The organism is Formosa sp. L2A11, assembly GCF_009796865.1.
In the GTDB taxonomy this organism is placed as follows: domain Bacteria; phylum Bacteroidota; class Bacteroidia; order Flavobacteriales; family Flavobacteriaceae; genus Formosa.
On sequence record NZ_CP047028.1, the window covers coordinates 2,941,246 to 2,998,916 of the forward strand.

Sequence of the window (57,671 nt, forward strand, 5' to 3'; positions counted from 1 at the left end):
GCTGTCTTTTAGTAAAACGTATAAACCACTAAGTATACACTTAGAAATACGGATTTAAAACAAATAGTAGAATATAAATCCGCCAGAGACAGCTATTGCCATTATGGAGCCTACAAAAGCAACAACAGCCTTAGGTTTTAACATAGAAGACACAATTGCAATTTCAGGTAAGCTTGCTCCTGTACCTCCAATGAGCAAAGCCATAGCTGCGCCCATACTCATCCCCTTACCTATTAACACACTTAATAACGGAATAGCCATTTCTATTCTAAGGTACAAAGGCACACCTATAGCTGCAGCAAGAAATATGGCCAAAGGATTATCGTTTCCTAAATATTTTTCTACAAAAGCATCTGGTACAAATACCACCGATATAGCACTTATAACAGCACCAATAAGAACATAAGGCATAATACGTTTAAAAAGCGACCAAGCAAATTCTAGTGCTTCTCTAACTTTATCATGCTTAATATTTAAAAATTTACGATCTGTAGTTGAACCACAAGTTGAAACTTGAGGATTTGAAGTACATACCGAAGCAGTTATTGTTTGTTCTACCTGAACTGATTCCGAACAACTAGTATTTTTTGGTTCTGTATTACTGCATGAAGTTGCTTTAGGTGTAACAACCATAATTTTCACATGATTTACCAGGGATGTATTACCTACAATAGTCCCAAAAACTACGGCGCCAATAAATACAATTAGAAAATACACTGCAGCAACCTTAAACCCAAATACAGCAAAAACAAAGGCAACAACAACAAAATTTGCTAAAGGTGCTGATAATAAAAATGAAAATACCATTGCTAAAGGCGCTCCCATTTCTAGCATTCCCATTGAAACCGGTACCATAGATGCACTACAAAATGGTGTTGGAATACCAAGAACTGCTCCCATTACACCACTAAACTTTCCTGTTTTACTTAGCCGTTTCTGTAATTTCTCTTGCGGAATATATGCACGTATAAACCCGGTAAGTACAGATACAAATGCAATAATAAAGAATAAGGCTACACTTACATGGATAAACTCGTCTAGTGCAATTTTTAAATTTTCTGTCATTTTAAATAGATGTTATAATTATTAATTTCAAATATTAACATATGCATAATTACACATATGTTAGAGCGTAAAAAAAACCAATACAAACAAATCGTGAAATTGGTTTTATTAGTTTTTAACGAGCTATAAGTCTTTGTTTACAACGTTGAATTTCAATTGTCATGTCTTTATCGGAAATGGTTCCCACTGCATTTTTTATATGTTGAAAAAATGCGCTATCGTTAGATTTAATAAAATAATAGACCCATTTTCCCTCTTTAACTTCGTCTAAAATTCCTGCTTTACTAAGAATTCTTAAATGACGAGACACATTATATTGTGGTTCATTTAAGACTTCAATAATTTCGGTCACACAAATTTTAGAATCCATATTAATTAATAACCAAATAATCTTAAGGCGTGTAATTTCAGACAACGCTTTAAATATGATAATACTATGTTGTAAATCGGGTTTCATTAGTATAATAAATATTAAGTGATTTAAAATTAAATCATATGCATTATAACGCATACGTAATGCAAAAGTAAATCTTTCAATTAAATATGCAAGTTTTTTTATAAAATAAAAACATAGTAAATTTTTATAATGGAAACAATTAAATGTTGTTGAAATACAATAATTAAAAACTAAGATACAACGGTTTTAATTATATTAATAGATGTAAACAGGTCTCATGTACAAAAATTTTATACATTTATATGTATTAAAGTGAAGTATACTGTGGGCTAAGCTTAAAAAAAACATGAGTAAAAACATACGTATAAAACTCATATTCATATATATATACCACTCGGCAAAACTAAATTTAAACAATGACAAAGCATGTATTAACGCTACTAATAGTAGTATGTACCTTACAAAGCACTATAGCACAAACCAATAACTTAGAGTGGTTAGACCTAGAATTGTCTAATTACCAATATCCATATCCAGTGTCGACTTTAGAATTAAAAATTCAAGAGCAAGATTTAAAAATGGCTTATATGGATGTTAAGCCGGATAACTACAACGGAAAAAACATTGTGCTTTTTCACGGAAAGAATTTTAATGGCGCCTATTGGAAAACAACTATTGAAGCCTTAACCAAGGAAGGATTTCGTGTTATAGTTCCGGATCAAATCGGTTTTGGTAAATCTTCAAAACCAGAACATTTTCAGTACACGTTTCAGCAACTTGCTAAAAACACAAAAATACTTCTAGATACCTTAAAGGTTACAAAAACGGCCATTTTAGGCCATTCTATGGGTGGTATGATTGCAACGCGTTTTGCGCTAATGTATCCTGAAACTACAGAAAAATTAATTTTAGAAAATCCGATTGGATTAGAAGATTGGAAACTAAAAGTGCCTTATAAATCTGTAGAATGGTGGTATGAAAATGCACTTAAAAGTAATTATGAAAGCATAAGAAAATACCAATTAGTAAGCTATTACGATAACAATTGGAAACCAGAATACGACCAATGGGTAAATTTATTAGCCGGTTGGACATTAAATTCTGATTATAAAAGAATTGCATGGAATTCTGCACTAACTTCTGATATGATTTTTACACAACCCGTTGTTTACGAGTTTAAAAACATTACCGCTCCTACCCTTTTAATTATTGGAACACGAGACAGAACTGCACTAGGAAAGCCGTTAGTAACTGATGCCGTTAGAGAAACAATGGGATTATATAACGAGTTGGGAAAAAAAACACAGAAAACAATTCCGAATGCCAAACTAGTAGAAATTAAAAATGTTGGACATTTACCTCATATTGAAAAATTTAAAAGTTTTATAAAGCCTTTAATTAAATTTATGAAGGATTAAAGTTTATAAACTGAATTAAAGCCATATAATTATTAATCTTAATTATATGGCTTTTTTTATAAATTATAAATACGTATAATTATACAACAACAAAATATATATAATAATTATTTTATATATTTATTGACGTTATAAAAAATTAATCCAGCGAAGCAGCTATAATATATGAAACAATACATGCTAACCTTAGTACTAAGTTGTATTAGTTTTTATACCTTAAATGCTCAATTCTCAGAACACCATGCTATTTATTTTTCAGGTGAAATCAATCTAGGAAATTATGTAGGCATAGATTATAATTTAAATTACGTTTACAAAGAAACCTATGCTTTTAAATTAGGGTATACAGGAAATATTAGAACACCTAAATCGCAACCAAAAGATTATGGTTCTGGATTACAAGGTTTATTTTCGTTTGGGTTTGAAAATCCATACGATCAAATTGAAAATATTCAAATCGGGGTTGGTAAAATTTACAAACTAAATACTAACGGAACAATACGACTAAATTTATCTGCAGGATTAGGATATACAATAATTAGGGAACCAGAAAATTGGCAACGTATTAATGATGCTTACCTATCTGAGAATTACACTTGGAATTATAGAAAACACAATACAGTAAGCCTCGTTATAAACCCAAAAATAGAATTTCCCGTATCGCGATTCTACGGATTAACTGTTTCTCCCATGTTATTAATTAATAAAGACAGCACCTATTTTGGTATTGGATTAGGACAAATGCTAGGTCTCTTAAGACCTAAAAGACAACGCTAAATAAGATAACTTTTTCTTATAACTATTATTAAATACAATCTATAACTATGCCTATATATCTATTTAATTATATTTACTAAATTAAATTCGTAAACACACTACAAAACTTATAAAGACTCATGAAATACGCATTATCATTCATCTTAATCCTGCTTGTTAATTTATCATCATTTGCAACCGACACAAAAATTATAGTACGCGCTAAAGCTAAAGATGCTAAATTTATAGGTTCTTCTTTAGGTGGTGCAGAAGTTATTATTAGAGATAAAATGACTAACGCCATTTTAGCACAAGGAAAAACCGAAGGTTCTACAGGAGATACCAGTCTAATTATGAAAACACCTTTAGAGCGTGGTCTTAGTATTACAGACGATAAAACGGCTAAATTTATGGCTAATATAAATATAGACGAACCTACTTTTATTACCATAGAAGTGTATTCTACAATAAAAAACGAGAAAGCTAGGGTGAGTGCTAGTACAGATATGTGGCTAATTCCGGGTAAAGATATTCTTGGAGAAGGCGTTATTCTAGAAATTCCGGGCTTTCTTATAAACATAGAAACACCAAACACAAATCAGGATTTGTCTTTAGCTGCTATTAAAAAAGAACCTCTTAAGCTTAAAGCAAAAGTGGTTATGATGTGTGGTTGCCCAATTAACAAAAACGGACTTTGGGATTCTGAACACATTGAAGTAAAAGCTATAGTAAAATTGAATAATACGGTATTAAAAGAAGTCCCTCTTACTTTTGTAACTACAAATATGTTTGAAGGAGATTTAACTCTAGAAAAAGCAGGAACTTACCAAGTAATACTATATGCATACGACAATACAACAGGAAATACAGGAGTAGATAAGGCAACTTATGTAGTTACTAAATAAGATTATTGCAATTACTGAAGTTATGAAGAAATTACTAAAGATTTTAGGGGTTGCTATACTAATTTCATTTTTTGGTTGTGAAAACTATGAACAAGATTCAATGAGTCTTGGACAAGTGAAAATGGAAGATGCTAAACAACAAATTCCAGAACCAGAAAATGATATTCAAAGAAAACTGATTAAAAACGGTGAAATTGAATTTGAATCTGATAATTTAAAAGACACTCGGAAACATATTTTTAAAGCCATAGAGAAATTCAATGGCTATACGTCTTCAGATAATGAGTATAACAACTCCAACAAAATTAGTAACACACTAATTATAAGAGTGCCTTCTGCAAATTTCGATAATTTATTAGATGAAATTTCAATTGGGGTTACTACATTTAACAGAAAAGAAATTTCAATTAAAGATGTTACTGCAGAATTTCTAGATATTAAAGCGCGTTTAAAAACCAAAAAAGAACTTGAAAACAGATATTTAGAAATATTAAAAAAAGCTAATACTGTAACCGAAATTCTAGAAGTAGAAAAACAAATTGGAGCGTTACGTTCCGAAATTGAATCTATTGAGGGAAGATTAAAATTTCTTAATAATCAAGTGTCTTTTTCAACTTTAGATGTTAGAATCTATGAAACGATATCTAAACAAACAAAATTTGGTGAAAAATTTAAAAACGGATTTAAAAATGGTTGGGAAAACCTGATTTTATTTTTTGTGTTTTTAGTAAATGTCTGGCCTTTTGTTTTAATAATTATCGGAATTATCTTTTTAATTCAAATTTGGAGAAGAAGGAAAACAAAATAATAAGTATTAATACCATCTATAATTAATGGAATAAAAATGTCTGTATCTTTATAGAATACATAGACTTATATTTATCCGTTAAGAAATTTTTAGAACTTATATTAATAGTAAAAGAGTTTCATTATTTTATAAAAAAATCTTATTTTTACATACTTACGGTATCTTTTATTCCCCCTATAATCGATTGCTTAACCTATATAAGATGATAAATAAACATGCATTAATAATATGCATTGGTCTATTTTTTTTAAATGTTACCGAAAAAAAAACGACTACAAAAAACATTTATAAGACTACATTTTCACTCGGAGTTTTACAAAATTTCCGTGTAAAAACTTCCTGCTGTTCAAAAGCAAATACTACTCTATTTAGCTTCTATTCTAACCAAAATAACAGCGCTGTTTATCTATTATCTAAAAATCACTCAAATTATTTAGTTTTCCCACTAAACACAAAAAAGAAGCTTTTAAAGGGCTTTCAAGTATAAAATATAGACAAAAACGACATAAAATCATTATAATTGATCTTGTTTAACTAAGCAGAGATACATGCTAAAAAGTAGTGATTTAAAAAAATATAAAAATGAAAAAATATTACTCCATCTTTTGCTTATTACTTATTTTTTCGTGTTCAGGGAAAAAGTCATCAGATAAAGAACAGAAAACGGACACATACATAAATAGTACATCTATAGTTATTTTAGGAACAGTACAAGATGCCGGATCTCCACAATTAGCTTGCACTAAAGCATGTTGCGAAGGGCTTTTTGAAAATCCAGATATAAGCAGAAAAGTATCGTCTTTAGGATTAATTGATTCTCAGAACGATAAAACCTATTTATTTGATGCTACTCCAGATATGGTTTCACAAATGAAATGGCTTACAAAGTCTGAACCTAACAGTAAAAAGGAGCTTGCAGATGGTATCTTTTTAACACATGCACATATTGGGCATTATACCGGATTAATATACTTAGGTAAAGAAGCTTTAGACGCTAAACATACCCCAGTTTATGCATTACCTAGAATGAATAATTTCCTTTCCAACAACGGTCCATGGGATCAATTAGTGAAAAGAGAAAATATTACGTTAAATGAAATGACAGCAGAAGTTCCTGTTAAATTATCAGATTCTATAGAAGTTACCCCTTTCTTAGTTCCGCACAGAGATGAGTATTCTGAAACCGTAGGTTACAAAATAAAAGGGCCAAATAAAACAGCTTTATTTATTCCAGATATTGATAAATGGAGAAAATGGGATAAAGATATTATTGAAGAAATAAAAAACGTAGATTATGCCTTTGTAGATGCTACATTTTATAGTGGTATGGAAATGAATAATAGAGACATCTCTCAAATTCCGCATCCATTTATTATTGAGTATTGAACGTTTTAAAGATTTAGATGAGGAAGAAAAAAATAAAAATAATTTTTATTCATTTAAATCATACAAACCCTGTTTTAAACCCAGAAAGTATTGCTACTAAAACCGTAATATCTAAAGGATTTAAAATAGCAAGAATGCATGATATTTATAAATTATAAAATACAAACGCTCTATTCTACTCTGTTTCAGACTATATAAACAATCTGATTTAAAACATATTGTATCCTTTAAATAGTATTTAAAAATAGATACTCTTAAAATAAAATTAGCCTTGTGTTAATTCAATCTGTTAATGTATTTTTACACGCAAATTAATAATATCAACTCCCTAATTTGCATGATTAAAACAAACAATTCCGATAAAATATCTCATATCGAGAATGAAATTTCTGACTTAAGAAATCAATTAAAAAACCACAAGCTTTATACGTGTTTAAAAACAATAGACGACATTAAAATTTTCATGGAAAACCATGTGTTTGCTGTTTGGGATTTTATGTCACTTTTAAAGCATTTACAAATACAACTTACAACAATTACAACACCTTGGGTTCCTTCAAAAAACGCGTCTTTATCTAGATTTATAAATGAAATTGTTCTTGGAGAAGAAAGTGATATTAATGAATTAGGAGAACCAAAAAGTCATTTCGAAATGTATCTAGAAGCCATGCTTCAAACACAAGCAAATACAACCGAAATACTTCGTTTTATAAAGCATATTGAATTAGGTAATTCCGTTAATGCAGCTCTAAATCAAATACAAATTGATAAAAGAGTAGCAGACTTCGTTACATTTTCATTTTCTGTAATTGCAACCAATAAACCACATCTAGTAGCTTCAGCATTTACATTTGGTCGCGAAGATGTTATTCCTGATATGTTTATTGAAATTCTGAAACAATCAGATTCAGAAAACAAATCGTATAATAAATTAACCTACTATTTGCAACGCCACATAGAATTAGATGGCGATGAACATGGACCACTATCTTTAAAAATGGTTTCAGAGCTTTGTGAAAATGATGACCAAAAATGGAACGAAGCACTAACAATTGCTAAACATGCCTTAGAAAAAAGAATTGCGCTTTGGGATGCCATTTCAGACATAATTCTGAAAAAACATTTTTAGCATATTATAAGCTAGTACTGTAACATAAGTTACCAAAATTGTGCACTAATGATTGTATATTCATCTAAATTTATTTTTAGATGAAAAACAGTCTAGTATTACTTGTATTAACTACGTTTTTAGTGAGTTGCAACTTATCTAATAAGAAAAACACTACAGACTTAGTGAGCCAAAACATTGAAGAAACAGACCATCCTGGTAAAAAATTAATGGAAACGAATTGTTACATCTGCCATAGTCCAACTGCAGATGAAAATAATAGAAACGCACCTCCAATGATTGCAATTAAAAAGCGTTACTTAATGAATAATTCTACTAAAGAAGCATTTAAAGCCGCAATGTTAAATTGGATAAAAAATCCGAATCAAGATAATGCTATAATGTATGGGGCTGTACAACGTTACGGTATAATGCCTGGTTTAGCATATCCAGATGAAACCATAACTCAAATTGCAGACTATATATATGATTTTGAAATAGACCAACCCGAATGGTTTGAAAGTCATTATAAACAAAACGGTCAGAACAGAGGAAAAGGATATGGTATGAACATGCAACAAAAACAAAGTCAGACAACCGTACCTTATGGAGAACGTGGTTTAAAATATGCATTATCTACACAAGCTGTTTTAGGCAAAAATTTAACAGAAAGTATTCAGAAAGATGGCGTTTTAGAAGCTTTAGCATTCTGTAATGAACAAGCTTACCGATTAACAGATAGTATGTCTGTAACCCATGATGCCATAATAAAACGCGTGTCTGATAAGCCAAGAAATCAAAATAATAAAGCCAATACTGAAGAACTTGAATATATAAAAACATATAAATCGGTTGTAAAAAATAATGAGCAACCTAAACCCATTGTTAAAAACATCGATAATAAAATTCATGTTTACTATCCCATAACAACTAACGCTATGTGTTTACAATGTCACGGTATACCAAATGAAACTATGGATGCAAAAACGTTAAACAAGGTATTACGTTTGTATCCGAAAGATAAAGCTATAGGTTATACTAATAATGAAGTTAGAGGTATTTGGAGTATTACTTTCGATAAATAAAACAGATTAAGAATTAATAGAAGTGCTTTAAAGGCTATAATACGTTCTGTAATTTATTGATTAGATTTCAGATATCCTGCTACTTTTTTTAGGTGATATTGTCCATTACAATGCAATTCAGGCGTATCTGTATTAGTACAAAAAGTATTAAAAATCTTATCTATATAAACGCAATTTTAGTGCTATTATATAATTTTAAAACAGACATATAAGTATTGTGTTTACAACAAAACGCAATACTTATTTTTAGATATAAAATTAATACTAAAATAAAATCCGAATAGTAAAATTTATTACATAGTAAAATCTATAATTAGATACATTTTCAATAAAAACCATTATTTAAACATATTGAAAACAGGACATCCTTCAAAAAAAGATTATGTATTTGTTAGCATTCAGCTGCTGCTGTTTGCGGCTTATATTGTTCCTTTTAAAATAATACACTTAAACATTAACACTTGGTTAAAACATTCAGGATTAGCCTTAATGGTTTTGGGTTTAATTTTAGGTGTTATAGCTTTATTGCAAATAAATACGAAAATATCTCCGTTTCCAACACCAACATTACAAAGCACATTATTAACTACAGGTGCATTTAATATTGGCAGACATCCTATTTATACAGGTATTTTAGCCATAACTTTAGGATATGCCGTTTATAATGCATCTCTATTTAAATTTATAATATTCGTATTATTACTCATTCTCTTCTATTTTAAATCTAATTACGAAGAGCAACTTTTATTAGAAAAATTCCCAGAATATGCTACCTATAAAATAAAAACCCGCCGGTTTATATAATACACTATGAAAAACACACCATTGCACTTTTGGAACGAACGCTATAGCCAAAAAGAATTTATATATGGTACAAAACCTAATACTTTTTTTAAATCAGAATTAGATAAGCTAAAACCAGGGAGTATACTTTTACCTGCCGAGGGTGAAGGTCGTAATGCTGTTTATGCCGCTAAAAAAAATTGGTCTGTTACTGCTTTTGATATGAGTAAAAGCGGAAAAGAAAAGGCTATGCTCCTATCTAAACAAAACAAAGTTTCTATAGATTATAAAGTTACAGGTGCACTAGAATACACAAATAACAAACAATTTGATGCTATTGGTATGTGTTACTCGCATTTTCCTGCTAATATTCGTAAAAAAGCCAACCAGCATATACTCCGGTTTTTAAAACAAGGAGGAACACTTATTTTTGAAAGCTTCGCTAAAGGGCAATTAAAAAACACATCTGGCGGACCAAAAAATGAAGCCATGCTTTTTTCTATAGAAGAAATTAAAGCGGAATTTCCGGGTTTAGAGTTTTCAATTTTAGAAGAAAAAACAATAGCACTTTCCGAAGGCACGCTACATATAGGAGAAGCTCAAGTTATTCGGTTTGTGGGGGTAAAAATTTAAATTCAAAAGCGTTTAATACGGCGCAATAAAACACCATAACATACTGTGATTTGTTAGGTTCCATATCCGTTTTTATGTTAAAAAGAAATCAATTTATTTTGTTCTATTTTTCTAGTAATCAATAGTGTAGAAAAAGACTTTATATTATGTAATAAAAGTTACTCTATAATTGCTCGTTGCTTTGTATTTTTATAGCCTAAAACACAGAATATGGAAGACATGCTCTTTTATGATAGAATGCAATTCGCATTTACTATCACATTTCACTACCTATTTCCGCAACTTACCATGGGATTATCTTTATTGATAGTCTATTTTAAATGGAAATTTTTAAGAACAAAAGTTGATAAATACAACGATGCTGCAAAGTTCTGGATGAAGATTTTTGCACTTAATTTTGCAATGGGAGTTGTAACAGGTATTCCAATGGAATTTCAATTTGGTACCAATTGGGCTAAATTTTCAGAACTTACTGGAGGTATAATTGGTCAGACTTTAGCCATGGAAGGCATGTTCTCTTTCTTTTTAGAATCGTCCTTTTTAGGGCTCTTTTTATTTGGTGAGAAAATTTTAGGTCATAAACTGCATTTTGTTACAGGATTTCTGGTCTTTTTAGGCTCCTGGGCGAGCGGATATCTTATTATAGCCACACATTCATGGATGCAATATCCTGTAGGTTACGAAGTCTTAGAAAACGGGAAATTCATTTTAAATAATTTTGGAGCACTCTTTTCTAATCCATGGTTAATACCTTCTTATTTACATAACCAAGCTGCATCTATGGTAACATCTTCTTTTGTTGTTGCTGCAATTGGAGCGTTTTATTTACTAAATGATAAGCATCACGAATTCGGAAAACTGTTTGTAAAAACAGGTGTAATTTTCGGATTAATATCAAGCCTTTTAGTAGCATTTCCAACAGGAGATTTAGCTGCTAAAAACGTAGTTAAACACCAACCTGTAACCTTTGCGGCTATGGAAGGTATTTTTGAAACAGAACAAGGCGGATCTGAAATTGTACTTATTGGACAGCCCAATATGCGTGAAAAAAAATTAGATAATAAAATTGCTGTTCCTAACATTTTAAGCTTTTTAACCTATCAAGATTGGAATGCAGAAATTAAAGGTTTAGACCAATTCGATCCTTCTGTTTATCCAACCAATATTCCTGGTTTATATTATGCTTATCATATTATGGTTGGTTTAGGAACCATTTTTATTGGGTTAATGCTTTTAGCTGCGATTCAACTATTCAGAAAAAAATTATATACCACAAAATGGATTTTATGGGCCCTTTTATTTCTATTGCCTTTTCCATATATCGCTAATACCACAGGTTGGTACACAGCAGAACTTGGTAGACAACCTTGGTTAGTATATAACTTATTACGAACTTCTGCGGGAGCGTCTCCAACAGTTTCTTCGGGTAACACCTTATTTACTTTACTTGGTTTTATAGGCTTGTACTTACTACTCGGGTTACTGTTTTTAATGTTAGCAGGAAAAATTATTAATAAAGGACCAAAACTAGAAAAACACTAATAAATTATGGAATTATTTTGGTATATCGTTTTAATGACAATGTTAGCCGTTTATGTAATTTTAGATGGTTACGATTTTGGGTCTGGTATTATTCATTTATTTTTTGCTAAAACAGAAAAAGACAAAAAAGCAATAACAAGTGCTATTGGTCCTTTTTGGGATGCCAACGAAGTTTGGTTAATTGCAGCTGGTGGTGTTTTATTTTTTGGCTTCCCTACCCTTTACGCCTCATCGTTTAGTGGTTTTTATTTACCATTAATCATGATTTTATGGTTACTTATTTTTAGAGCCATCGGGTTAGAATTAAGAGGCCAAGTACACAATCACATGTGGGAAGCCATTTGGGATAAAGCCTTTGGAATTTCTAGTTTATTATTGGCACTCTTTTTTGGGGTTGCTTTAGGTAACGTTGTACGTGGTGTAAATTTAGGAAATGTAGTAGAAGGTGTTTCAACACACGAAGCGCATTATTTCTTCTTACCGCTATGGAATCCGACCTTTAGCCCTCAGGCAGAAGAACTCGGAATTATAGATTGGTTTACATTATTACTAGGAATTATTAGCGTTGTGGCTTTAACTATTCATGGTGCCAATTGGATTATCTTTAAAACCAATTCAGATTTAAATGAAAAGTTAAAGAAAGTTGTTTTTAATATGAATATTGTGCTTGTTGCTCTAGTTGCAATTTCACTATTAGTTTGGCATATAATAGAACCTAATCCGTTTCATAATTTTATAGCTAAACCTTGGTTATTAATATTTCCGCTAATAACCTTTACCGGATTATTCGGATTATTTAAAGTGAAAACATTTAAAAAACACGGTTTAGGATTTTTATTTTCATCCTTATTTCTATTAGGCGGATTAACATCTACTGTAGCTTCAATATTTCCAAAAGTATTGCCTTCTACAAACAGTATAAATCCAGACTTAACCTTATATAATGTAGCTGCTCACGAATATGGTTTAACTGTAGGCTTATATTGGTTTCCTATTGCTGTTGTTTTAGTTGCTGTATATATGTTTATTCAATACAAAGTCTTTAACGGTAAAATGGACGCCATAGGTTATGGTGAACATTAATTATAAATCATAATAATATGACAGGTACTTTAATTTCATTAATTAGTATTTTCATAGGAATTATTGCTGCAAATCTAATGGGATATTTTAAACATAAATATTCCTTTGGATTTACAGGAAATACCTTAGTAGGTGTTTTTGGAAGTATCTTTCTAGTAAAAGGTTTCGGACGCTTAGGATTTGATCCTTGGTCCATTATGGATAGTGGCTATTTTCACAGTTCTCTTTTTATTATAAACTGTATAGTGTCTGCTTTAGGAGGTGCTTTAGGTCTAATTGTTATAAAAATAATTTATAATAAGATGAATAAATAATACACCAATAAAGATTATTTGATAACTTTTTAAATTTAGAACACATCTCGTTATTGTTTTACAAATTATAAAAACATAATGCTGTAAATGAAGAGTAAATCACTCTTCTTTTTTCTTACTTAATTTTAAAATTAACCAAATAAAGCCAACAACAAAATGAAGTATAACAACGCCAGCTATAATATAAATCATGGTATTAGAATCTCCTCTCATTTTAAATTTACTTTAAATTATTAAATGTAAAAATAATCAAACATACATGTGTTTGATTATTTTTTGTAAATTTGTTAACCAAATGGTTAAACCGAATAGTTGAAATGAAAAAATCTAAAGATGAAAACACTGAAGAGCATATATTAGAAGCCGCAAAACTTGTATTTCAGTCTAAAGGAATGGATGGAGCGCGTATGCAAGAAATTGCAGATCAAGCAGGCATAAACAAAGCCATGTTACACTACTATTACAGAAGTAAACAACTGCTATTCGAAGCTGTATTTCATAATGCTTTTATGTTATTAGCTCCACAATTAAAAACGGTATTAAATGATGATTCCTCTATCGAAGAAAAAATAAAAAACTTCACTTCTAACTATATTTCATTTATTGTAAAGCATCCTTATATACCAAATTTCATTATTCAAGAATTAAATAGGAATCCTGATTTTTTAATAAAAATGAAAGAAAATCCGAACTTTCCTAATCTTAAAAAATTCAGAAATCAATTAAATCAAGAAATAGAATCTGGGATTATAATACCAATAAGTGCTGAACAGTTATTTATAAATATTATGGCACTAAATGTATTTCCTTTTGTTGCACAGCCATTACTTAAAGCATTCACAAATACAGACAATAACACATACAAACAACTCATGAAAGATCGTAAAACCGAAGCAGCGAACTTCATTATTAATGCCATAAAGCTCAATTAAAATGAAAAAAATTACACTCATTTTTATCATCTTAATAACAGTACAAAGTTATGCACAACAAAGTATTACGTTAGAAGACTGTTACCAACTCGTTAATACAAATTATCCATTAGCAAAGCAATCAAAATTATTAGATAATCAAAATAAACTAGACACAGAAGTTATTTCTTCTGCAAACTTACCACAAGTTAGTTTAAGTGCCTATGCAACCTATCAGTCAGATGTTTTAGAGTTTCCTATTGCCATGTCTGGAGTAGATCCTATAAATAAGGATCAATATCGGGCAACGGTTTCTGTAAATCAATTAATCTATAATGGTGGCGCTACAGATTCTGCTTTAAATCTAAAATCTACTCAACTAAAAGCAAAAAAAAAGCAAGTTGAAGTCAGTTTATATCAATTAAAACAAGAAATCAATCAGCTATATTTTTCCATATTATTATTACAAGAATCAAAATTATTATTAGAAGCCAAGCAAAAGCAATTAAATACAAAACTTAAAGAAGTAGAATCAGGCATTAGAAATGGTGTGCTTCTCCCCGCTTCAGATAGTGTTTTAGAAGCAGAATTATTAAAAATAAGTCAGAATTTTAAAGAAGTAGAAAGTAATAAAGCTACACTTATAGAAACATTGTCTCGTTTAATAACTCTGCCATTAACGTTAGATACACAATTTAAAAATCCACTTGTAGAAACACAATTACAAGCAAATTTAAACAGACCCGAGTTAGAATTATTTCAACTTAAAAAAGAAGAAATTGAAGACTCAGAAAATTTATTATCAAAACATAATACTCCCAAATTACTTGGTTTTGCAACTGGAGGTTACGGTAGTCCAGGGTTGAATATGTTAGACAATTCCTTCCAAACATTTTACACCATTGGAGTGAAATTAAATTGGAATGTTTTTGATTGGAATGCAAATAAAAAACAAAGAGAATCTTTAGCCATTAATAAAGATATAGTAGATAATGAGTCTGAAATTTTTAAATTAAATACCAACATAGAATTAAACAAACAACAACAAGAAATAAATAAAATTGAAGATTTTATTACTTCAGACGCAAAGATTGTAACCCTAAGACAAACTGTTCTTAAAGCAGCAGATTCACAACTCAAAAATGGAGTAATTACTTCCTCTGCATACATTACAGAACTGACTAACTTATACGAAGATGAAAATACATTGGTTAAACATAAAATTCAGTTAGAACTAGCAAAAGCAAATTATAACGTCACTAAAGGACAATAATATTTTAAATAATAATAACTGTAAAAAAATCAGCGATAATCAGTAAAATCTGCGGGAAATAAAACAAGATTATAACGTTATTAAAAATTAATAAAAATGTAATTACATATTGTTAATCTTAATTACTAGAATAATAAAATATTCTACATTAATGAATAAAAATCAGCAACAATCTGTGAAATCTGCGGGAAATAAAACAAGATTATAACGTCATTAAAAATTAATAAAAATGTAATTACATATTGTTAATCTCAATTACTAGAATAATAAAATATTCTACATTAATGAATAAAAATCAGCGACAATCTGTGAAATCTGCGGGAAATAAAACAAGATTATAACGTCATTAAAAACCTGAGAAATCAGCAGAAATTAAATATTATTAAAATGAAAAAAAACACATACATATTAGCATTAATCATTATCACATCAAGCTTATTTTCTTGTGGAAACGACAATGAAAAAGCAGATGGTTACGGAAATTTCGAAGCGACAGAAATCACTATTTCAGCAGAAAACAATGGAAAACTATTACAATTCAATGTTGATGAAGGAGACATTCTAAAAACAAATCAATTTATAGGTTATATAGATACCATTCCATTAGCCTTAAAACGTGAACAATTAGAGGTTTCAAAAGCAGTAATCAGTTCTAAATCTAAGGGTGTATTATCTCAAATAGCCATTTTAAAGTCTAAATTAAAAACAGCAAATACCAATAAAACACGTACAGAAAATCTAATTAAAGATAATGCAGGAACGCAAAAACAATTAGACGATGTTACGGGAGAAATAGATGTAATTAACAATCAGATTAGAAGTGTAGAAATCCAGAATGCGCCTGTAGTTAACGAACTTAAATCGATAGATGTACAAATTAAGCAACTTGATGATCAAATTAAAAAAAGTAAAATTATAAATCCGATTAACGGAACAGTATTAACCAAATATGCCGAGCCAAATGAAATTACAACTTTTGGAAAACCACTCTATAAAATAGCAAATTTAAATACTATGGAGTTACGTGTTTACATTAGCGAAACCCAATTACCAAACATTAAAATAGGACAAAATGTGACTGTAAAAATTGACGACGCAGATACTATGAAATACTATAAAGGATTGATAACTTGGATTGCCTCGGAAGCAGAATTTACACCTAAAATAATTCAGACAAAAGAAGAACGTGTGGCTTTAGTATATGCCGTAAAAATAGATGTTATTAATGATGGAAGCCTAAAAATAGGTATGCCTGCAGAACTTTGGTTAAACCAAGACTAATGGGTATTACAGTTTCTAACATATCAAAATCTTACAAGAACGTAAAGGCTTTAAAAAACATTACTTTCAATGTTAAATCTGGTGAATTATTTGGACTTATCGGTCCTGATGGTGCAGGAAAAACAACTTTGTTTAGAATTCTAACTACACTATTAATTGCCAATGAAGGTACTGCAACTATTGCTGGTTTTAATGTGGTTTCAGATTATAAAAAAATTAGAAATAGTGTGAGTTATATGCCTGGAAAATTCTCTCTCTACCAGGATCTAACCATAGAAGAAAACTTAACATTTTTTGCCACAATTTTCGGAACAACCATAAAAGAAAACTACGAGTTAATTAAAGATATTTATGTGCAAATCGAACCTTTTAAAGACCGTAGAGCTGGACAATTATCTGGAGGAATGAAACAGAAATTGTCATTATGTTGTGCATTAATTCATAAACCAAAAGTTTTATTTTTAGACGAACCCACTACAGGAGTAGATCCGGTTTCTCGTAAAGAGTTTTGGGACATGTTAAAACGCTTACAACAAAAAGACATCACCATTTTAGTATCTACTCCATATATGGACGAAGCCGCATTGTGTGACCGTATTGCACTTATTCAAGATGGAAAAATACTGCAAATAGATACACCAAAAGCGATTGTTAAACATTATCCAAATCAGATTTATAATGTTAGAGCAAATAATATGTATCAGCTTATAAATGTCTTAAAAGCGTATAAATTTAACCATAGCGTGTATCCCTTTGGAGAGTTTGTGCATTACACAGATAGTAGAACCGATTTTAATATAGAGGATTTAAAACAGTATTTATTGTCTAAAAATCTATCTCAAATAACAATTAAAAAAACAGAACCCACCATAGAAGATACCTTCATGGAATTAGCAAAATAATGAATACAGATAAAGTTATACACGTAAACCAATTAACGAAAATGTTTGGAGACTTTGCGGCTGTAAATGGCATTTCATTTGAAGTTTACAAAGGTGAAATATTCGGTTTTTTAGGTGCAAATGGTGCTGGAAAAACCACAGCCATGAAAATGTTAATCGGAATTTCTAATCCAACATCAGGACAAGCAAATGTAGCAGGATTTGATGTATTTACTCATGCCGAAGATATCAAGAAAAACATTGGTTATATGAGCCAAAAATTTGCATTGTATGATGATTTAACTGTAATGGAAAATATTACTTTTTTTGGAGGTATTTATGGACTAGGCAGAACTAAAATTAAAGAAAAAGCAGCGCTCTTAATTGAAGAATTAGGTTTGGAAGATGTTGCAAGCAAATTGGTTGGAGCATTACCTTTAGGTTGGAAACAAAAATTATCTTTTTCGGTGGCCTTACTTCACGATCCTAAGATTGTGTTCTTAGATGAACCCACAGGAGGTGTCGATCCTATTACGAGACGTCAGTTTTGGGAAATGATTTACAAAGCAGCCAATCATGGCACAACCGTTTTTGTAACCACACATTATATGGATGAGGCCGAATATTGTGATCGCGTATCCATCATGGTAAACGGAAAAATAGAAGCATTAGATACTCCTAAAAAATTAAAAGAACAATTTAAAGTAGATAATATGAATGATGTGTTTTTAAAGTTAGCAAGAGATTAAAAGGGTTTCTCTGACAGATTTAATTGAATAATTATTTTGTAAAATTTTATTATGAATCAGAGAAGGATTAATCTGCGAAAATCTGCGTTATCAGCGGGAATAGTACTATTAGAATATCTCACACAGATTTAATAGATAAACGCAGAGATTTAATTCATCTAAATTTAATAGAGAATGATACACTTGAAAATACTTAATATAAAAATGCTATCTGCGAAAATCTGCGTTATCAGCGGGAATAGTACTATTAAAATCTCTTCACAGATTTAATAGATAAAAACAGAGATTTAATTCATGTAAAATTAAATACCGAATAATAGTGTGTAATAAATCATCAAATTTAAAGAAAAACAATACTCTCAGATATACTGAATAAAAAATATTATCTGCGAGAATCTACGTAATCAGCGGTAACATTTAAATAAAATATTTCTCCCGTAGATTTATGCTAATACACGCAGATGTTTTTGTTCTCAGATAATCGATGTAAATTAAGGTACTACTTAAAACCAAATATATTATGATAGAAAAAACAGAAAATGAGATTTCATACATAATCAGAGGTGCCATTTTTAAAATCTATAATGAGTTAGGTCCAGGTTTACTAGAATCTGTATATGAATCTATATTACTATACGAATTAGAAAAGCAAGGGCTATCCGTAAAAAGACAAGTTGCATTACCTGTATTTTATGATAATTTAGAATTAGAAATCGGATTTCGGTTAGATTTATTAATAAATAATAAAGTGATAATTGAAATCAAATCTGTAGAAACATTAGCTAAAGTACACCATAAGCAAGTATTGACATATTTAAAAATTTCAGAATTAAAATTAGGCATTTTAGTGAATTTTAATGTAGAAGATATTACAAAAGGTATTTTTAGAAAAGTAAATAGATTATAAAATATTTAGCAGTTTTAAATCTACGAGATAAAAGAACAACAAATTAAAAAAATTCCTGATTGCTTAGGAATAGATTATGAAAAGATTTAAAGGTTTTATTAAAAAAGAATTCTATCATATTTTTAGAGATAAACGCTCGTTATTTATACTCTTCGGGATGCCTATAGCACAAATTATGCTTTTTGGTTTCGCCATAACAAACGAAATAAATAATGTAGATATTGCCATTTTAGACCACTCTAAAGATGCTACTACCGAAGAAATTATCACTAAAATATCTGCGTCAAAATACTTTAGTGTCAATCAATTTATTGAAAAAGAATCTGATATTGAAGCTGTTTTCAAGAAAGGAAAAGTAAAAGCAGTTTTAAATTTTGAAAAAGATTTCAGTAAAAACCTAATCAAAGATCATAACGCTACTATACAAATTGTTACAGATGCGACAGATCCAAATACAGCAAATACAATAAGTAATTATGTTAATGCCATACTTATTCAGTATCAAAATGGATTAAACAAGAATATCAATATTGCATATCAAGTCGTTCCAGAAACTCGTATGGTGTACAACCCCGAATTAAAAAGTGTGTACATGTTTGTACCTGGAGTAATGACTATTATTCTCATGTTAGTCTCTGCTATGATGACGTCTATTTCTATTACCAGAGAAAAAGAGTTAGGAACTATGGAAATCCTTTTGGTTTCTCCTATAAAACCCATTCAGGTTATTGTTGGAAAAGTATTTCCTTATATTTTTCTTTCCATAATCAATGCTATAGTGATTGTAATGCTTAGTATTTTCATATTTAAAATGCCTATTCAGGGAAGCTTAATCTTACTAGGATTAGAAAGTGTTTTATTCATTATTACTGCATTAGCTTTAGGAATTTTAATTTCAACTATTTCTGAAACCCAACAAACAGCCATGATGATTTCCTTAATGGGACTCATGTTACCCGTAATATTATTATCTGGATTTATTTTCCCGATTTCTAGTATGCCATTGCCTTTACAATTAATCAGTAATATTATACCAGCAAAATGGTTTAACATCATCATTAAAGCAATCATGTTAAAAGGTGTAGGTATTCAATTTATATGGAAAGAAACTCTTATTTTAATTGGTATGTCCGTCTTTTTTATTGCCTTGAGCGTTAAAAAATATAAAATTAGATTGGAGTAGAGAAAGAAATCAATCGCAGTAAATAGTTTCGGAATTCAGTGAAAAGAAAAAATATTAATTTAAAAGAGATTCCTGCTTTTGCAGGAAGTAACATGAAAACAATTCTATACATTATACAAAAAGAATTTAAGCAAATCTTTAGAAATAAAGGCATGCTTCCTATTATTTTTGTTATGCCCATTTTACAGCTCGTTATTTTATCTAACGCCGCTACTTTTGAAGTTAAAAATATTAAATTTGGGTATGTAGATCACGACCGAACATCTACATCTAGAGCATTAGTAGAAAAATTTAATGCCTCTACTTATTTTAATGTCCTCACAGATTATCCGTTAGAATCTATAGCAAGTGCAGACATGCTAAAAGGTAAGGTAGATGTTATTCTACAAATTCCTCAACATTTTGAACGCGACTTACAAAAGGAACAATCAAACACTTTAGGAATTACAATAAATGCCATTGATGGTGCCGCAGCAGGTGTTGAGAATGTTTACGTATCACAAATTATAAAAAGCTTTAATAAAAATATAAAAGTAGATTTATTACAAGTTTCAGACACAAAAGTTCAGCCCATTTCTATAGAAACCATTCCCCTATTTTGGTATAACGAAACCTTAAATTATAAAACATATATGGTTCCTGGTATTTTAGTTTTACTGGTTACCATGATAACCTTATTTCTATCTGGAATGAATATTGTTCGCGAAAAAGAAATTGGCACATTAGAGCAAATTAATGTAACACCCATTAAAAAAAGTCAGTTTATAATAGGCAAACTCTTTCCGTTTTGGGTAATTGGTATGGGACTATTAACTGTGGGATTAATTTTAGCACGAGTTATTTTTAATATTCCAATAGTAGGTAGTTTACCACTTATATATTTATACACATCTGTTTACCTTTTGGTTATTTTAGGGATCGGATTATTCATTTCAAATTTCACAGATACCCAACAACAAGCCATGTTTATTTCTTGGTTTTTTGTAGTCATCTTTATTCTAATGAGTGGCTTATTCACCCCTATAGAAAGTATGCCAAAGTGGGCACAAACAGTAACAGAATTTAATCCTGTAAAATACTTTGTAGAAGTTATGCGTATGGTAATGCTTAAAGGTTCTGGTTTTTCAGACATTCTTCCTAGATTATTAAAAACGGCACTTTACGCATTAATAATGAACAGTTTAGCAGTATGGAGTTATAAAAAGACAAATTAATCTGATTATGTAACCAGAGTTACTGTACAGGTCTTTTAAAAAGATAACCTTTACATAAAATCAAGACAACCTATCTATCACGTTATCAAATGGCAAATAGTATTTTAACTCTTGGTTTACAACCTATAATTTATCTTATAAAACTCCAAAATAATGTCTAAAATTGTAATTTTAGGTGCAGGTATTGCTGGTCATGTTGCAGCGACACATTTGCGCAGAAAACTATCTAAAACACACGACGTCGTGGTTGTGTCTCCAAACAGTAATTACCAATGGGTTCCTTCTAATATTTGGGTAGGAATTGGAAGAATGAAATCTGAAAAAATATTATTTCCATTAGCGCCATTATATAAAAAGAAAGGTATAGAATTTAAGCAAGCTAAAGTCGTTTCCTTTTATCCTGAAGGCGATAAAACAGAAGCTAAACCTTATGTTTTATCAGAATATGTTAATGGAGACAAAGAAGGTCAACAAGAAAAAGTAACTTACGATTATTTGATTAATGCTACCGGACCAAAATTAAATTTTGAAGCTACTGAAGGTTTAATTCCTGGAAAAAACAAAACGTATTCTGTTTGTACTTACACACATGCCGATCATGCATGGAAAGGTCTAAATGAAGCCATACAACAAATGAAAGCAGGTAAAAAAGCCAAAATATTAATTGGTACTGGTCACGGAAGATCTACGTGTCAGGGTGCTGCTTTCGAGTATATCTTAAATGTAGAAAAAGAATTACAGAAACACAATGTTAGAGATATGGCCGAAGTAACCTGGATTTCTAACGAATATGAATTAGGTGATTTCGGAATGGATGGTGTCTTGATGAGTTACGGAGACATGATTATGAAATCTAGTGAATTAGTTGAAATGATTTTTGAAGACCGAGGCATTAAATGGATTTTAGGTGCTGGAGTAAATAAAATTGAAGAGGGCATTGCACATTACGAAAATTTAGATGGCGAACTAAAAGTTGAAACTTTCGATTTTGCCATGTTAATTCCCTCATTTTCTGGTCATGGTTTTAAAGCCTATGATAAATCTGAAAATGATATTACAGAAAAACTTTTTAAAGGCTTTATGATTGTAGATGCAGACTACACACCAAAACCTTACGAAGAATGGACGGTACAGGATTGGCCAGAAACCTACCAAAACCCCAGCTATAAAAACATTTTTGCACCCGGAATTGCGTTTGCACCACCGCATGCCATTTCTAAACCTAGAACAAGTAAAAACGGAACGGTAATTTCTCCTGCACCACCACGTACAGGAATGCCTTCTGGAATTACAGCCAAATTAGTTGCCGAAAACATTATAGAAAGCATTAAAACGGGTAAAGAATCATTAAATAGTAAAGGTTCTATGGGAAATATGGGAGCCGCTTGTATTGCTTCTGCAGGATTTGGATTCTGGAATGGAAGTGGTGTAAGTATAACTACTTATCCCATTGTACCAGATTTTGTAAAATATCCAGATTCTCATGGAAGACACTTAGGAAAAACATTTGGAGCAATAGGACTTGCAGGACATTGGCTAAAACTCATGTTACATTACGCCTTCCTATACAAAGCAAAAATGAAACCACTTTGGTGGTTGATTCCTGAATAGGAATCAAACATAAAAAAAAGTAATTCCTGAATAGGAATCAAACTTCGAAGAAAGTGATTCCGAAATAGGAATCAAACTTTGACAAAAGATATTCCTGAATAGGAATCAAACTTAGAAAAAAGATATTCCTGAATAGATATTAAAACAAATCAATTTCAGAATTAGAATTCTAATAATTTACAACGCTTTTAAAAAACAAAATCATGCAAAGAATATCTCCAAGAATGCGATTTAGAATGATGAATCCAATCCTTCAATTTTTCAAATTCATCATTTTAAGCATCAAAATAATGGTTATAGTCGCCGGCGGACATGGCGGAACAAAAATTACAGCTAAAAAATAAGCTAGTCTTTATTTGTTTATATATTTTTTAATAAAACTTTAAGTACTTAAAAAATCAGGATATAAAATTATGTGTAAATTTGTTTTGCATTCGTTATCACTAATTTTAATGAATGCAAAACAACACATATAGTATATCCCTTATAAACACATAATGAAAAAAAAAGTTACTTATCTCCTACTTTTAATTCTACTTCCTTTCATCTTTAATTCATGTAAATCAAGTAAAAATTTAGAAGACACAGCTACTCCTAGTCTTAAAACAAACTCAAAAGCATCTCAAAAAAAACCTTACGTTATTCTAGTATCACTAGATGGTTTTCGTTGGGATTATGTAGATAAATATAAACCACCACATCTTACAAAATTTATAGAAAGTGGTGTAAAAGCAGAATCGCTTATACCTGCTTTCCCTTCTAAAACATTCCCAAATCATTACACTATTGCCACAGGAATGTATCCCGATCATCATGGTTTAATTGGAAACTCTTTTTATAGTTATAAAAAAGGAACGACTTATAGTATTAAAAATAGAGAACAAGTTGAAGATGGCGAATTTTACGGAGGCACACCAATTTGGGTGCAAGCAGATAAAGAAGGTATGGTTTCTGCAAGTTACTTTTTTGTAGGGTCTGAAGCGAATATTCAAGGCATTCACCCAACCTATTACCATACTTACGATGGAAAAGTTAAAAATGAAACTCGTGTTTCCGAGTCTTTAAAATGGTTAACCTTACCCGAAAAAGAAAGACCTCACATGATTACCATGTATTTCTCTGATTTAGATGATGTCGGACACCGTTACGGACCAAATAATGAAGAAAAAATCAAGAGTGCTGTTTTAAATTTAGATAAAAATTTAGGCGATTTATTTGATGGTGCAGCTGCTACAGGTTTAGACATTAACATTATTGTAGTATCTGATCACGGAATGACAACCGTAGTCCCATCACACTTTTTAGCTGTAGAGAATGTTACTAATACCAACTTATATACATTAATAGATAATGGAGCTATGCTAGATATTCATCCCAAAAAAGGTGTATCTGTAGATTCTATTATAAGTTATTTAAAACCTAAAGAAAATCATTTTAAAGTCTATAAAACGAAAGATACACCTGGTTTTGAATATACACCACAAGATAAAGACTGGGGAAGTGTACAAATTATACCTGATTTTGGTTATTATTTTGGAAAAACACAACGTATAGAAGATATGAAAAAAGGCGGAATAACAGCTGTTGGAGTGCATGGATACGATCCTAAAAATAAAGATATGCAAGGTATTTTTTATGCAAAAGGCCCTGCATTTAAATCTGGTTATGTTATGCCTTCAACACGAAATATTAATATTTACCCATTAATGTGTAAAATATTAGATCTTAGTGTCCCTAGTAGTGTAGATGGAAATTTAAACGATATAAAATCTGTTTTAAAATCTGAAAAATAAACAGACATTAACTAAATATCAATAATTAAAAATATGTAAATTATATCTGTTGTTACACCTGTAATGATTAACTTTATATTACAAGATTTAACTTGATATTTATCAGTACTAAATATTTAGACAAACTCATACCAAAAATTCAGAAAACAGTAACTAACTAGAATGTATAACACGTTTAAACATTAACTAACCTTGAATTTTTTTAAAAACATATTTAAGCCCGAAAAAGAAGAGTCGTCTTTGCTAGACAATTTTTATAATACAAAATATAACGACGTTAAAACCTTACTCTGTGGTGTGGGGAAGTCAGAAATCCTAGAACACCATATAGAAATTACAGAATATCCTTTTGAGCCTTCTATTGCTTACCCTAAAAAAAAAATTTGGCCTAATAAAATACATGCTATTAGTCTTGATTTTGGAACATGTAGTATTGAAATAGAAGATGATATTGTTTTTATCGCTGCAGCACAAAAAGATAAATTAGAACAATTTGCTAAACGCCATGACATTAAGTTAGTGAAACACCGATGGAATTGGGATTGGATTTTAGAACCCTTTCTAGACACTGAATTTTCTCCGGAAGACGAAGAAAAAATCGTAGAAAAACTGTCAGAAAAAGGGATTCATAAAGAAGAATTAGAAGCCATTAGAAAAGAAGTTAAATCGCAAATGTTAAGATATAATTTCGATACTATGCTTTGGGATTGGTGTAGTTTAGGTTTAGTAGATGTGTTGTCTGCTATGCGAGCAAAATATAATAAAAAAGACTTTAGAGTATTCTATAAATTAGCCATAGAAATAGACAAAAGAGGAGCTACCGAGTAAATACGACACGTATAAAAGTAAAAAACACCAGACTTTACGTTAACATGTAAAATCTGGTGTTTTTGTTTTAACCAATTATATACTTTAATTAACAACATCCGGTAGATGGAGAACAACAACTAGAAGGTTCTATTTCAGAAAATTCTAAAGATGTTTTCTCTTGTGGTATTCCTGGTTTTTCGGCATATACAGTAATACTAAAAATTCCTACCCCACCGTTATTAAAAGCTTTCACTTCTTCTTCAGACAAATATTTACTTAAAATATCGTTAGGAATAACAATAGGTTTTTCTTTTTGAATTTGAATATTTTTAAACCCTTGGTCTGTAATTAGCTGTAAGTATTCATTTCTCTGAATAGCTCCTGCTACACAACCTGCATACATTTCTGCATCTTCTTGTAATGCTTTTGGGAGCGCTCCAATTAATACAATATCAGACACACTAAAATGTCCGCCTGGTTTAAGAACTCTATATATTTCACCAATTACTTTTTGTTTATTTGGCACTAAATTAAGCACACAATTACTTACAATAACATCTGCAACATCATCATTAACCGGCATATTATCAATATCACCTTCTCTAAATTCTACGTTATTATAGCCTAATTTTTCAGCATTAACTCGGGCTTTTTTAATCATAATAGGCGTAAAATCTACACCAATTACTTTTCCTTCAACACCAGTTTCATGACGTGCTACAAAACAATCGTTTCCTGCACCAGAACCTAAATCTATTACCGTATCTCCTTTTTTAATTTTAGCAAATTGTGTTGGAAGTCCGCAACCTAAACCCAAATCGGCATCTTCAACATACCCTTTTGTTTTAGAATAATCGTCCATCATAATATTATACACTTTATTAGAAGACGGCGTTGCACCACAACACGAAGAAGCATTATCTCCTTTATCTTGTTCAGCAATTTTAGCATAACGTGCTTTTACAATGTCTTTTAGTTCTTGTTCTTTACTCATGATATTATATTTATTTTTCATTACCTAGTAATGATTTCGGTTTTATAAATGTGCAGTATCCGTTAAAGGGCATTTTAGAAAAATGATTCATTCCTTGTAATACAGTTTTCTTTTTTAATATATATAACAAAATACTTGTTTATTGTAATATTACGATTAATAATTAATTTCTCAAAAAAATAGGACTTAAAAAAAACATAAATACCACAGCATAACATCTCATTTTATAAGTATTCACTAACAGTAATGTTTTAATACGTGTCAATCTAAAAAATATTTAAACTCTCAATACAGACAACCACTTAACTACAATCTCAGAATGACCATTAAATAATCTGTTAAAGAGAAATAGCAGCTATACATTTCTTATTTTTATCAAAAAAATTATCAAATGTGACATAAGTCACACTACAACTTAAAAATCAATCGTACATTTACGATAAGAAATATGAAAAGAAGTTTAGAACATATCGAATACAAAGAAAACACTGAAGCTTTAGCACGATTTGCAAAAGCATTAGGACACCCAACACGTATTGCCATTTTAAAACATTTAGATGCGCAATCGTGTTGTTTTACGGGAGATTTAGTAGATGTGTTTCCTTTGGCTCAGTCTACCATTTCTCAACATCTTAAAGAATTGAAAAATGCAGGATTAATTCAGGGCGAATTAAAATCACCAAAAATAAAATACTGTATTAATCAAGACAATTGGAAGCTTGCAACATCATTATTTCAAGATTTTTTTAAATGATATTTTTTTAATAACCTTATCGTTTATTGGCGATAAACAAATACACTTATTATGAGTAAAGTAATTAAAATTTTAGGAACTGGATGTCCAAAATGTAAAGCAATGACAGGCGTTGTAAAAGATGTAATCTCTGAAAACAACATAGATGCTAATGTTGAAAAAATAGAAGACATCGAAGAAATTATGACGTATAATGTTATGAGTACGCCTGCACTAGTTGTAGATGGTAACATTACTATAAAAGGAAGAGTGCCTTCAAAAAAAGAAGTATTAGAACTTTTAAAATAAAGATCATGAATTATCAAATCAACGCATCTGCCATTTCAAATCAGGATGCAGAGATTCATATTAAATCTTCGCATATAGATTTTGGTACCACATCCCAAACTGCAGACACATTACCAAATCCTGCAGAATTATTCTTAGGTTCATTTTCGGCATGTATGCTTAAAAATGTAGAACGCTTTTCTGCAATGATGAAATTTTCATACACAAAAGCAACTGTACATGTAGAAGCAGCACGTTTAGAAAATCCGCCTAGAATGGAAAACATTCATTATGATTTAAAAATTTACAGCACAGATAAAAAGCTGAATGTAGATTTATTAAAAAAGAACATTGAAAAACACGGTACAATTTACAATACAGTAAAATTAGCTTGTGCCATTACCGGAACTATAAAAACGCTTTAATATGTTTGATTGGTTACAACATTTCGCAGATTGGTTAATCTACTCTGTTTGTGGAATTGGGGCAGATACCCATCTCGGAACTGCTTTAAATTTCTTTATTTACGATACTATTAAGATCTTAATTCTATTATTTATTATCGTATTTATTATGGGAATAGTAAATACTTATTTACCGATAGAACGTTTAAAAAACTATCTAAATAAGAATAAACTATATGGATTAGAATACCTGTTTTCATCGATTTTCGGAGCGATAACTCCCTTTTGTTCTTGTTCATCTGTACCACTATTTATTGGTTTTGTACAAGGCGGAATTCCGTTAGGTGTTACCTTTGCATTTTTAATCACCTCGCCTCTAGTTAACGAAGTCGCAATTGCAATGTTTCTGGGTATGTTTGGTGTAAAAGCCACTTTAATTTATGTAAGTTCTGGAATTATGCTTGGAACACTTGGGGGATGGATTCTTGGTAAATTTAACCTAGAACCTCTACTCTCAGATTGGGTTAAAAACATCATGGCACAAAAACAACAACAAGACTATTATCAAGAAGAAAAACGAACCTTTAAACAACGTATCCCTGAAATCACACAAAATGCATGGGACATTATAAAAGGCGTGATTTTATATATTATTATTGGTGTTGCCATTGGTGGTGCAATGCATGGTTATGTTCCTGAAAACTTTTTTAATACATTTTTAGGTGGTGGTCAATGGTGGACTGTACCATTAGCTGTCATTTTAGCCGTACCAATGTATGCAAATGCTGCAGGTGTTGTTCCTATTATTCAAGTTTTTGTTGCTAAAGGTGTTCCGTTAGGAACAGCAATTGCGTTTATGATGGGAACTGTGGGCTTATCCTTACCTGAGGCTACTTTATTAAAAAAAGTAATGTCTTTAAAGTTAATTGCTATCTTCTTTGGGGTAGTGACACTTGCTATAATCTTTTCGGGATTCTTATTTAATATGGTGTTATGAAAAATATAGTAGTCATATTAATTTTAAGTACAGTAATAAGTTGTCAGTCCAAAGGTCATGAACAACAAAATCAGACTACAACACCAGAAATTACTGTACTAGATACCGATTTTTCTAAAGGGCAGTTAACTCTAGAACACGACATAAATCTTCAGGATTTAGAACATTTTCATGGACATTTATGCGACGGACTTGTTCAAGGTTTTTTAGGAATTAAAGCCGGAATGCATATCTTATATCCTAATGGAATTATAGACAGAACCAACACGCGTATAGTTAGCAAAAGTTCGCCTTGCCTTACAGATGCGGCCATCTATCTTACCGGAGGACGTTATCAATACAATTCCTTTTATGTAGATGATTCAATAACAAATGGATTTTACATTATACAAAGAATAGACAATCTAAAAACCGTAAAAATCCAGATGAATCTGGGTGTTAAACCTCCAGAAATAGATATTATGGGAGCTAAAGCCATTAAAGGTACACTTTCATCTTGCGATTTAGAGACACTTAAAATATTAGAAAATCATTTTACACAACATTTACTCACTACAGATTCTGAAACTAATTTTACGGTTACCGAACTTACAAATTTTAAATGGAATCCGTTAATAAAACACGATTACACAAAAACAGATATACTCAACAAAAATAAATCTATTTGTAACTAATTAATTTTATAAACTATGAAAGCAATCAAATATTTAACCGTTTTAAGCATTACATTTTTGCTAACGGCTTGCAACGGACAAACTAAAAAAGAAGACCAAGCTGTAAACCAATCAGTATCTAAAATAGAAGTATTAGACTTCCACTCTACTCACAGATGTATGACGTGTAAAGCCATAGAAGCCAACACAAAATATACTTTAGATACCTATTTCCCAAATGAACTAAAAGACAATAAAGTGACCTTTCAAGTCATTAATGTAGATGATAAAGCCAACGAAAAAATTGCAGAAAAATTTGAAGCTGCCGGAACCGCTTTAATGTTAAACGTGATTAAAGACGGAAAAGAACAACACATAGATTTAACAGATTTTGCATTTATGAATGGAACAGATCAAGCAGCATTCTCTGAAGAATTAAAATCTAGAATAACCACTGCATTAAACACCTTGTAAATGGATGTGCTTCAATCGCTCTTAGAGAATTACAACATTCCTATTTTATCAGCATTTATACTCGGACTAATGACAGCCATTAGTCCGTGCCCTTTGGCAACCAATATTACAGCTACTGCATTTATATCTAAAAACATTGCAAGCAAACGTAAGGTGTTTCTTAGCGGGTTACTATATTCGTTAGGTAGAGGTTTTAGTTACACTGCCATAGGATTAATTCTATATTTTGGAGCTAGCAAATTCCATATTGCACGCTTTTTCAATCAGAATGGCGAAAAATATTTAGGTCCGTTATTAATTATTGTTGGGTTAATCATGCTAAACGTGATAAAACTCAACTTTCTAGGAACATCTAACTTTCAAGAAAAACTCTCAGATAAATTCAAGGATAAAGGCCTTTTAGGAGCCTTTTTAATTGGTGTGGTCTTCGCTTTAGCCTTTTGCCCCTATAGTGGAGCCTTGTTTTTTGGTATGCTAATTCCCATGACAATTGCATCGGCAGACGGCTTATATTTACCTGTAATTTTCGCTTTAGGTACAGGATTACCTGTTATTCTTTTTACGTATTTACTCGCTTTTACAGCAGGAAAAGTAGGGATGTTCTACACTAAGATTACAAAAATTGAAAAAGTAATGCGTACCGTAGCTGGCGTGGTCTTTATACTTACCGGTTTATATTATGTTTCTATTTTTATGGGACTCATTTAACGAAGATTATTAAATATCATCTATAAATTATATTAAGACTGCTTCCAATCTTTAGCGCCCCAAGCATCAAGACCTTTTAAAATAGGCTCTAAAGATTTTCCTCTAGCCGTTAAACCATACTCAACTTTTGGTGGCACAACAGGAAACACGGTTCTTTTTACAAGTCCGTCTTTTTCTAATTCTCTAACCGTTTGCGTAAACATTTTATTAGAAATACCTTCTATATGCTTTTGCAAAATTCCAGAGCGTAAATCGCCTTCTAAAAGGTGAAATAATACTAAAGGTTTCCACTTTGTACCTATTAAATTCATGGTGTAATTAAGCGGACAATTATTTTCTTTGTTCAAAATTAAATTTTATTTATCTGATAATCATTATTTTACTACTTTAAGTAACTATACCACATTTTGGTAAGTACTTGCCAAACAAGCATATATAAACTAAATTTGTAATCTAAATTAGATATTATGTCAGTAAAACAAGATTATCCAAAATCATTTTCACATATTGGAATCACGGTTCCAGATATTAAAAAAGCAGTAAAATTTTATACAGAAGTTATGGGTTGGTACACCATTATGAAACCATCTACCATTAAAAAAGAAAAGGAAACAGCCATTGGTATTATGTGTATGGATGTATTTGGGGAAGACTGGGACGAGTTTGAAATTGCCCATTTATCGACTTCAGATGGCGTTGGTGTCGAGATTTTCTCTTTCCCTCACGGCGTTAAAGAAGCACCAGAATTTAGTCCGTTTAACACCGGATTATTCCACTTTAGTATTCAAGATCCAAACATTGAAGACTTAATTGATAAAATTGTAGCCTATGGCGGAAAACAACGTATGCCAATTAGAGCATACTATCCTGGAGAAAAACCATTTAAAATGTGTTACGTAGAAGATCCTTTCGGAATTGTTTTCGAAATCTATACACACAGTTACGAATTAACCTATTCTTCTGGCGCTTATACTAAATAAGCCCATTTTATAACACTATAGCTATAAAGCGTAAGTCATATTTGGCTTACGCTTTATAGCTTGCTATGGATACTGTTGTTACTTCACTATCGTTACACTAAACTTGTTGTAGGGTGATATTATTTAGTTAAAATACAGCTGATTAGATAGTTCTTAGGTTTTTATAAAATAGTATATTTGGATATACACAAAAACTTTATGGTATTACACTGTAAATATTTTTTAATTAGAATAAAAAATGAGTTCAAAATCTGATGCTTCTACTAAAATATTAGGATTTAAATATCAAGAAATGGTTGCTTTAAAGGAATGCTTTGAAGCAAAAGATGGCACAAAAATTTATTTAGAATGTTTGGGGGATATTTCGGACGGAAAGACATCAACAGAAGTTAAGCATTCAATTAAAGTTGATAAAAAATTAATTGATACACATCCTGACTTCTGGAAAACTCTTTCGAATATAATAACAGAATATGATACTTTTCGTTTTTATGATAAATTCATACTTCATACTACAGCAGAAATAAAAGTAGGCTCAATATTTGAAAAGTGGAAAAACTTAAGTAAAACAGATAAAAAAAATAAAATATTAGCTGTAATATCAAATGATACAATTAAAGCGTATTACAATAATGTAAAAACATTTGATAAAAAGGAGTTAGAAAACCTTCTTGATAAATTTGAAATAAAAGATAATCAAGAATCAGCTAAAGAATATTATAAAGATATTTTATTAGAACATCCAGCTGTAACAAGTCATATAGAATTAAAAAATAGAGAGGAATTTATTTGTTATTTATTTGGATATATTTCACTTCAGCTAGTTAATACATCTGACTATATTTGGGAAATTGTAATAGATTCTTTCCGAGAAAATTCTCGGACTTTTGCAAATAGATATAAAATTGAGGATTTAAATTTTCCAATTTCAAATGCTATAGCTGACATGACTAAAAAAGATAATTTTTTATTCGTAAAAGAGTTAGAAAAAATTAAATATGAAAGGAAAATTGGTAAGTCAATGGATAATTATTTAAAAGCTTCTGAAAGTCAAATCAAAATGGTTGAAGCAAGGACTAGCTTATCTGAAAATCTTGATAACTATGATGAAGAAATCAAAGAAGTTATTCTAGAACTTAAAGATAGTCACTTAGACCAACTAACCGAAAAATGTGATACTAACGAGAAATCAAGACGTTTTTTTGATGACAGCATTAATCAAATTTCTTCTAAAACTAAAATAGAAGGAATTACAAATACAAGATCGTATTATCCTAAAGGTCGGCTATTGCATAACTTAGAAATTAAAACCATTGATATTAATCTAAAATCAGAAGATGAAAGCAAGTGATATAGAAAGGTTAATATTTTCACCATTTCATACTAGTAAAATTTTACATCACTTTTTAAGTGGTGCTAAATCTGTTAACTCAAAATGCATAAAGACAGAATTAGTATATCTTGCTTTACCATTTATATACAATAAGCAAGCTCAAAATAAATTAAAGTTTTTAAATAAAAACTCAAAATTCAATCCGTTTATTGAGAACAAAGATTTTGATATTTTTAGAAGCTCTTTAAATCAAAAGATAAATGATTATCGAGAAATAACAAATACAGCAATTATTATGCTAGCTAATGAAATTGATTTAGAAATAGATAAATACTTAATGCCAAGCACTGATATTCAATTTAATACTGAAAAAGATATTTATTTAAAACCAATATATAAATCATCATATAATTTAGGTGTTATTTTAGGAAAGGAGCAATATTTATCAGTATTTAAAAAACTTAGAATTACAGAAATATGAGTACAACTATAAAACAAATTGTTGTTTTCAGCAATACAGGCAGTAAACGATTTGTACCTTTTGAAGATGGTTTAAATATCATAACTGGAGATTCAAAGACTGGAAAAAGTGCACTTATTGAAATAATTGATTATTGTCTATTTTCATCAAGGTCAAGTGTTCCTGTAGGAAAGATAATCGATTTTACAGAATTGTTTGTAGTCATTTATAAAGTAAGTGATTATTACATTGTTATTGGTCGTCCTGCACCTAAAACGGGTAATATGAGAAGTGCATACTTAAAAATAGAAACTGATTATAAAGTAATTGAAGATATTAAATATGATTATTTTAATGACATATCACTAAAACCAATTAAGAATGATGTTCAAAATGATTTTGAAGAATTACTAGGTTTGTCATTAAAAAAGTTAGAATCAGATTACGAGAGTTTTGGAAAATTATCGATTAGAGATACCGTATCTTTTCTATTTCAACATCAAAATTTAATAGCCAACAAACACGCATTATTCTATAGATTTGATGATTTGGTAAAACGTAAAAGAGTTATTCAAGCTTTACCTGTTCTACTAGGTGTAGCTGATAGTGAATATTATCAATTGGTAAAACTAATAAAGGAGACAGAAAGAAAAATTATAGCTGAACAAAAAGTTTTAGAACGAATTCAACAAAAAACAACAAACCAAGCTGAAAATATTAGAGACCAAATACAAATTTACTATACAATGTTAGACCTAACTCTTAAAGAAGGACTTTCATTACGTGAATTAAAAAAAATAGGTCTTAATTTACCCATTCCGCCAAAAATTCTTACTGACCAAACAAAATCATTTACTAAAGTAGCACAATTAGAAAATGAAAGAGAAGTACTATATGTTGAGAAAAATGAAATTGAAAATGCTATTTCTAGTCTACAATCAAATTCAGGAGATAGTTTAGATTATGCGAAACACCTAAGACAAACGAAAGCTAAGCAAAATTATAATACTTCAAAAAGTGAATTATCTTGTCCACTTTGCGATAATTCTGTTTCACATATCAATGAGAACATTAATAAACTAAATGATTCTAAAAATAAACTGATTGAAGAGTTAACAAAAGTAAATACCTTTTCAAAAGACAGTACTCAGATAATAGAGAAATTTAGATTAGACAGAAAATCAATAACCTCTAAAGTAAAATCAATTTCTAAAAGTATTGAAATACTTACAAAAGAAAATATTGATATAGAAAAGATAAAAGGAAAACGAGAATCAATAATACACCAAAAAGGAGTTTTAGAAACAACAATCAAACATCTTTTAGAATCTAACGATTTATCTAAATTCACTTCAGATTTAATTGGCTTAAAAGAAGAATTAAAATCATATAATAAACAATTATTAAAATATAAAGATTTAAAACTATTCAAATCAGAAACAGAATTATTCATTAAAACACAAATGGATAGAATTGCTAGTAAATTAGATTTTGAAGAAGAACTTAAACCGATTAACTTTCATTTTAATATTGATGATTTTAGTTTTTATCATAAACATAATTCAGAAAAAATAAGATTGGACGAAATGGGAAGTGGTGCAAATTGGCTAGCCTGTCACCTTTCCTTGTTTTTATCTTTCTTACATTTATCTTGTAGTAATCCTAATTCAATAATTCCAACTTTCTTAATGATTGACCAACCTAGTCAAGTTTATTTCCCTAGAACCGCTAAGAAGACTGAATTAAATGATCCAGAAGAAAAAGTTGAATTTGATGTTAATATTGAACGAGTAAAAGATATTTTTAAAGTTCTAAGTGAAGAAATTGAGTTAATACATGAAAACACAAATACTAAACCTCAAATAATAGTACTAGAACACGCTAAGGAAGATGATTTTGAAGAATATATAATTAGAGATTGGATAAAAAGTGAAGGTGGTGGCCTGATATAAAAAAGAGTTTTTAGTTAACAATCATCCTCCCCACGCAACCAAATACAGATTAGTACATCTATAAAGAAACTAGCCAAATGAAAAAAATCATCTTTCTTTCCTTAATCACATTAATATTTTCGAGTTGTTCAGAGTCTGACGACATTATTTATACTTCAGAAATAACAGGAGATTGGCAATGGCAAAGTGCGTCTGGTGGTTTGGCGGGCATTACAGAAACCCCAGAAAGTACAGGCGAAAGTAGAACGCTTGTAATTTCGGCTGATTCTATTGCAAGTTATCAAAATCAGGTTTTAAACTTTAAAACGGCTTACACGCTTGAAAACCGAACTTCGGAACTTTTTAACGACACTCAAGAAATGCTAATTCAAGAAAATGGATTCAGACAAATTATAACTATTTCTAACAATACACTTATTCTTGTGGGCGATTGTAACGACTGTTATACAAACACCTATATTTCAGAGTAAAGGAACCGCTAAAGTGTCTTAAAATGTTTAGTTTAGTTTTTATTTCTTAAATTGGTTATTTACTACCAATACTACATCTAAAAAAATTAATCAACATACGTATGAAAAAAAAGCTACTCCTACTTATTTTAGCATCCTGTTTTTTAGTGAATTGTTCGGCTTTAAAAAGATTAAAAACGGTTACACAAGGTGAAGTTAAACAAGACCAATATTTTGAAGAAATTCCGTTTAGATATGTTAAAAATCAGATTATTTTAGATGTATATATAGATGGAAAAAACTACCCTTTTATATTCGATACAGGAAATGATTTAACAATGATAGATTATAGTATAATAGAATCTATTAATCTTAAATCTAATAATGTTAATGGAGATATTTCAGATTCTAATGGCATTAGTAAAGAGAGTACATATTACACTATAGCCGACCTAAAGATTGGAAATATCAATTTTCTAAATACAGGCGCATATACTTCAGATCTTTCTTATTCATATCAATTTTTAGGGAAAGATAATTACGTAGGAATTATAGGAAGTAATTTAATGCGAAAGGCAAAATGGCAAATAGATTATAAAAATAAAATCCTTAGAATTACTAACAACATAGATGCATTTCATATTAGCCCTAATGCCTATCATTTTAACACAAAATCCGGAAAACACGGCGATGCAAAACTAAAATTAAAATTAAATACGTTTGAAGATCTGTTTACATTCGATACAGGATCTAGCGGTAACATAAGTACTAAAATAGCTACTTTAAACACTTTAAACACCCTTAATACCATACCTAACATTTCCAAAACAGGTGTTAATAGTATAGGAGCCAATGGCATATTAACAAGTACCGATTACAGTGCTTTACTGGATTTAGAATTACTTGATAATTTAAAAATTAAAGACCAACTGGTTACGTTTTCTGAAAATGGATCTAATTTAATAGGTAACACTTTTTTTGAGCATTTTACAGTGACACTAGATTGGAGTAATGAAGTGTTTTATCTAGATCAAAACGAACCTATTAAGGCTAATATTATCTCTGAATACCAATTGATTTTTCATCCCAATTACTTAACTAATAAAATTATAATTTATGGATATAAAAACGATTATCCATTAGAAAATCCTATAGAAATTGGTACACAAATACTAACCATAAATGGCGTAAATGTATCTGGATTAAACACAGAAGCGTTGTATAATTATTGGACTAAAAAAGATTTACCAGATACGTTTAGTATTGAAGTTGAAGATCATGAAAACAGAAGGTCTATTACATTAACAAAGAAACAATTACTTCCAATGCAGCAATAATATAATTACTTGTCCTAACACTAAAACGTGCTAATAAGAACTATTCCGTTTGTATTTATTACTTTAGCCTCTTTTTCAATACTTTTTATTAAATACCAAAGCGCGCCGTGAATATTAAAAACATTATAGAAAACTGCTACAATCAAGTTAAAGGCATAGAAAACGAAGGCCATTTAGCAGCTTACATTCCTGAATTGGCAAATATAAACCCTGAAAAATTTGGGGTATACATTACCACCATGGACCAAAGCGGATTTGGTATGGGCGATTGCGACGAAAAATTCTCTATACAGAGTATTGCCAAAGTTTTATCGTTAGTGATGGCTTATAAAATTTTAGGTAAAAAAATCTGGGAACGCGTAGATGTAGAACCATCAGGGAATGCATTTAACTCGTTATTACAATTGGAGGTTGAAAAGGGAATTCCTAGAAATCCGTTTATAAATGCGGGTGCTTTAGTTATTTCGGACATATTATTAACAGAATTAGCACACCCAAAAGCCGACTTTTTAGATTTTGTAAGACGTATTTCTAATAACCCAAACATTAACTATTGCAGTAAAATTGCAGAGTCTGAGAAAAAAGTAGGTTATAGAAATATTGCTTTATGTAATTTTATTAAGTCTTTAGGAAACATAACTAACGAACCGGACGATGTGCTGGATTTCTATTTTAATCTGTGCTCGTTAGAAATGAATTGTAAAGACCTTTCTGAGCTCTTTCTATTCTTAGCCAATAACGGCTGTTGTACCTATACCAAAGAAGAAATACTTACCGAACGCCAGTCTAAACGTATAAATGCTTTAATGCAAACCTGCGGATTTTACGACGAGTCTGGAGAATTTGCTTTTGAAGTTGGATTGCCAGGAAAAAGTGGCGTTGGTGGCGGTATTGTAGCTGTGCATCCAGACAAATATACCATTGCGGTTTGGAGTCCGAAATTAAATGATAATGGAAATTCGTTTAAAGGAATGAAATTCTTAGAAGCCTTTACAACAGAGTCTAAACTGTCTATTTTTTAGAGGTTTAATAAAAAAAATAGATCTACTACGTAATCTTTTTCTTATATTGTCTTCTATAAAAAAAGCAATAATGAAGAAGTTCTACCCGATTATATTGTGTGTGTTTTTGTTACTGAGTTTTGCGTGCAATTCTGATGATGACACAACTAATAACGATCAATTTTACGGAAATTACACCGGAGAGTTCACTGTTACATATAACGACAGTATAACTTATTCTAACCCTGTAACGGTTCAATTTAATACAGATAATACTTATATATCTAGCGGAAATGAAAATAATTTTCCTGCTGGTGGCAGCGGAAGTTTTAATAGTAATGTAACAACTTTAGAATTTTTTGATGAAAATTTTTGGACAGCGAATTTTGATTGGGATCTTATTCTAAACGAAAGCTACGATTATACAAAAACGGGAGATTCTCTGGTATTCTCTGCCTCTAAAAACAATATAGGGTACTACAGCTACAAATTAGTTAAATCTGAATAGTAATATCAACATAAAATCAATACTAATTTGTAAAACTAAAACAATGAAAAAGCTTTACATATTTGTGCTACTAGGTGTATTAGTGTTTTCCTGCAGCAGTGACGATGATGGCTACGGAGAAACTTACAATTACACGTTTACCGAACAAAGTGAATTGACTGTGGTGTCTTATGATACTGAAACCTACATTAAATATGGTGAAGTTAATCCTGGTGAAAAATTAGTTTTTTGAATATATGTATGATGCCGGACAAGATTTAAACACGTATGACGGTGGATTTACAGAATGGATTAGATTCGAAATCGATCCGGAGTTAGACCGTTTTTCGTACACAGATACAGAACTAGTTGCTATTGATGCTGTATATACAAAGTCATGTTTCTGCTTTTTCCCTTATAACGAAGCTAAAGATGTAAATCCTAGAGGAACAATAAGCGGAGAAAAAACATCTGATACAACTTGGGAAATAAATTTAGATGTTACTTTTTATGGCGATGAACACAAAACCATAGATACTAAATTTAAACTAACCAAAAATTAAGGATTATACAGACAAAACCTAACGTGCACCTGTCCAAACAAGAACTTTCAAGATTAACAGATCAAGAATTATTAGACAAAACAAAACAAGTAAAATCCTTTGCTATTATTAACGCCACTCTTATTGGTCTTATGGCTGGTATAATTGTATATAGTGTAGTAAAAAACACCCTTGGTTTAGTGACCTTAATTCCGTTATTTTTCATCTATAAATTTGTTAATCGTTCTAAAGAAAACAAAGAAATAGCACAACTTTTAAAAGATCGTGGTTTAAAATAAACCTAATTTTCAGCACTTTTATTGATGGAATAATCAGCCATATTACTTAAATTAAGATTAAAACGTCTTTTATTTTCATTAACATAAACACTTTCAACCAACAAACCTAATCTACTATAATACAGCAATTAATAAAATATTAATTCACACTATTTTAACGTGGCTTATAAAACATTAACTATTATACCCGTTTTAAGATTAGGAAACTTTAAAAAAATTACAGAAATTCGCGAAGTGAAAACAGCGACATTACTTTTAGCGTTATTTCTAGTTTTTAAACCACTAATTCCATTAGTGGAATACGCTGCGTTTTACGATTATATTAAAAATGAGCTTTGTGTAAATAAAGACGTTCCAGAAATGCATTGTAATGGAAAATGTCATTTAAAAGCACAATTAGCAAAAGCTTCAGATTCAGAAAAGGGTAATAACGATAAAGGAAGTTCTTTTTCTTTCGAAAACACCTTAGTTTTCTTTCAAGACGCAAATATTAATTTTCTATTGTTCTTTCCTAAAGAGCAACCATTAAAAATAGATACTTCTTATAACAAAATTTACAAGTTCCGTTATATGGGCTTTGTATTTCATCCACCACTCGTATAGCTTCATTATACAAATAGAAACTCCATAACTCATGCTTGGTATTTTGCAAAACTTAGGTTTAGCAACTTGCTTGTATATGCTTTTTTATGTTCACACATATAAAAAAGTATACCCATTTGTTACAGCTTTAAAGTAGGTTAAATTTCTACTAAGCTTTCGTTATGCATCTTATATGCGAGTATTCTATTTATGTCTTGTAGCGACCTGATTGTGATTAAAATAATTGCATCAACCTAAAATAGAACTATCCTTTTTGAATGTTTCAAAATAGAAAAGTTCCTGTATTTGCGCTACTCTATTTTCAACAGTTTTTAATGAAACAGTCCATAAATAATGAAACGTTTACACTTTTTTGTAATCGTAATTTTCGTTGTGGTATCATCGTGTACCGTAGAGAAAACCGATTACGAAGCTGAATTAAGCACCGAAACGACCGAATATATAGAATACGAAAACGTAACGTCTATAACAAGCGGAGATTATACCATAAATTTAGAAGCCTTAAATGGTACGCTTTACAAAGGCTATAACGAGATCCATTTAAACATAATAAACACAGTAACCAGTGAAGCTTTGCAAAATGCAGATGTTACGTTTTTACCCATCTTTACAGATGCTAATGGAAACACATCTTCTTGTCCGCATGCTTATAATTTAAAATATGATGCTACAGAAGATTATTATTCTGGATTTGCCGTATTTACAAGTGAAAGTGACACTACAGTAAGTTGTCAGTTATTTATAGCCTTTCAGGTTGGGACTCAATCGTATGCTATTAATCAACCTATTACAGTTGAAGAACAGACCAATCTAAATTTAAATATGACTGCCTTTACAGGAAGTGATAACGAACAATACTTTATTGCTCTAGTCGCTCCACAAAGTCCGGGTGTTGCAGAAAACGATTTGGTTGTTGGAATTTACAAATACAATCAGCCCACAGAAGCAGCAGGAACTTTTCCAGATCTGTCTCAATATTCTTATTCTGCAGTGCAAGATTACACCTTGTTTTTAGACCCGAGAATGCCAGAAGCATCTATGGGAAATCACTCGTCTCCTAACAATGTAGATTTAACTATGGAAAGTGATAGTTTATATCACGGTGTTGTGAATTACACCATGACAGGAAACTGGACCTTAAATTTTATACTTCAAAATGCAGCCGGAGAAACGTTAAAAGGCACAGAAGTTTCTACAGAGTTTACCCCGGGAATTGAAGGCGCTAAAAGTGAACTTTATATCGATATATTATTTTAGGCATGAAACGCATAACACTTATAATACTTGTATTAGGTACTTTCGCAAATGCTCAGAATACACCGATAAAAAGGGATAGTTCGGATGTGGTTTTAGATGAAGTTCTTGTTATTGCTGCTAAAAAAAACAAGATAGAAACAGATATGAAAATGGCTGTTTCTGTAGATGAATTTTTAGCATCGTCAGACAATATTAGCTTTATTAAACGTGGTGCTTACGCCTGGGAACCGTTACTTAATAATATGAGTACCGAACGCTCTAACGTTACTATTGATGGGATGCATATTTTTGGTGCTTGTACCGATAAAATGGATCCGGTAACATCTTATGTAGAAACTAATAGCTTGTCTGATATTGATGTAAAATCAGGGCAAGAAGGAAGCATGCATGGTGCAACCGTAGCTGGAAGTATAGATTTAAAACGAAAAAGTACAGCATTTGGAATAGGACAAACCTGGAACGGTGCATACCAAGCAGGTTTTGAGTTTAATAACAACCAGTTTTTTAACCTCGGAAATGTATCGTACTCAAGTGATAAACTGGTGGCAGACGGAAGTATCTCGTATAGAAAAGCAAAAAATTATACAGATGGGAATAATGATGAAGTTGAACATTCGCAATACGAAAAATTCAATACATCTTTAGGTCTTGCTTATAAAACAACAAATTTATCGTCTGTGCGAGTAGATGCTATTTTCGATAAAGCCCAAGATGTTGGTTACCCCGCATTACCTATGGATTTATCATTATCTAGAGCATTAATTACCTCTGTAGCATACAAACAACTTTTTGAAGATAAACTGATAAAAGTTTGGGATACTAAAGTGTATTTTAATGCTATAGAACACTATATGGACGACACTACCCGACCAGAAAACTTAGTGCATATGGATATGCCTGGTTGGAGCACAACGTATGGTTTATTGTCTAAAGTAAATTTGAAAACAGAAAATTATGCTTCTGAAATACAAATTAATGCTTACAATAATTTATCTATTGCAGAAATGCGTATGTATCCCCAAGATTACAGCGAAACAACCATGTTTGCATATAGTTGGCCTTGGGTAACCACACGTTATGCTGGACTTTCTATGAGTAATTCGTGGGATATTTCAGAAAAGAGCCAGTTAAATTTTGGAGGAACTTTAGGTGTAAATTACAATTACTCTAAATACATAGAATTTAATTGGATTTTTCATCCTGGAGCATCTCAAGAGAAAACACGTTTTCTACCAAATTTATATGCAAGTTATAAATTTAACACGGCTGGTTTTGATGCCTCTGTTGGTGGTGGTTACGGGCATAGAGCACCATCTGTTTCCGAAGGTTACGGATATTATATTTATAACAGTTTTGATAGATATGATTATATAGGAAATCCAGATTTAAAAAACGAAATCTCTTATGAAGCCAATGCAAGTGCTGGTTTTAAAAACAAAAAAGGAGGTATTCAGGCGCAAGTAAACTATTTCTATATTCAGAATTATATTATCGGACGCATTTTAAGTCAGGGAAGTCCAATGAATTATCAGTCGGTTGGAGTAAAAGGATATACGTCTTTAGATCATGCCACATTATTTAATTTCTCAATGCATGCCAACTACTCTATTTTAGACAATTTACACTGGAAAGGGACATTAACTTATGCACGCGGATTAGATGAAAACAAAAATAATTTACCATTTATTCGCCCTTTGAGTTATCAGACTTCTTTGCATTATTCGTATCAAAAATTTGGTATTAGAACGTCTTTTAATGGCGATTTAAAACAAATTAATTACAGTCCAGAATATGGAGAAGATGAAACACCATCTTACACCAATTGGAACATCTCTGCAGATTACACATTTTACATTAAAAATTACAAAACAGTATTTCAATTAGGTGCAGAAAATGTATTTAACACCTACTATAGCACCTATGCAGACTGGGGAAATATCCCGAGAATGGGACGTAATATTTTTACGTCTTTAAAAATAGACCTATAAAAATTAACCAAATAACTATTAATAATTAAATCAAAGAAATGAAAAATTTAAAAAATTACCTTTTACTAGCTATCTTACCTTTAGCATTCGCATCTTGTAGTGACGACGATACTCCTGTTGCAAACAATGTAACTTTAGAATTTACTAATACGTTTTCAGGAACTACAATTGTATTAGGAGACGCAACAGATGCAGAAGCTTCTGTAAACACATCAGACGCTGGACAAGTACACCACTTTTCTGAATTAAAATATGTAATAAGTAACATTCGATTAATTAAAGAAGACGGAACAGAAATTCCTTATCATGTAAACGATTTAGATAATGGCGCAACAGTTATAGACCAATCTAAATCTGAAACATTATCGTACGTTTTAAGCGATGTCCCAACAGCAGATTATAGCCAAATTAAATTTGGATTAGGAGTAAAATCTGAGTTAAATACTTTAGACCAAGTAAGTTTCCCTAATTTTTATGCTGCTACAGGAGCAAACGATACAGAAATGCATTGGGAATGGGGAACGGGATACCGTTTTACTAAAATAGAAGGTTTTTACGATACAGATAATAAAGAATTGTCTTTCCATTCTGGAAGTACTGTAGAAGGTACTGTAGACGATGAAAGCACATACACACAAGGTGTAGATGCGTATAGAGATATTACTTTAGATCTTACAACACTTGCCATGGTTGGAGATAATGCACCTACAATTAAAATTGAAGCAGATTTTGATTATTTATTAAGCGGAAACAGCTATACAATTACTTTAGTAACTACAGATGATATTACTAACAACGCAACACCAAGTGCACACACATCTACAGAAATGATGAAGTTTGTAGATAATATTGGTGGAGATGGTACAGACGATATTACAGGAATGTTCTCTATTACAGCAGTAGAAAACTAAGTTAAAAAACCTAAATCCGAGAGTCGGCTTCGATATTATATCAAGCTGGCTCTTTTTATTAGTTTTAATACATATTAAAAAATGAAAAACATCATAAGAAATATCGCTCTACTCCTACTGTTAACTGGGTGTAGTAATGATGATTCCGAGCTTATTTCTTATAATAATTTAGAAATCTCGTTAGATATTCCCTTTAGTTTTCCTGATTTTAACAACACCGTTTATACTAATGTGCCTACAATATATGGTGTAGAATTGGGAGAAAAACTATTCAATGAAACAAAATTTAGTACAGATAATTCTATTTCTTGTTCTACCTGCCATATACAAGCAAATGCCTTTGCAGACCATAATGAAAAAGCGATAGGTATAGAAGGCAGAATAGGACTTCGTAATGCACCACCAATACAAAATATGGCATTTATGAGTTTCTATAATTGGGATGGAAGTAAATTAGAATTGGAAGAGCAACCACTAGTACCTATTATTACGCACGAAGAAATGGACTCTTCTATTTTAGAAGTTATTGGCAAACTTGAAGCAGATGGTTCTTATGAAGAATTATTCAATAAAGCATTTAATGGTGAAGGCATTACTGCAGATGGAATTTACAATAGTATTGCACAATATGAATACACTTTAATCTCTTCTAACAGTAAATACGACAAAGTAAAACGAGACGAAGGTGAAACATTTACAGAAGAAGAAACGGCTGGTTACACGGTGTTTCAACAAAAATGCATAAGCTGTCACAGCACAGAATTATTTACAGATCAGAGCTTTAGAAACATCGGATTTCCTTTAAATACAGATAACGAAGAAGCAGGGCGCGCTAGAGTTTCTGGAAAACTAGAAGATTATATGAGTTTTCGAGTCCCATCATTAAGAAACATAGCTTATACAGCTCCTTATGGAAGTTTCGGCCAGTTTGAAACCTTACAAGATGTTCTAGACTATTTAGATGCTGGTGTTTTAGAGGCAGATAATCTAGATCCTATTTTAAAAGATAATGGTAATAGAATTCCGCTTACAGATACCGAAAAAAGCAATCTTATCGCATTCTTAAATACATTAAGCGATAAAGAATTTGTTACTCCTTAACATCACATTAAAATAATATTTAATTATGGTAAATCATTTAGTAATTACTAACCAGAACGTGTTTCATAATCTTATTATAAACTATTAAATATAATGTTATATCACTAAACCAGATTTACAGCATATAAATAGTAGCTTTAAAAAATTTAACACCTTTCTAAAAATAATTTGGGAAGGTTTTTTTTGGCACTACTATTGTCATACAGTAATTATCATTATATTTCCAAACTATGAAAAGAACGCTACTTATATTATTTATAACCTTTAACTTTATAGCATGTAATACCGCTAAACAAGTTGAAAAGGCTATATATTCTGGAGATTACGATTATGCCATTAATACTGCTGTCGAAAAACTTAAAGCGAATAAATCTGAAAAACGTACAACAGAATACGTTTATATGTTGGGAGATGCATTTACAAAAGCAGAAGCTAGAGATTTAAGCAAAATAGACTATTTAAAAAAAGATAATAATCCAGAAACTTATCAAGAGATTTTTGATTTATATACCACTTTAAATAATAGACAAGAAGCAATAAAACCGCTTTTACCGTTAACTGCAAATGGTAAAAAAACTACTTTTAATTTTATAAATTATACCGATTTAATACTAGAATCTAAAAACAATCTTTCTGGTTATATATATAATAGTAGCGTAAGATTACTAGAATCTAAAAATAAAGCAGACATTCGTCAGGCCTACGATAATCTAACCTATTTAAACACTATAACTCCAAATTATAAAAATACCTACCAACTTATAGCAGATGCACAAAAACGTGGTATAGATTATATTTTAGTTACAATAAACAATCAAACACGTCAAATTATTCCACAACGTTTACAAAACGATTTACTTAATTTTAACACCTATGGTTTAAACAAACAATGGAGTATTTACCATGCAAATCAAGTAAAAAATACAGCTTACGATTATACAATGCAACTTAATTTAAAGCAAATTATTGTCTCTCCAGAACGTATTAATGAACGTGAAATTATTAGAGAGAAAAAAATTACAGATAAATCAACATACAAGAAAGATAGAAAAGGTAATCCTGTAAAAGATAGTCTTGGTAATTATATAAAAGTAACTAAAATTATAAATGCGCGTTACCGTTATATAGAATCTGTACAAGTTAAAGAAGCACAAATTTTAGCAAATGTGGTGTATGTAGACTTAAAAACGAATCAAATTATAGATAATTTCCCTATAGATAGTGGCTTTGTTTTTGAAAACATATATGCAACAAATTACCGTAAAAGCAAAAATAACCAAAATGACGAACGTGCATTAACCATAGACGATCGCGATTTATTAAATAAAAGACGCATGCCTTTTCCTACCAACGAACAAATGATTTATGATACTGGAGAAGATTTAAAACTAAAGTTGAAAGACATTATAAACGATTTTAACTCCTATTAAAAGTTCTACAAATTAGAGCGCTAACGGATAGCTGTTTTTAGCTTGTTTTGAAATAAATAATACTATAAACATCTAAATTTTAATTACGCTTTACAATAAAACTAAATATATAATACAGTAACAGTATTACTGTTGTAAAAGTTTTATTAAATTTATTACTTAAAACTAATTTACTTTTAAATGGAAAACTCTCGTTCTGAATTAATTAAAAAAATCGCACAAGAATTAGATTGTGGTAGCACGTGTTATTACAATCCTAAAACAGAAGAAATTATAGGAATTCCGAATTTTTTAAACTTTCCTGAAGACAATGAATTTCAAGAACACTTTAAAGATGAATTAGAAGCTGTAGAAAAAAACAAAGCCCATTTAATAAAAATTGACGTTTTAGAAAGTATGCAGTCTTTCGAGATTATGGAACAATTTGCTGACCAAATAGCAGACAAACAGTTTCAATTAGAATTAAAAAACATCTTAAATAAAAAGAAACCTTTTCAGAATTTTAAATATGCTATAGATCAATCTGATTTCAGAGCATCTTGGTTTGTCTTTAAAAATGCACAAGTTGAAAAAATTGTAGAAAATCAATTAAACAAAATAACATAAAACAGTGTCTTATTAGATGAATTGGATATTTAAATGTTACATATTGGCTTTTTTAATTAGCACAAACGTGACTACAACTATCTATGCGCAATCTATAAAAAAGATTGAAAAAGAAACAGATAAAGCTATTATTTGGACAACAGATAAAAAGCTAAAATTCTCCGATTTTCAAGCTAAAATAGATTCTACATCTTCAAAAAAAGCACTAACAGGAGCTAATATTGTTATTGTGCCTTATGCCTATAAAAATGGTGTATATGAGTATCGTGTTTTAGCAAAATTTCATAAAGATCTTTCTTGGATAAATACAACTAATGTTCTGGTTATACATCATGAACAATTACATTTTGATATTGCAGAGTTGTTTGCACGAAAAATGAGACGAGAAATACAAGCAAAAAAACGTACTAATGGTTTAGTCTTAGAATCGGATTATAGAAGCATACACAAAAGGGTCTTTCGGTCTTATATCAATTATCAGATGCGGTATGACTCTCAAACGGGACATTCTACAAACCAAGAAGAACAACAAAGATGGCATGCTATTGTTGTAGAAGAATTACAAAAATTAGAAGATTACAATATTAATTTATAAGACATTTTACCAGAAATATAAATACATTCTAATAAAAGCATCTGTAATTAAGATATTCTAAATACGTCTTAAATATAACTAACAGTATAAAAGTGTTAGCGCTAATTAAAAACTATTTTTATGAACACTAAACACTTACTTATTTGCTCCATTCTATTTTTGTGTATTGCATGTAGTGAAAAACAAGATAAAAAAACAACTACAACTCCTGTAAAAACAGAAGAAACTAAAAATATAAAAGTAAATAAGACACCTTTAAAAGCAGATTTTAAATCATATTGGTACGCTGGAAAAGCAGAGCTTAGTAGTTACGATTTAAAACAATCTAGGTATGGAGAAATTCGTAATGGTGAAGTGGTTTTAATTTTTGTTACAGAACCTTTTTCTTTAAGTAAACAAGTAAAATTAGATCGTCCTAGAGAAGCTGGTCAGGACAATGTTTCTGTTATGAAACTAAACCATGTACGTAAATTTAATACTGGTGTTTACGATTATTCCATACTTACGTCTACCTTCACTCCTATCGATTTTAAAAATTATCCGCTTACTTTAAAATCTACAACAAGCATTCAGGAATGGTGCGGACAAACATTTACACAGTTAAATTTAAATGGAGACACTTACAATTTTAAGCAGTTTTCTTATTTTGAATCTGATGGTGATGAAACACATAACATACAAGCCGCAGTGTTAGAAGAAGACCTAATGACACGTATTCGTATTAATAATGGCCAATTAACAGAAGGAGAAATCGAATTAATACCATCAACAATTTCTAGTCGTTTTACACATAGAAAGATGGACGTTTCTAAAGCCGTAATTAGTAAAACAACAACCAAAAACACTATAAATTACACCATAAAATACACAAGTATTCCTAGAACATTAACTCTAGAAGTAGAACATGCATTTCCTTATAAAATTATGGGTTGGACAGAAGATAATGGAGATGGTTTAATTACGACAGCAAAATTAAAATCGAGCTTACAGGAACCCTATTGGAGTCAAAAAAAATTAGCAGACGAAGCTAAAAGAGATGCACTAAAATTAATAAAATAAGTAGTGAAGATAAAGGGTTTTAAACAAGTTAATATCGTTTAAAACCCTTTTCTTTATTAAAAAAATTAGAGCTAATAATTTGAAAACACCACTAAAAATAATACTTAGAATACTACTGTTTGTAATACTAACTATTATTTCTCAAATTGGTGGCGTTGTGTATGTTGTAAGTTTAATTATTTCCAAACACTGGAATAAAAAACGACCATTAAAAACATTCATTATTTTTATTAGTTTATATTTATGTTCTACACTTTTAATTGTACCACATATTGCGCCTCTATTTGGTCGAGAACAAGTAAAAAATACTACAAAAATAAAACCGACCAACTATGCTACTGTTTTACTAAATAGAAATTATGTAAAACCAGAATTAAATACGTTATTAAGCCAGACGGCAACAGCTTTAAAGAAAACTCCTATAGAAATACACTATTTGGATGCAAATTTTCCTTTTATAAATTCATTTCCGCTGCTTCCACATTTAAGTCATAACGACGGAAAAAAAATAGATATCAGTTTAATCTACCAAACAGAACATGGTAAAATTACAAATACTCAAAAATCTGTAAGTGGTTATGGTGTTTTTGAGGGGCCTAAATATAATGAATACAATCAAATTGATGTGTGTTTAAAAAGTGGACATTTACAATACGATTTTCCTAAATATCTAACTTTAGGAAGCATTAATAAAGATTTAATATTCTCTAAAAAAGGAACAAAAAAACTAATTAAGAGTTTGCTAAGTAATCAAAAATTAGGGAAAATTTTTATAGAGCCACATTTAAAAAGCAGAATGAATCTATCTCATAACAAGATAAGATATCAAGGTTGCAAAGCTGTAAGACACGACGATCATATTCATATTCAGCTAAAATAAGTGAACAACGTACACTAAAACTCATTTTACTTTAAAATTTACATTTTATTCTAATTCACTAATAATGAGTAACATATTGTTATTTGATTTATTAAAATAAAAAGTTTACGCAATTAATCTAAATTTAGTCGAACAGAGATATATCATAAGAAAAATAAAACTTTTAACTTTACTAAAAATTAGCGTATTTCAGCGTTTAAAATTAGCTAACAGCACTAGTCTAGTATACAAACGTTCTACACAAAAACATACAGACTAATGAAAACTTTATTTCTTCTATTACTAACAACAATTCCGCTATTTACAGTTGCACAAACAGATTATAGTATAACAGGTTTTTCTGATAAATATATTGGGAAATTGCATATAGAAAAAGGGTATGAAGATGAAATTTTTAAGAAAGGAACCATTTCTATTCTCGATTCTAAAACCAATGAAACGGTTATAAATATTACGTCTGACGAATTTACTTTCGATTTAGACACTAACAACAACATACAAACCAATGTTCTCGAATTACCTTACGGTAAGCAAAGTATAATTATAGCACAAGATTTTAATTTTGATGGTATAGAAGACTTGGCCATTATGGACGGACAAAATAGTTGTTACCACGGACCTTCTTTTAAAATTTATTTACAAAAAAATAGTGGCTTAGTTTATAGTCCAGACTTTACTAGATTAGCACAAGAATATTGTGGTATGTTTCAAGTAGATTACGATACTAAAACCTTACATACCATGACAAAAAGCGGGTGTTGTTGGCATAAATATTCTGATTACGAGCTTAAAAACGATATACCTATAGCCTATAAAATTTTAGTAGAATCTTTAAATATAAATGGAATCTTTATAGATTATACTGAAAGCAATAGAATAAATAATGAAATGGTAGAAGAAAGCTATAGCATTTTAGATGCCGACTTAGATGTAAAAATTATATTTGCTTTTAGCTTTAAAAATGGAAAAAGAATGAATTTAATTCAGACTCCTAACAGTCAATTATTTTACGTTTTTACAGACAGTGATAGCAAAGTAGAACTTACTTATTCAGATGATTTTATTTACAATACGAGCGAAAACACATTATCATTCACCTATAAAAGCACAGAATATAAAATCTCTTCTAACAAAATAACATTAAAAACTCCTACCAGAACAATTAATATGGATGCAAATCCGACGACTAAAGAAGGAGATTTTTCAAATTTATTACGCCTAGATTTTCAAAATATTATAATAAAATAATTTTTTTTTAATGCTATAAAACAAGTAGCAATAAAAATAAGCATCACTTAAATACAAATTAAAACAATGAACATCAAGAAAAAGGCACTTACTCTTTTATTTCTAACACTTTGCACGGTTGGATTTTCTCAAGATTACAAAACCGATATTAAATCTGAATTTCAAGCTTATTTAAGCACCATTGAAAATATGGAGTTTGAAAAATCTATGGATTATATTACACCAGATTTTTTCGAGGTTGTACCTAAAGCTAATATGCTCGCTGCTATAAAACAATCTTACAACAAAAAGGATGTAGAAGTTAAAATTCTAAATTCTAAAATTGTATCTGTTGCAGATGCAGAACACATAGAAGGAAAAGATTATGCACTTGTAACCTATTCCGATCAAATGAATATAAAAATAAACAACGAAAACGAGGAAACTGAAAGCCAAAAAGAAGCAAGAATTAACTTAACTAAAGTTACATTCGATCAATCTTTTGGAGCAGAAAATGTTGTTTATAATAAAGATACAGAGTTTTTTGAAGTAAAAACAGTAAAACAAGCTTACGCAATTTCTGATGATGGAAAAGCAACTTGGAAGTTTTTAATGTTTGAAAAAAATCTAAAAACGATTTTAGTAAAAGTATTACCTCCATCCTTAATGGAAAAATTATAATAAAAACATCACAATGTCATTATACAAATCTAAGAATCCTGCTTTAAGTACAGAAGTCTTCACTAAAGCAAGAGTAAAATCGTCTGCACATTTAGAAGACGTTATGACTATTAACGGGACCGTTAACAAAACAGCGTTCTTAGGTTTGGTAGTGCTTTTAACAGCCTATATAACCTGGGATTTATATCAAAAAAGTCTAGATATTGCACTTATAAAACCTTACCTACTTGTTGGTACTGTGGGCGCACTTATAGTTGCTGTAATTATAATTTTTAAAACTAAAACAGCACCATATTTAGCACCCGTATATTGTGCTTTGCAAGGCTTAGCTTTAGGAGGACTTTCTGCTCTTATGGAAGAACAATTTCCTGGAATAGTATTAGAAGCTATAGTTTTAACTTTCGGAATTCTGTTTAGCTTATTACTAATATATAGATTAGGAATAATTAAAGCTACAGAGAATTTTAAACTCATAATCGTTTCTGCTACAGCCGGAATTGGACTATACTATTTAGCATCTATAATAGGAAGTTTTATGGGATTTAACTTGCCCTTTATACACGACAACTCTATAGGAAGTATTGTGTTTTCATTATTTATAGTTATTATAGCATCTTTAAACTTAGTTATAGACTTTGATTTTATTGAAAAAGGTGCAGAAGCAAAAGTGCCAAAATATATGGAATGGTATGCTGCTTTCGGATTAATGGTAACTATAATTTGGTTATATATTGAATTACTAAGATTGTTGGGTAAATCTAAAAGCAGAAATTAGTAGTTAAGAGAGTTACTAACTTGATTAATTAAAACATTAATTGCGCTAATAATTAAATTGATAAAGCACAGTTTTTACATCAAAAACAACCTCAAATTATCACATTTAAAACAATTCTGATAAAAGTATATTTTTAAGGTATTTCGTTTATCAAAATTATCTTAAATACACATTATTTTGTCAAAACTTCCGCATCTTTGTCTTAAAAGACAAGCATTTTGAAATTTAAAGACAAAGACCTTATTATATTCGACTTTGATGGCACACTCATCAATAGTATTCCTGATTTAACATTGGCTATAAATAAAATGTTAGCGTATTATAATGCATCACCATTAACAATACAACACGTTACACCTTTTATTGGAAATGGAGCAAAACCTTTAGTGCAAAGAGCTTTAGAATATGCCATGCCAGATAAAAAACTAACAGACGCTTTTTTTAAAGAAGCTTTCGAAATTTATTTAGCCGCTTACAAAAACGAAACATGCAAAGATACTTTTATGTATCCTGGTGTTTTAGAAACTTTAAAAGACTTAAAAAAACGAGGGTTTAAAATAGTGATTTGCACCAATAAACCTTATGGTTTTATAGCACCTATTTTAGAGACTCTAGATATTAAACAATACTTTAATTCTTGGATAGGAGAAGACTCTTTAGCTAAGAAAAAACCAGATGCTTTACCGCTTTTACATTTAGTAAAACAAATGGAAACAACTATAGAAAAAAGTGTAATGGTTGGAGATTCTAAGAACGACATACTTGCTGCACAAAATGCAAATATGGAAAGTATTGGTGTAAGTTATGGTTATAACTATAACGAGAATATTGCAGATTATAATCCAACGGTAGTCGTAGATAATTTTTCAGAGCTACAAAACTTATTTTAATATGAGTAAAATTTATAATGTAGGTATTATTGGAGGAGGTGTTTCCGGAGTTGTTATCTCTTTACAACTCGCAAAATATGGTATAGACAATATTGTGTTTGAACAAGAACCAAGTGTTGTAAATGGTCCTCCTTTTTGCCATTTACATGCTGGAGGAAATTTATATCCAGATATATCAGACGAGCAATGTAGAATTCTTATGAAGCAATCTATAGAAATGGCGCGATTATTTCCGCAGTCTATAGACGAAAGACCAACATTTATTAGCATTCCTAAAACGGAAGTTTATACCGTAGAAAATATTGAGAGCAGACTAGAAATGTTAGTCTCTTACTATAAAGAATTAATAAAAGAAGATCCAGAAAACGAAATTCTAGGCGCTCCAGAAAACTATTATAAACTATATACCAAAACAGATTTAGTTGCTTTAGCAGCACAATCTACAGTAAAACGTCCAACATCTGCAGATGAATGGATGACAAATGCTATTAAGTTAATAGACTACGAGAAGTTAAAAACGCCTATAATATTAGTTCAGGAATACGGTTGGAACTTGTTTAGATTAGGAGCTCAGGCACAATTAGCATTAGAAAAAGCAGAACATTGCGACCTAAAAATGAATACTTTTGTTACAGAGATAAAAGATGTTCGTGAGCAAAATTTAGACTATAACTGGGAAATACACACAAAAGATGCAATCTATAAGGTGAAGTATTTAGTGAATTCTAGCGGATTTAAAACAGGTACAATCGATGAGTCTTTACATTTAAACACAGAACGTTTAATTGAATTTAAGGCTGCCTATGTTTCTAAATGGAAACCTATTCCGGGTTTAATTCCAGAGCTTATTTTTCATGGAAAACGTGGTACACCACACGGTATGGCACAACTTACTCCGTATTGTGATGAGTATTATCAAATTCATGGTATGACAGAAGATATTACTTTATTCGAAAATGGATTGGTACACTCTGAAGGTAATACGGTACAACCCGAATTTAACAAAAGTATTACCCAAAAGCTACATCGCGATTGGAAAGCAGACGAAATTAAAAGCAGAACAGAAAATGCCATAGATTTTGTTGGTAAATTTATGCCTTCATTTAAATCTGCAACAGTTGGAGGTCCACCAATGTACGGCGCACAACAAATTCCAGGAAACGATCCAAATTTAAGAGTTGGAGAAGTCCACTTTCCTTGCCCATCTTATGCGCGTAGTGAAATTGTAAAGGCATCTTCTGCCCTAACGGTTGCAAATCAAATTTTAAATAAAATTAAGGAAGAAGGTCATATATCAATTATACCTTCTAAAGTAAAACAAAACCCATTATTAGATTGTATTTCTAAGCAAGATATTAATGTGTTATCTTCAGAATTAGCCATACAACGTGGTTATCCCGGAGCATTATCTAAATTAGTTATAGAGAAAGATTAATTTTTTCTACTTTCAAAATTACATACTAAATCAAGGTTAAAATATTAATAAAATATTTTAACCTTGATTTTATTTTTACATCTCTTTTGTAGTAAAAATAAACATCACGTTTCTTAAACACATGTAATCAGATAAAAATCATCTTCAACAACACACATAATTTGTCTGAAACTTAAAATATTATTTTTTTTTAAAATCTCTGGCAAAAGAGAAATAAGATTATATTTTTTTTATATTTAACTATAAATCAAATTTTTACATCTATTTTATAAAATATAGCGAGTAAAAATCTAAAAATATAGCGCATAACAAATTTAAAATAAACACTAAAACCTACGCCATGGAGTTAACTAAAAAAAGAATTGTAATTGCCTCCCCATTTCTTATTATCGGAATTAACTTCGGAATTGCCCACTTGTTTGGGTATTTTATCGGGAAATGGGCATTTATCCCCATTATATTAATTGAATGGTGTCTGTTTATTTTTTTTATTTTAAGGTTTACAGAAATTGAAGCCCGAAAAAAATGGTTAAAAAAATCTAAAGGTCCTATGGGTTGGAATATTCTAGCCATATGCATTGGTTTACTCCCGCTCCCCTTATTTTTTATGCACTATAACACACTAAACAGTTGGAGCGTTTGGATACCTTGGATTTTGTTAGCATTAATTAATCCTTGGCTAGAAGAGTTTTATTGGCGTGGTCTGCTTTTAGACTACACAAGGAATTGGTCTAAATGGACAGCTATTATTTTTACAAGTGTACTATTTGCACTTAATCATGCTGTTTTTGGAGTAAATTCTGAATTAAATAGTGGTATTACAGTTATAATTTCTACATGTATACTAGGACTCGTTTGGGGATTTGTATACAAGAAGACAGAGAGTTTAAAATGGATTATATTCGCTCACTTTTTAGTAGACTTTCTTAATTTATCTGCAGCTTCATTCTTAGATTTATATGAAAAAGGAACATGGTAAATATAGAAACAGTTAGCCTCAAAACTTTGAAGAATATTCGTATAAAATAAAATCTTATTTATATATCCCCTTTAGAACAAAATACAGATTATAAATCATTAAAATATTAACTCTAATTCGATACACTTTTCAAAATTCAATCTTACTTTTGTAATATGAAAATTTTAATTATTGAAGATGAAGTTGAATTACAAGAAACGATTAAAAAATCGCTTTTAAAAGAAAAATACACTGTAGAAACTGCTAGTGATTTTAACTCTGCCAACTGTTTTGACCCCTATAAAACAAGAGTAATCTTTTAAATTTCGATTATTGCTTAAGCTGTTAATTTTTTCATTAAAATGAGGTGTTTATCAGCGTCCCATTTTTCCATTGGTGTAATTCGTCCTAAGAGCCCATGTAGCCTAGTATTATTATAAAAAGTCACATACCTTTTTAAGATTTGTTCAATTTGCCCAAAATATCGATAATCAACTTTTTGAAAAATTTCTTTTTTTAGTATTCCATGATAGGCTTCTATATGCGCATTTTCTTCTGGTGTGGCTATATGTGTAAATTCTTGCTGAACCCCAATTAGCCCAAGATATTCACGTACATTATTTGCAATAAACTGGCTACCGTTGTCACTTCTAATAACAACATTATTAGGGTATTGGTATTCTGCAAACAACTCTGATAAAAACGCTATCACCTTATCCTGTTTAATAGAAAAAGAAAAATAGTCTTTTAATATTCTACGAGTATGTACGTCTATGATGGATAATAAATAAGCGTTTTTACCCACACTAGGAACCCATACCGTCTTTATATCCATCTCTAAACATTCCATTGGTCTAGAGGTGTTTACTTTTCTGAATTTTACAAATTTACGCCCAGAACCACTTCTGTTTATCCGATTCTCTAGTTTTAGCATGCCCTGTTCTTTCATAATTCTATAGAGCTTTTTATGATTAATCACGTATGCTTCTTTTTTCAAGTAAGAAGTCATTAATCGGTAACCACAATCTATAAATTCATGACTTAAAATCTCTTTTATAGAAGCAATAACAGCGTCTTGATTAACCCAGCCTCTAGATTTATGATAGGTGAGCTTACTAGGAGTATTACCTTTTTTTCCGAAACTTGGAGTACGGTAATAGCTACTATGAACCATCCCTACCATATTAATTATGTTGGTTTTACTAATTTTATGTTTACTATAAATAGCATTTACTAAATCTTTCTTGGATCGGACGTCCCAAACTTTTTTTTTAAAAGTTCCCGTTGT

General features: G+C 30.4%; 66 protein-coding genes (2 of these 66 only partly in view). 60 read left to right on the forward strand and 6 right to left on the reverse strand.

Annotated features, from left to right (window positions below):
* Positions 1-54: 54 nt before the first annotated feature.
* The gene (locus GQR95_RS12925; RefSeq protein ID WP_159023552.1) at positions 55-1,065 is read right to left on the reverse strand and encodes a permease; all 1,011 of its coding nucleotides are present in this window, start codon (positions 1,063-1,065) and stop codon (positions 55-57) included.
* Between the two features lie 115 nt (positions 1,066-1,180).
* A complete protein-coding gene (locus tag GQR95_RS12930) occupies positions 1,181-1,522 on the reverse strand; it encodes a metalloregulator ArsR/SmtB family transcription factor (protein ID WP_159023553.1) in 342 nt (113 codons plus the stop codon).
* Between the two features lie 356 nt (positions 1,523-1,878).
* Here GQR95_RS12930 and GQR95_RS12935 point away from each other — a divergent pair, with 356 nt between their 5' ends.
* The 25 genes from GQR95_RS12935 to GQR95_RS13050 all read left to right on the forward strand — a co-directional run bounded on the left by GQR95_RS12935 (position 1,879) and on the right by GQR95_RS13050 (position 25,914).
* Complete coding sequence (locus tag GQR95_RS12935; RefSeq protein WP_159023554.1) at positions 1,879-2,880, forward strand: alpha/beta fold hydrolase; 1,002 nt, start codon at positions 1,879-1,881, stop codon at positions 2,878-2,880.
* A gap of 165 nt (positions 2,881-3,045) precedes the next feature.
* On the forward strand, positions 3,046-3,657 hold the full coding sequence (locus GQR95_RS12940) for a hypothetical protein (protein WP_159023555.1): 612 nt from the start codon (positions 3,046-3,048) through the stop codon (positions 3,655-3,657).
* Positions 3,658-3,776: 119 nt separating this feature from the next.
* A complete protein-coding gene (locus GQR95_RS12945) occupies positions 3,777-4,541 on the forward strand; it encodes a hypothetical protein (protein WP_159023556.1) in 765 nt (254 codons plus the stop codon).
* Between the two features lie 22 nt (positions 4,542-4,563).
* Positions 4,564-5,349: a DUF4349 domain-containing protein gene (locus GQR95_RS12950; protein ID WP_159023557.1), complete on the forward strand. Its 786-nt coding sequence runs from the start codon at positions 4,564-4,566 to the stop codon at positions 5,347-5,349.
* A gap of 582 nt (positions 5,350-5,931) precedes the next feature.
* Positions 5,932-6,735 carry an MBL fold metallo-hydrolase gene (locus tag GQR95_RS12955; protein WP_233265928.1) on the forward strand — a complete coding sequence of 268 codons (804 nt, stop codon included), beginning with the start codon at positions 5,932-5,934 and terminating at the stop codon, positions 6,733-6,735.
* 17 nt (positions 6,736-6,752) lie between these two features.
* Positions 6,753-6,893, forward strand: a complete 141-nt coding sequence (locus GQR95_RS16850) for a hypothetical protein (protein WP_233265929.1) — start codon at positions 6,753-6,755, stop codon at positions 6,891-6,893.
* Positions 6,894-7,072: 179 nt separating this feature from the next.
* On the forward strand, positions 7,073-7,864 hold the full coding sequence (locus GQR95_RS12960; protein WP_159023558.1) for a DUF3050 domain-containing protein: 792 nt from the start codon (positions 7,073-7,075) through the stop codon (positions 7,862-7,864).
* A gap of 80 nt (positions 7,865-7,944) precedes the next feature.
* Entirely contained in the window at positions 7,945-8,928 is a 984-nt protein-coding gene (locus GQR95_RS12965) for a DUF3365 domain-containing protein (RefSeq protein ID WP_159023559.1), read from the forward strand.
* A gap of 351 nt (positions 8,929-9,279) precedes the next feature.
* Positions 9,280-9,732 carry an isoprenylcysteine carboxylmethyltransferase family protein gene (locus GQR95_RS12970; RefSeq protein ID WP_159023560.1) on the forward strand — a complete coding sequence of 151 codons (453 nt, stop codon included), beginning with the start codon at positions 9,280-9,282 and terminating at the stop codon, positions 9,730-9,732.
* Positions 9,733-9,738: 6 nt separating this feature from the next.
* Entirely contained in the window at positions 9,739-10,344 is a 606-nt protein-coding gene (locus GQR95_RS12975; RefSeq protein ID WP_159023561.1) for a bifunctional 2-polyprenyl-6-hydroxyphenol methylase/3-demethylubiquinol 3-O-methyltransferase UbiG, read from the forward strand.
* Between the two features lie 210 nt (positions 10,345-10,554).
* Positions 10,555-11,886, forward strand: coding sequence for a cytochrome ubiquinol oxidase subunit I (locus GQR95_RS12980; RefSeq protein ID WP_159023562.1), 1,332 nt, complete (start codon positions 10,555-10,557; stop codon positions 11,884-11,886).
* Between the two features lie 6 nt (positions 11,887-11,892).
* Positions 11,893-12,969: a cytochrome d ubiquinol oxidase subunit II gene (gene cydB / locus GQR95_RS12985; RefSeq protein WP_159023563.1), complete on the forward strand. Its 1,077-nt coding sequence runs from the start codon at positions 11,893-11,895 to the stop codon at positions 12,967-12,969.
* Between the two features lie 17 nt (positions 12,970-12,986).
* Complete coding sequence (locus GQR95_RS12990; protein WP_159023564.1) at positions 12,987-13,283, forward strand: hypothetical protein; 297 nt, start codon at positions 12,987-12,989, stop codon at positions 13,281-13,283.
* 317 nt (positions 13,284-13,600) lie between these two features.
* Entirely contained in the window at positions 13,601-14,215 is a 615-nt protein-coding gene (locus GQR95_RS12995) for a TetR/AcrR family transcriptional regulator (RefSeq protein WP_159023565.1), read from the forward strand.
* A 1-nt stretch (position 14,216) separates the two neighbouring features.
* Positions 14,217-15,467, forward strand: a complete 1,251-nt coding sequence (locus GQR95_RS13000; RefSeq protein ID WP_159023566.1) for a TolC family protein — start codon at positions 14,217-14,219, stop codon at positions 15,465-15,467.
* Positions 15,468-15,854: 387 nt separating this feature from the next.
* On the forward strand, positions 15,855-16,748 hold the full coding sequence (locus GQR95_RS13005; protein ID WP_159023567.1) for an HlyD family secretion protein: 894 nt from the start codon (positions 15,855-15,857) through the stop codon (positions 16,746-16,748).
* Positions 16,748-17,650, forward strand: a complete 903-nt coding sequence (locus GQR95_RS13010; RefSeq protein WP_159023568.1) for an ABC transporter ATP-binding protein — start codon at positions 16,748-16,750, stop codon at positions 17,648-17,650. Before GQR95_RS13005 ends, GQR95_RS13010 begins: the two co-directional genes overlap by 1 nt.
* Entirely contained in the window at positions 17,650-18,378 is a 729-nt protein-coding gene (locus tag GQR95_RS13015) for an ABC transporter ATP-binding protein (RefSeq protein WP_159023569.1), read from the forward strand. Before GQR95_RS13010 ends, GQR95_RS13015 begins: the two co-directional genes overlap by 1 nt.
* Before the next feature lie 520 nt (positions 18,379-18,898).
* Positions 18,899-19,285, forward strand: coding sequence for a GxxExxY protein (locus tag GQR95_RS13020; RefSeq protein ID WP_159023570.1), 387 nt, complete (start codon positions 18,899-18,901; stop codon positions 19,283-19,285).
* Between the two features lie 76 nt (positions 19,286-19,361).
* Positions 19,362-20,468, forward strand: a complete 1,107-nt coding sequence (locus GQR95_RS13025) for an ABC transporter permease (RefSeq protein ID WP_159023571.1) — start codon at positions 19,362-19,364, stop codon at positions 20,466-20,468.
* A gap of 92 nt (positions 20,469-20,560) precedes the next feature.
* On the forward strand, positions 20,561-21,682 hold the full coding sequence (locus tag GQR95_RS13030; protein WP_159024312.1) for an ABC transporter permease: 1,122 nt from the start codon (positions 20,561-20,563) through the stop codon (positions 21,680-21,682).
* A gap of 153 nt (positions 21,683-21,835) precedes the next feature.
* Positions 21,836-23,293, forward strand: coding sequence for an NAD(P)/FAD-dependent oxidoreductase (locus GQR95_RS13035; protein ID WP_159023572.1), 1,458 nt, complete (start codon positions 21,836-21,838; stop codon positions 23,291-23,293).
* Positions 23,294-23,496: 203 nt separating this feature from the next.
* Positions 23,497-23,637, forward strand: a complete 141-nt coding sequence (locus GQR95_RS13040; protein WP_159023573.1) for a hypothetical protein — start codon at positions 23,497-23,499, stop codon at positions 23,635-23,637.
* A gap of 153 nt (positions 23,638-23,790) precedes the next feature.
* On the forward strand, positions 23,791-25,086 hold the full coding sequence (locus GQR95_RS13045; RefSeq protein ID WP_159023574.1) for an ectonucleotide pyrophosphatase/phosphodiesterase: 1,296 nt from the start codon (positions 23,791-23,793) through the stop codon (positions 25,084-25,086).
* A gap of 192 nt (positions 25,087-25,278) precedes the next feature.
* Complete coding sequence (locus GQR95_RS13050; RefSeq protein WP_159023575.1) at positions 25,279-25,914, forward strand: hypothetical protein; 636 nt, start codon at positions 25,279-25,281, stop codon at positions 25,912-25,914.
* 88 nt (positions 25,915-26,002) lie between these two features.
* Here GQR95_RS13050 and GQR95_RS13055 read toward each other — a convergent pair whose 3' ends face one another.
* On the reverse strand, positions 26,003-26,890 hold the full coding sequence (locus GQR95_RS13055; RefSeq protein ID WP_159023576.1) for an arsenite methyltransferase: 888 nt from the start codon (positions 26,888-26,890) through the stop codon (positions 26,003-26,005).
* A gap of 448 nt (positions 26,891-27,338) precedes the next feature.
* On the opposite strand from GQR95_RS13055, the gene GQR95_RS13060 reads away from it, so the two are divergent.
* Genes GQR95_RS13060 through GQR95_RS13090 form a run of 7 tightly spaced genes read left to right on the forward strand, consistent with a single transcriptional unit; the run spans position 27,339 to position 31,147 of the window.
* Positions 27,339-27,644, forward strand: a complete 306-nt coding sequence (locus GQR95_RS13060) for a helix-turn-helix transcriptional regulator (protein WP_159023577.1) — start codon at positions 27,339-27,341, stop codon at positions 27,642-27,644.
* Positions 27,645-27,695: 51 nt separating this feature from the next.
* On the forward strand, positions 27,696-27,932 hold the full coding sequence (locus tag GQR95_RS13065) for a thioredoxin family protein (protein WP_159023578.1): 237 nt from the start codon (positions 27,696-27,698) through the stop codon (positions 27,930-27,932).
* Between the two features lie 5 nt (positions 27,933-27,937).
* Positions 27,938-28,336 (forward strand): OsmC family protein, encoded by a 399-nt coding sequence (locus GQR95_RS13070; RefSeq protein ID WP_159023579.1) that lies wholly within the window; start codon positions 27,938-27,940, stop codon positions 28,334-28,336.
* 1 nt (position 28,337) lies between these two features.
* Positions 28,338-29,312: a permease gene (locus tag GQR95_RS13075; protein ID WP_159023580.1), complete on the forward strand. Its 975-nt coding sequence runs from the start codon at positions 28,338-28,340 to the stop codon at positions 29,310-29,312.
* Positions 29,309-29,986: a formylmethanofuran dehydrogenase subunit E family protein gene (locus tag GQR95_RS13080; RefSeq protein ID WP_159023581.1), complete on the forward strand. Its 678-nt coding sequence runs from the start codon at positions 29,309-29,311 to the stop codon at positions 29,984-29,986. Before GQR95_RS13075 ends, GQR95_RS13080 begins: the two co-directional genes overlap by 4 nt.
* Positions 29,987-30,001: 15 nt before the next feature.
* Positions 30,002-30,439: a nitrophenyl compound nitroreductase subunit ArsF family protein gene (locus GQR95_RS13085; RefSeq protein ID WP_159023582.1), complete on the forward strand. Its 438-nt coding sequence runs from the start codon at positions 30,002-30,004 to the stop codon at positions 30,437-30,439.
* Complete coding sequence (locus GQR95_RS13090; protein WP_159023583.1) at positions 30,440-31,147, forward strand: aromatic aminobenezylarsenical efflux permease ArsG family transporter; 708 nt, start codon at positions 30,440-30,442, stop codon at positions 31,145-31,147.
* A gap of 32 nt (positions 31,148-31,179) precedes the next feature.
* Here GQR95_RS13090 and GQR95_RS13095 read toward each other — a convergent pair whose 3' ends face one another.
* A complete protein-coding gene (locus GQR95_RS13095) occupies positions 31,180-31,458 on the reverse strand; it encodes a helix-turn-helix domain-containing protein (protein ID WP_159024313.1) in 279 nt (92 codons plus the stop codon).
* Positions 31,459-31,614: 156 nt separating this feature from the next.
* Between GQR95_RS13095 and GQR95_RS13100 the strand changes: the two genes are divergently transcribed.
* From GQR95_RS13100 to GQR95_RS13235, 28 genes are all read left to right on the forward strand, one after another.
* Positions 31,615-32,127, forward strand: a complete 513-nt coding sequence (locus GQR95_RS13100) for a VOC family protein (protein ID WP_159023584.1) — start codon at positions 31,615-31,617, stop codon at positions 32,125-32,127.
* Positions 32,128-32,365: 238 nt separating this feature from the next.
* The gene (locus GQR95_RS13105; RefSeq protein WP_159023585.1) at positions 32,366-33,478 is read left to right on the forward strand and encodes a hypothetical protein; all 1,113 of its coding nucleotides are present in this window, start codon (positions 32,366-32,368) and stop codon (positions 33,476-33,478) included.
* Positions 33,465-33,941 (forward strand): three component ABC system middle component, encoded by a 477-nt coding sequence (locus GQR95_RS13110; protein WP_159023586.1) that lies wholly within the window; start codon positions 33,465-33,467, stop codon positions 33,939-33,941. The genes GQR95_RS13105 and GQR95_RS13110 overlap by 14 nt, the downstream gene beginning before the upstream one ends.
* Positions 33,938-35,872: a DUF3732 domain-containing protein gene (locus tag GQR95_RS13115; RefSeq protein ID WP_159023587.1), complete on the forward strand. Its 1,935-nt coding sequence runs from the start codon at positions 33,938-33,940 to the stop codon at positions 35,870-35,872. The genes GQR95_RS13110 and GQR95_RS13115 overlap by 4 nt, the downstream gene beginning before the upstream one ends.
* A 77-nt stretch (positions 35,873-35,949) precedes the next feature.
* Positions 35,950-36,342 carry a hypothetical protein gene (locus GQR95_RS13120; RefSeq protein WP_159023588.1) on the forward strand — a complete coding sequence of 131 codons (393 nt, stop codon included), beginning with the start codon at positions 35,950-35,952 and terminating at the stop codon, positions 36,340-36,342.
* A gap of 101 nt (positions 36,343-36,443) precedes the next feature.
* Entirely contained in the window at positions 36,444-37,658 is a 1,215-nt protein-coding gene (locus GQR95_RS13125; RefSeq protein ID WP_159023589.1) for a retropepsin-like aspartic protease, read from the forward strand.
* Between the two features lie 107 nt (positions 37,659-37,765).
* Positions 37,766-38,680 (forward strand): glutaminase, encoded by a 915-nt coding sequence (locus tag GQR95_RS13130; protein ID WP_159023590.1) that lies wholly within the window; start codon positions 37,766-37,768, stop codon positions 38,678-38,680.
* 70 nt (positions 38,681-38,750) lie between these two features.
* On the forward strand, positions 38,751-39,167 hold the full coding sequence (locus GQR95_RS13135) for a hypothetical protein (protein WP_159023591.1): 417 nt from the start codon (positions 38,751-38,753) through the stop codon (positions 39,165-39,167).
* A 43-nt stretch (positions 39,168-39,210) separates the two neighbouring features.
* Positions 39,211-39,399 (forward strand): hypothetical protein, encoded by a 189-nt coding sequence (locus GQR95_RS13140; RefSeq protein ID WP_159023592.1) that lies wholly within the window; start codon positions 39,211-39,213, stop codon positions 39,397-39,399.
* Positions 39,400-39,403: 4 nt separating this feature from the next.
* Complete coding sequence (locus GQR95_RS13145) at positions 39,404-39,709, forward strand: hypothetical protein (RefSeq protein ID WP_159023593.1); 306 nt, start codon at positions 39,404-39,406, stop codon at positions 39,707-39,709.
* 23 nt (positions 39,710-39,732) lie between these two features.
* Positions 39,733-39,987 carry an FUSC family protein gene (locus tag GQR95_RS13150; protein ID WP_233265930.1) on the forward strand — a complete coding sequence of 85 codons (255 nt, stop codon included), beginning with the start codon at positions 39,733-39,735 and terminating at the stop codon, positions 39,985-39,987.
* Positions 39,988-40,146: 159 nt separating this feature from the next.
* Positions 40,147-40,590: a hypothetical protein gene (locus GQR95_RS13155; RefSeq protein ID WP_159023594.1), complete on the forward strand. Its 444-nt coding sequence runs from the start codon at positions 40,147-40,149 to the stop codon at positions 40,588-40,590.
* A gap of 333 nt (positions 40,591-40,923) precedes the next feature.
* Positions 40,924-41,847: a hypothetical protein gene (locus tag GQR95_RS13160; protein ID WP_159023595.1), complete on the forward strand. Its 924-nt coding sequence runs from the start codon at positions 40,924-40,926 to the stop codon at positions 41,845-41,847.
* A 2-nt stretch (positions 41,848-41,849) separates the two neighbouring features.
* Complete coding sequence (locus GQR95_RS13165; RefSeq protein WP_159023596.1) at positions 41,850-43,835, forward strand: TonB-dependent siderophore receptor; 1,986 nt, start codon at positions 41,850-41,852, stop codon at positions 43,833-43,835.
* Positions 43,836-43,873: 38 nt separating this feature from the next.
* Positions 43,874-44,746 (forward strand): MbnP family protein, encoded by an 873-nt coding sequence (locus GQR95_RS13170; protein ID WP_159023597.1) that lies wholly within the window; start codon positions 43,874-43,876, stop codon positions 44,744-44,746.
* 81 nt (positions 44,747-44,827) lie between these two features.
* On the forward strand, positions 44,828-45,847 hold the full coding sequence (locus tag GQR95_RS13175) for a cytochrome-c peroxidase (protein WP_159023598.1): 1,020 nt from the start codon (positions 44,828-44,830) through the stop codon (positions 45,845-45,847).
* A 230-nt stretch (positions 45,848-46,077) separates the two neighbouring features.
* Positions 46,078-47,277 carry a hypothetical protein gene (locus GQR95_RS13180; RefSeq protein ID WP_233265931.1) on the forward strand — a complete coding sequence of 400 codons (1,200 nt, stop codon included), beginning with the start codon at positions 46,078-46,080 and terminating at the stop codon, positions 47,275-47,277.
* Positions 47,278-47,457: 180 nt separating this feature from the next.
* Positions 47,458-47,883 (forward strand): UPF0158 family protein, encoded by a 426-nt coding sequence (locus GQR95_RS13185; RefSeq protein ID WP_159023599.1) that lies wholly within the window; start codon positions 47,458-47,460, stop codon positions 47,881-47,883.
* 16 nt (positions 47,884-47,899) lie between these two features.
* Positions 47,900-48,478: a DUF922 domain-containing protein gene (locus GQR95_RS13190; protein WP_159023600.1), complete on the forward strand. Its 579-nt coding sequence runs from the start codon at positions 47,900-47,902 to the stop codon at positions 48,476-48,478.
* A 120-nt stretch (positions 48,479-48,598) separates the two neighbouring features.
* Complete coding sequence (locus tag GQR95_RS13195) at positions 48,599-49,537, forward strand: hypothetical protein (protein WP_159023601.1); 939 nt, start codon at positions 48,599-48,601, stop codon at positions 49,535-49,537.
* A gap of 79 nt (positions 49,538-49,616) precedes the next feature.
* Entirely contained in the window at positions 49,617-50,417 is an 801-nt protein-coding gene (locus tag GQR95_RS13200) for a hypothetical protein (RefSeq protein ID WP_159023602.1), read from the forward strand.
* Positions 50,418-50,675: 258 nt separating this feature from the next.
* Positions 50,676-51,665 carry a hypothetical protein gene (locus GQR95_RS13205; RefSeq protein WP_159023603.1) on the forward strand — a complete coding sequence of 330 codons (990 nt, stop codon included), beginning with the start codon at positions 50,676-50,678 and terminating at the stop codon, positions 51,663-51,665.
* Positions 51,666-51,731: 66 nt separating this feature from the next.
* Complete coding sequence (locus tag GQR95_RS13210) at positions 51,732-52,325, forward strand: hypothetical protein (protein WP_159023604.1); 594 nt, start codon at positions 51,732-51,734, stop codon at positions 52,323-52,325.
* A 13-nt stretch (positions 52,326-52,338) separates the two neighbouring features.
* A complete protein-coding gene (locus GQR95_RS13215) occupies positions 52,339-53,100 on the forward strand; it encodes a Bax inhibitor-1/YccA family protein (RefSeq protein WP_159023605.1) in 762 nt (253 codons plus the stop codon).
* Positions 53,101-53,318: 218 nt separating this feature from the next.
* Positions 53,319-53,990, forward strand: a complete 672-nt coding sequence (locus GQR95_RS13220) for a phosphoglycolate phosphatase (protein WP_159023606.1) — start codon at positions 53,319-53,321, stop codon at positions 53,988-53,990.
* Between the two features lies 1 nt (position 53,991).
* Complete coding sequence (locus GQR95_RS13225) at positions 53,992-55,425, forward strand: FAD-dependent oxidoreductase (protein ID WP_159023607.1); 1,434 nt, start codon at positions 53,992-53,994, stop codon at positions 55,423-55,425.
* Positions 55,426-55,765: 340 nt separating this feature from the next.
* Entirely contained in the window at positions 55,766-56,404 is a 639-nt protein-coding gene (locus GQR95_RS13230) for a CPBP family intramembrane glutamic endopeptidase (protein WP_159023608.1), read from the forward strand.
* 155 nt (positions 56,405-56,559) lie between these two features.
* Entirely contained in the window at positions 56,560-56,706 is a 147-nt protein-coding gene (locus GQR95_RS13235) for a response regulator transcription factor (RefSeq protein ID WP_199269594.1), read from the forward strand.
* Between the two features lie 14 nt (positions 56,707-56,720).
* Here the strand turns inward: GQR95_RS13235 and GQR95_RS13240 are convergent, their stop codons facing one another.
* Positions 56,721-57,671, reverse strand: partial view of an IS3 family transposase gene (locus tag GQR95_RS13240; RefSeq protein ID WP_159024268.1) — the 3' portion only. The gene runs 9 nt beyond the window's last position; the window shows 951 of its 960 coding nt (coding positions 10-960); the start codon falls outside the window, past its right edge — the gene reads right to left on this strand; its stop codon occupies positions 56,721-56,723.
* A protein-coding gene (locus GQR95_RS13245; protein ID WP_159022877.1) for a transposase crosses the window boundary here: on the reverse strand, positions 57,617-57,671 show its 3' portion. 257 nt of this gene lie beyond the right edge of the window; 55 of the gene's 312 nt are visible here — the last part of the coding sequence; its start codon lies off the right edge, out of view; it ends in the stop codon at positions 57,617-57,619. Before GQR95_RS13245 ends, GQR95_RS13240 begins: the two co-directional genes overlap by 64 nt.

Excerpts from the sequence above, each read along its gene's own strand:
- GQR95_RS12925 (WP_159023552.1), bottom strand. The coding sequence starts at position 1,065 with ATGACAGAAAATTTAAAAATTGCACTAGACGAGTTTATCCATGTAAGT.
- GQR95_RS12930 (WP_159023553.1), bottom strand. The coding sequence starts at position 1,522 with ATGAAACCCGATTTACAACATAGTATTATCATATTTAAAGCGTTGTCT.
- GQR95_RS12935 (WP_159023554.1), top strand. The coding sequence starts at position 1,879 with ATGACAAAGCATGTATTAACGCTACTAATAGTAGTATGTACCTTACAA.
- GQR95_RS12940 (WP_159023555.1), top strand. The coding sequence starts at position 3,046 with ATGAAACAATACATGCTAACCTTAGTACTAAGTTGTATTAGTTTTTAT.
- GQR95_RS12945 (WP_159023556.1), top strand. The coding sequence starts at position 3,777 with ATGAAATACGCATTATCATTCATCTTAATCCTGCTTGTTAATTTATCA.
- GQR95_RS12950 (WP_159023557.1), top strand. The coding sequence starts at position 4,564 with ATGAAGAAATTACTAAAGATTTTAGGGGTTGCTATACTAATTTCATTT.
- GQR95_RS12955 (WP_233265928.1), top strand. The coding sequence starts at position 5,932 with ATGAAAAAATATTACTCCATCTTTTGCTTATTACTTATTTTTTCGTGT.
- GQR95_RS16850 (WP_233265929.1), top strand. The coding sequence starts at position 6,753 with ATGAGGAAGAAAAAAATAAAAATAATTTTTATTCATTTAAATCATACA.
- GQR95_RS12960 (WP_159023558.1), top strand. The coding sequence starts at position 7,073 with ATGATTAAAACAAACAATTCCGATAAAATATCTCATATCGAGAATGAA.
- GQR95_RS12965 (WP_159023559.1), top strand. The coding sequence starts at position 7,945 with ATGAAAAACAGTCTAGTATTACTTGTATTAACTACGTTTTTAGTGAGT.
- GQR95_RS12975 (WP_159023561.1), top strand. The coding sequence starts at position 9,739 with ATGAAAAACACACCATTGCACTTTTGGAACGAACGCTATAGCCAAAAA.
- GQR95_RS12980 (WP_159023562.1), top strand. The coding sequence starts at position 10,555 with ATGGAAGACATGCTCTTTTATGATAGAATGCAATTCGCATTTACTATC.
- cydB (WP_159023563.1), top strand. The coding sequence starts at position 11,893 with ATGGAATTATTTTGGTATATCGTTTTAATGACAATGTTAGCCGTTTAT.
- GQR95_RS12990 (WP_159023564.1), top strand. The coding sequence starts at position 12,987 with ATGACAGGTACTTTAATTTCATTAATTAGTATTTTCATAGGAATTATT.
- GQR95_RS12995 (WP_159023565.1), top strand. The coding sequence starts at position 13,601 with ATGAAAAAATCTAAAGATGAAAACACTGAAGAGCATATATTAGAAGCC.
- GQR95_RS13000 (WP_159023566.1), top strand. The coding sequence starts at position 14,217 with ATGAAAAAAATTACACTCATTTTTATCATCTTAATAACAGTACAAAGT.
- GQR95_RS13005 (WP_159023567.1), top strand. The coding sequence starts at position 15,855 with ATGAAAAAAAACACATACATATTAGCATTAATCATTATCACATCAAGC.
- GQR95_RS13010 (WP_159023568.1), top strand. The coding sequence starts at position 16,748 with ATGGGTATTACAGTTTCTAACATATCAAAATCTTACAAGAACGTAAAG.
- GQR95_RS13015 (WP_159023569.1), top strand. The coding sequence starts at position 17,650 with ATGAATACAGATAAAGTTATACACGTAAACCAATTAACGAAAATGTTT.
- GQR95_RS13020 (WP_159023570.1), top strand. The coding sequence starts at position 18,899 with ATGATAGAAAAAACAGAAAATGAGATTTCATACATAATCAGAGGTGCC.
- GQR95_RS13025 (WP_159023571.1), top strand. The coding sequence starts at position 19,362 with ATGAAAAGATTTAAAGGTTTTATTAAAAAAGAATTCTATCATATTTTT.
- GQR95_RS13030 (WP_159024312.1), top strand. The coding sequence starts at position 20,561 with ATGAAAACAATTCTATACATTATACAAAAAGAATTTAAGCAAATCTTT.
- GQR95_RS13035 (WP_159023572.1), top strand. The coding sequence starts at position 21,836 with ATGTCTAAAATTGTAATTTTAGGTGCAGGTATTGCTGGTCATGTTGCA.
- GQR95_RS13040 (WP_159023573.1), top strand. The coding sequence starts at position 23,497 with ATGCAAAGAATATCTCCAAGAATGCGATTTAGAATGATGAATCCAATC.
- GQR95_RS13045 (WP_159023574.1), top strand. The coding sequence starts at position 23,791 with ATGAAAAAAAAAGTTACTTATCTCCTACTTTTAATTCTACTTCCTTTC.
- GQR95_RS13055 (WP_159023576.1), bottom strand. The coding sequence starts at position 26,890 with ATGAGTAAAGAACAAGAACTAAAAGACATTGTAAAAGCACGTTATGCT.
- GQR95_RS13060 (WP_159023577.1), top strand. The coding sequence starts at position 27,339 with ATGAAAAGAAGTTTAGAACATATCGAATACAAAGAAAACACTGAAGCT.
- GQR95_RS13065 (WP_159023578.1), top strand. The coding sequence starts at position 27,696 with ATGAGTAAAGTAATTAAAATTTTAGGAACTGGATGTCCAAAATGTAAA.
- GQR95_RS13070 (WP_159023579.1), top strand. The coding sequence starts at position 27,938 with ATGAATTATCAAATCAACGCATCTGCCATTTCAAATCAGGATGCAGAG.
- GQR95_RS13075 (WP_159023580.1), top strand. The coding sequence starts at position 28,338 with ATGTTTGATTGGTTACAACATTTCGCAGATTGGTTAATCTACTCTGTT.
- GQR95_RS13080 (WP_159023581.1), top strand. The coding sequence starts at position 29,309 with ATGAAAAATATAGTAGTCATATTAATTTTAAGTACAGTAATAAGTTGT.
- GQR95_RS13085 (WP_159023582.1), top strand. The coding sequence starts at position 30,002 with ATGAAAGCAATCAAATATTTAACCGTTTTAAGCATTACATTTTTGCTA.
- GQR95_RS13090 (WP_159023583.1), top strand. The coding sequence starts at position 30,440 with ATGGATGTGCTTCAATCGCTCTTAGAGAATTACAACATTCCTATTTTA.
- GQR95_RS13095 (WP_159024313.1), bottom strand. The coding sequence starts at position 31,458 with ATGAATTTAATAGGTACAAAGTGGAAACCTTTAGTATTATTTCACCTT.
- GQR95_RS13100 (WP_159023584.1), top strand. The coding sequence starts at position 31,615 with ATGTCAGTAAAACAAGATTATCCAAAATCATTTTCACATATTGGAATC.
- GQR95_RS13105 (WP_159023585.1), top strand. The coding sequence starts at position 32,366 with ATGAGTTCAAAATCTGATGCTTCTACTAAAATATTAGGATTTAAATAT.
- GQR95_RS13110 (WP_159023586.1), top strand. The coding sequence starts at position 33,465 with ATGAAAGCAAGTGATATAGAAAGGTTAATATTTTCACCATTTCATACT.
- GQR95_RS13115 (WP_159023587.1), top strand. The coding sequence starts at position 33,938 with ATGAGTACAACTATAAAACAAATTGTTGTTTTCAGCAATACAGGCAGT.
- GQR95_RS13120 (WP_159023588.1), top strand. The coding sequence starts at position 35,950 with ATGAAAAAAATCATCTTTCTTTCCTTAATCACATTAATATTTTCGAGT.
- GQR95_RS13125 (WP_159023589.1), top strand. The coding sequence starts at position 36,444 with ATGAAAAAAAAGCTACTCCTACTTATTTTAGCATCCTGTTTTTTAGTG.
- GQR95_RS13135 (WP_159023591.1), top strand. The coding sequence starts at position 38,751 with ATGAAGAAGTTCTACCCGATTATATTGTGTGTGTTTTTGTTACTGAGT.
- GQR95_RS13140 (WP_159023592.1), top strand. The coding sequence starts at position 39,211 with ATGAAAAAGCTTTACATATTTGTGCTACTAGGTGTATTAGTGTTTTCC.
- GQR95_RS13145 (WP_159023593.1), top strand. The coding sequence starts at position 39,404 with ATGTATGATGCCGGACAAGATTTAAACACGTATGACGGTGGATTTACA.
- GQR95_RS13160 (WP_159023595.1), top strand. The coding sequence starts at position 40,924 with ATGAAACGTTTACACTTTTTTGTAATCGTAATTTTCGTTGTGGTATCA.
- GQR95_RS13165 (WP_159023596.1), top strand. The coding sequence starts at position 41,850 with ATGAAACGCATAACACTTATAATACTTGTATTAGGTACTTTCGCAAAT.
- GQR95_RS13170 (WP_159023597.1), top strand. The coding sequence starts at position 43,874 with ATGAAAAATTTAAAAAATTACCTTTTACTAGCTATCTTACCTTTAGCA.
- GQR95_RS13175 (WP_159023598.1), top strand. The coding sequence starts at position 44,828 with ATGAAAAACATCATAAGAAATATCGCTCTACTCCTACTGTTAACTGGG.
- GQR95_RS13180 (WP_233265931.1), top strand. The coding sequence starts at position 46,078 with ATGAAAAGAACGCTACTTATATTATTTATAACCTTTAACTTTATAGCA.
- GQR95_RS13185 (WP_159023599.1), top strand. The coding sequence starts at position 47,458 with ATGGAAAACTCTCGTTCTGAATTAATTAAAAAAATCGCACAAGAATTA.
- GQR95_RS13190 (WP_159023600.1), top strand. The coding sequence starts at position 47,900 with ATGAATTGGATATTTAAATGTTACATATTGGCTTTTTTAATTAGCACA.
- GQR95_RS13195 (WP_159023601.1), top strand. The coding sequence starts at position 48,599 with ATGAACACTAAACACTTACTTATTTGCTCCATTCTATTTTTGTGTATT.
- GQR95_RS13205 (WP_159023603.1), top strand. The coding sequence starts at position 50,676 with ATGAAAACTTTATTTCTTCTATTACTAACAACAATTCCGCTATTTACA.
- GQR95_RS13210 (WP_159023604.1), top strand. The coding sequence starts at position 51,732 with ATGAACATCAAGAAAAAGGCACTTACTCTTTTATTTCTAACACTTTGC.
- GQR95_RS13215 (WP_159023605.1), top strand. The coding sequence starts at position 52,339 with ATGTCATTATACAAATCTAAGAATCCTGCTTTAAGTACAGAAGTCTTC.
- GQR95_RS13225 (WP_159023607.1), top strand. The coding sequence starts at position 53,992 with ATGAGTAAAATTTATAATGTAGGTATTATTGGAGGAGGTGTTTCCGGA.
- GQR95_RS13230 (WP_159023608.1), top strand. The coding sequence starts at position 55,766 with ATGGAGTTAACTAAAAAAAGAATTGTAATTGCCTCCCCATTTCTTATT.
- GQR95_RS13235 (WP_199269594.1), top strand. The coding sequence starts at position 56,560 with ATGAAAATTTTAATTATTGAAGATGAAGTTGAATTACAAGAAACGATT.